The organism is Streptomyces sp. NPDC058665 (assembly GCF_042714995.1).
Taxonomy (GTDB): Bacteria; Actinomycetota; Actinomycetes; order Streptomycetales; family Streptomycetaceae; genus Streptomyces.
On sequence record NZ_JBHXRX010000011.1, the window covers coordinates 111,101 to 160,938 of the forward strand.

The following is a 49,838-nucleotide window of genomic DNA, read 5'->3' on the forward strand; positions in this document are numbered from 1 at the left end:
AGGAAGGCGAACCGCAGATCCCGGTCGCGCGGCTGCGCCACGGTCAGCAGACGGGGCGACTCCCGGTCCGTACCGACGAGCGCGCCGAGCGGGGCACCGGCCTCCCCCGCCGTCGTCAGCGGCACGAAGACCAGCGGGCGGTCCGACAGCCGCCGGTGGCGCACGGTGGTCAGCGGTCGCGCGCGCCCGCTCTCCACCGCCTCCAGCCGGGCGAGGGTGTTGATCAGCGACATCCGGCCACCGCGCCTTCCGGAAGGGAGTTCGCGCCGTCCAGGAGGGAGTCCAGGCCCTCAGGGAGGGACTTCAGCGCCTCGGCGCGCAGCGCGGCTGCCCTGCGCAGCGCCACGACCGTCGGATCGTCGTCGGTGACCCCCGGCGCGCTCTCGCCGCGCGCCGCAGCCAGCACGGCCCCGACCGTCGTCAGGCCGCCCAACTCGCCCCGTACACCCCGTCCCAGTGCCTCCACGGCGCCGGTCGAGCGGGCCTGGCCCCGGCAGTGGAAGGCCAGCTCGCACGCGGCCAGACACTCCGGCGCGTACGCCGCCGGGACCGCGTCGACCGCCGCCGTCAGCTCGGCCGGTGAGCAACGCCCCGGATCGAAGCTGGTGCCCTCGGGCAGAGTCGCGGCGATGTCCTCGATCCTGGTGAGCCGGGTCAGCTGCCGCCGGGTCACCGACAGTTGCTTGCGTACGTCCACGACCGAGGCGGTCGGCAGGTTGGAGAAGTCCCTGGGGCAGACCAGCAGCACCGAGTGGTCCACCCGCGCGCCGGTCACCCGCGCGGCGACCCGCTCCAGCGCCAGCACGTACACGGCGGCCTGCCGCGCGGCGGCGCCCACCTTCGACGGGTCGGCCGAACTGTCGATCATCGGGAAGGACTTGATCTCCACCACGATCCACCGGCCGTCCGGACGCACGACCACAGCGTCCGGCTCCAGATAGGCGGGCGAGCCCGCCACCTCCAGCGCGAGCAGCGGGTGCACCAGCAGCGTCCACGCGCCGGACCCGGGCACCGAGCCGGTCACGCCGGCCTCGTCGGTCGCCTCACGCAGCGCCAGCGCCGTACGCGCGACGCGTCCCTCGGGACCGGCCGCCGTCAGATCGGGGACACGCACCTCACCGGGCACCGGCGGCGGCGCCCCCGCGCCCATCCGCTCGTGCAGCAGCCGCAGCAGCTCCGTACCGCCGTCGGCCTTGACGCGCGCCTCGAAGGCGTTGCCCCGCATGAAAGCGAACTGCGACTGCCCGAACGGCGCCGGAGAGCCGAGCGCCGCCGCCAGCGCGGTCTTGTCGACCCCGGCGCCGTCCAGCAGCGCACGGCGTCCGCACCCGGGGTTGGCGGCGAGAGCGGCCAGCGCGCGGGCGTCCAGCGGATGCGGCGCGACGTCCGGTCCGCGCAGCTCAGCGAGCCGCTGCCGGAGCGTCGCCGGTCGCGGCTCCGGTACTTCCGGGGTTGCCGGTGCTGCTGTTGGTGCGGGTGCGCTGCCCGGGGAATCGCTCACCCGCGGAAGTCTCGCATCCGTCACTGACATTCGTGTGTGTGACCGGGTCTGCCGGGGAGTTCGCCGAACTCTTCGCGACCGTGACGGAACCCCCCTTCGACGACAGCCGTTCCTCGGACGCCGCCACCCGCACCAGCCTGCCCACGAACGCGTACCGGCCGGTCGCGCGCGCCCACCCCCGGTCGGCCGCCCGCAGCACGGGCCTGGTCAGCATCGCGCCCGCCGCCATCACCGCGGCCCCGGCGACCGCGTCGAGGAAGTAGTGGTTCGCCGTTCCCATCACCACGATCACGGTGACCAGCGGATAGAGCGCGCCGACGAAGCGCAGCAGCGGCGCCTTCCCGTGCCGCCACAGCAGCACCCCGCACCACAGCGCCCAGCCGACGTGCAGGCTCGGCATCGCCGCGTACTGGTTGGTCATCCCGCCGAGCCCGCGCGGCGCGCTCGCCTCGGCGCCCCACCAGCCGTACGAGCTGTACTGCGCCATCGTGTCGACGAAGCCGTAACCGGCCTCCAGCAGCCGGGGCGGGCAGGTCGGAAGGAAGACGAAACCGATCAGGCCGAGCAGCGTGGAGGCCATCAGCCAGGTGCGGGCCGCCCGGTAGTGCGCGGGGCGGCGCCGGAAGAGCCAGATCAGGACCGCCGGGGTGACGACGTAGTGCAGCGAGGCGTACATGAAGTCGGCGGGTATCCCGAGGGCCGGGGTGTCCGTGAAGAGCCGGTTGAGGGGATGTTCGGCGTTCAGGAAGAACGCCTTCTCTATTCGGAGGATCGCCAGACCGTGGTCGACGGCCGTCGACACATCGCCACGCGCCAGGACCCGGCCCACCGAGTACGCCCCGTACAGCACCGCCAGCAGCAGCAGTTCGGCCCACCAGCGTGGCCGGTGGGCGGTGCGCGCACGGTCGGTCTGCCGCATCCGAACGTTCTCCCTCATGCTTTACGCGGCCTTTCGCCGACGTTCAACCGTACGGTGTAGGCGATCGCGCGCATGCGAGGGGTCCCCTGCGAACCCTCGTGCGTCAACAGAAGCACCCGGCGACGTGATCGTCGGCTGATCAGGGGGACGCCGGGACCGTCCCGAAGGTTGCCCCGTGTTCAGGTGCGGGATGATGGCAGGGCACCTGTTGTGAACCTGAGGGAGAGCTTCCATGGCATCGCGCGTCCTCCTCGCCCGGCACGGTCAGACGGCGTGGTCGCTGTCCGGCAGGCACACCGGCAGGACGGATGTCCCTCTGCTCGACGAGGGCAGGCGCGGCGCGAAGCTGCTGGGGGAGCGGCTGCAGCGCGGGCCGTGGTCCGGCCTGCCCGACGTGGAGGTCCGCACCAGCCCGCTGCTGCGCGCGAGCGACACCTGCGCACTCGCCGGGTTCGCCGGACGGGCGCGCCCCTGGGACGCGTTGATGGAGTTCGACTACGGCGCGTACGAGGGCATGACCCCGGCGCAGATCCAGGCGGTGCGGCCGGGCTGGTTCATCTGGCGCGACGGCGTCCCCGACGGCGAGACCCTGGCCGAGGTCGCCGCGCGCGCCGACGAGGTCGTGGACTGGGCACGCTCGGCCGACCGTGACGTGCTGGTCTTCGCGCACGGCCACATCCTGCGCGCGATCGGCGCGCGCTGGCTGGGCGAGGACGTGTCCTTCGCGTCCCGGATCCGGCTGGCGCCGACGTCGCTGTCCGTCCTGGACTGGGCGTACGGGGCGCCGGCGATCGACATCTGGAACGACACGGGGCATCTCGCGGGCTGACCCCGCCGTCCGCCCGCGCGCCGGGCCGCGCCGGTTCTCGGTCCGTCAGCTCCGGTGCGCGGTCGACGCCGCCGACGCGTGGCGGTCCAGGAAGGCGCCGACCTCCACCGTACGCCGCCGGGGCAGCAGCACCCGCACCATCCCCGCGAGCATGCCCTGGATACGGGACGACTGGACCTCGTCCATCAGGTCGAGCACCCGGTGCCCGGCGGCCGCTGCCTCGTCGAGGGAGCCCGCGTGCGCCAGGTCCACGGCCAACTCCGCCCGGTAGAGGGCGAGATTACGGGTGAAGTGCGGGTCCTGGAGGACCGTGGCCCGGTACGCGTGCCGGGCCGCCGCCGACCAGTCGCCCAGCGCGGCGCGGCACTGCGCCTCCAGCACTTCCAGTTCGGGCTCGCCGAAGAACGACATCCACTCGGGATCGGTGGCCGACGGTCCGCTCTCGAAGAGCGTGTGCGCCTGGCCGAGGGACTGCTCGCAGCCCGTACGGTCCCCGAGCCCGGCCCAGCCGCCCGCCTCGCGCAGCGAGAGGAGCGACAGCAGCCGCGGCGAGGCGAGGTCCCGGGCCGCGCGCCGGCCCGCCTGCGCCGCGCGGACCGCCTCACGGTGCCGGCCCGCGTCCCTCGCCAGGAACGAGGTGTTGCAGAACGCGTGCGCCTCAACTCCCGCGTCACCGGCCACCCGTGCGGTCGCCAGCGCCTCCGCGTAGTGCGAGCGCGCGTCGTCGAAGCGCCCCGAGTCGTGCGCCAGCCAGCCCACCGAGATGGCCAGTTCGCCCGCGCTCGCGTGCAGCCGGCCGGCCGTCGCGCCGCGCGTGGCGGCGCCCGCGTCGAGGAGCGCGTACGCCGTCCGCAGCGGCTGCGCCGCCCGCCGGTACAGCCCGTCGGCGCCGTGCCGGTCGTCCAGCAGCCTGATCCGGCGTACCGCCTCCTCCAGGGCGCTCACCTCGGCCTCACCCACCCGCCGGGGGCTGGGCACGGCCGCCGCCGGGGCGGCGCCGATACCGAGAGAGGCGACAGCCATCGAGGCGGTGCCACCGGTCATGAATGCGCGACGCCGCACGTCGCTCTCCTCGCTGATGTCGTCTGTGTCGCTGTACATCGGGGTCGGGGCTGACGGTGGGGTCGGGGCCGGCGCCGGAGCGGTGTCGGCCTTGTGTCTGGACGCCCGGCCACGGACGGTCTCGCGTGCCGAGAAGCCCAGGTCGGCCAGGGTGAGGCCGGGGAACATATGGAGGAAGACGCGTTCGTACGCGTAGTTGGGACAGCGGATCTCGCCGGCCTCCACCCGTCCGATATAACGTGCGTCGCACGCGACTTGTTCACCGATCTCCCGTGCCGCCCTGCGTACGGCCGCCGCGAACTCCCCCGGCGAGCGGCGACCGCGCAGCCGGCGGAAGGTGAGATTGGGAACTGCCCTGGTCGACACCATGGCCGAGACCTCTCCTGGAACTCCTGGGTCCTGCTTGCCGGTTCACCTCTTGACCGGCGCTCCCGGCGCTCCGGCGTCCAAGAAGGTACCGGTTGTGACGAGTTGCCTACACAGGGTTTGGCTACAAACCGGATATCTCACCCTCGATCTGCCATGAACTGCCACTCTTTGCGGCGGACTCTCGCCGTAGCTGTTGACGCCTTGGCGCGTTGAACCATGTGGAGACGCGCCATGTGTCTCCACCCGACGAGGAGGGCTCGCCCTTCTTGGAGTTGGAGGTCGGTATGAAGACCAGTGACAGCTCATGGACGACTGCTCAGCACACGCCCACCGCCGAGGCGAGCGAGTCGCCGCCCGGCGACCCAGCCGCCGGCCACGGCGGGCCCTGCGACCTGGTGACCGTGCCGGCCCGGCAGGGGCTTGAGGCCGTCGACATCCTGCGCCGGGGCGCGGGCGAGGCTCCGGCGGTGGGGCCCGTGCTCCTCGACGGCAACTGCGACAACCTCGGCTTTCTGGTGCCTCCCGGCACGGCTGCGCGCTGGGACATGCCCGGCAGCGCGTGTACGGAGACGGCGGGCCGTGGGCTCCGGGTGCCGGCCGAGCCGCCTGTCACCGGCGGTGCGTGGCTGCTGCCCCCGGACTCCGGGACCGGGGAGGTCACGGACCCGGCGGTGCTGCGGGAGGCCCTCGGCGAGGCGGCCCGGCTGATCGAGGCCGCGGACGGCCACCGGTAGCGAAGGCCGGTGACCGCCGCCGGGCGATAATGGACCGGTGGCGAAGAATCCGGCGGCGAAGAACAGACGACGTGGACGAGGCGCCCCCGAGACCGGGGCAGGAGCTGGATCCGAGAGCGTCACCGAGCAGGTCGACGGCGGGCTCGCCGAGCTGGTGCCCGACCGCGAGCGCGCACGTGCCTGGACGCTGCTGATCGACGAAGCCCCGCAGTCGCACGTCGATCTCGCCGACCCGACGCATCTCTCCTTCTCCTACCAGCGCAGGATCGGCCACTTCGCGGATCTCGTCGCGCCCGCTGGCCGCCCTCTGCACGTCGTGCACCTCGGCGGAGGCGCCTTCACGCTCGCCCGTTACGTCGCGGCGACCCGCCCCCGGTCCACCCAGCAGATCGTGGAACTCGACGCGCCCCTGGTCCAACTGGTCCGCCGAGAACTCCCGTTGGACCCGGGCGCCCGGATCCGGGTCCGCTCACTCGACGCGCGGGCCGGGCTCGCCAAGATGCCCGACGGCTGGGCGGACCTGGTGATCACGGACGTCTTCGACGATGCCCGGATCCCCGCGCATCTCACCAGCGCCGAATTCCTCGCCGACGTACGGCGCGTGCTCGGCCCCGGCGGCGGCTACGCGGCCAACCTCGCCGACGGCCCGCCGCTCGCGCATCTGAGGTCCCAGATCGCCACGGCCGCCACCGTCTTCCCGGAGCTGGCACTCGCCGCCGACCCGGCCGTGCTGCGCGGCCGGCGCTTCGGCAACGCCGTACTCCTCGCGTCCGACCGGGAGTTGCCGATCGCCGGGCTGACGCGCCGGGTCGCGGGCGACCCGCATCCGGGCCGGCTCGAACACGGGCGCTCCCTCAGGGACTTCACCGGCGGCGCCGCGCCCGTCTCCGACGCGAACGCCCGGCCCTCACCCGTACCGCCGCCCGGTTCCTTCGACTGAACGCCCCTGCTCCGTACGGGACTCAGGGCCTGATCCGAAAGACAGGCCCTACCGCTCGTCGATCTGCACCCGGGGCGCCGAGTCGTGCCAGGTGCAGAAGACCGAGACCTCCCGGTCGTCCCGCGTGAACGTCACCCGGATCCAGAAGTCCTGCTTCCACACCTGCATCTGCCAGCCGGCCTCCGGCGTCGCCGAGACCAGCTCCGCCGACTCCGGGCCGAGATCGAAGACGACCCGCCCGCCGTCGACGGGATAGCTCTTCACATTGGCGTCCGCCGTGGGGTCCGGGCCCGGGTCCGAGGACCGGCTCGGCTCCGGCGCGTCCGCGGGCGGGGTCGCCGACGGCTTGTCGTCAGGCGACTTCGAGGTGTCCGGGGCCTTCGAGGACGCCGCGGACTTCGTGGGTGAGGGCGGCGGGCGGTGCGTCGACGAGGACTGCGGCCTGGCGCGCTGCGTCGTCGTGTTCTCCCCGGTGATCGGCAGCGCCCGCGGCCGGTCGTACACCGTGCCCACCACGACGGTGTGCACGCCCCACCACGACAGCGTGACCGCCGACCCGGTCGCCAGCGTCCACGCCATGGCATGTACGAGTCCTCTGCGCATCGGGGCCCATACTGCACCACTCGCCCCGCGCCTGTCCTTCCGTCCGCGTTCCCGGGCGACCGGCACCCCCCGGCCGCCCGGATGGCGTACGGTGCCGCCCATGCCAAGTGTGCTCGTGGTCGAGGACGACCAGTTCGTACGCTCCGCCCTCATCAGGCACTTGACCGAGGCCTCCCACACCGTACGGAGCGTCGGCACCGCCCTGGAGGCGCTGCGTGAGGTCGCCCACTTCCGGTTCGACGTGGTGATCCTCGACCTCGGGCTGCCCGATCTCGACGGCTCCGAGGCGCTGAAGATGCTGCGCGGGATCACCGACGTGCCGGTCATCATCGCCACGGCGCGGGACGACGAGGCGGAGATCGTACGGCTGTTGAACGACGGCGCCGACGACTACCTCACCAAACCGTTCTCGGTGGAGCACCTCTCGGCCCGGATGGCCGCCGTGCTGCGCCGCTCGCGCGCGACCGCAGCCGAGGACCCGCCCTCGCGGGTCATCCGCGTCGGCGGTCTGGCCATCGACCCGCTGCGCCGCCAGGCCGAACTCGACGGCGCCCGGTTGGATCTGACGCGGCGTGAGTTCGACCTGCTCACCTTCCTCGCGGGACGTCCCGGGGTGGTGGTCGCACGCAAGGAGCTGCTGGCCGAGGTGTGGCAGCAGTCGTACGGCGACGACCAGACCATCGACGTCCATCTGTCGTGGCTGCGGCGGAAGTTGGGGGAGACGGCCGCCCGGCCCCGCTATCTGCACACCCTGCGCGGCGTCGGTGTGAAGCTGGAGCCGCCGGCCCCGCGGGCGCCGGCGTCCGGCCCCGGCGCGTACGAGCCCCTGTCATGAGGTGGGCGCTGGTCAGGGTCTCGCTGGCGGTGACCGCCATGGTCGTACTCGCCTTCGCCGTTCCGCTCGGGCTCGTCATCAAGGAGATGGCCAAGGACCGGGCCTTCTCCAACGCCGAACGGCAGGCCGCGACCCTTGGCCCCGTACTCTCCATCGCCCAGGGCCGCGAACAGCTCGAATGGGCCGTCCAGTCCAGCCCCATCGGGGACACCGGACAGCTGGCCGTCCATGTGCCCGCCTCCGGCGAGCCGGGCAGCGTGCCCATGGAGATCGGCACCCGACGGGCCGCGCAGAAGGACCTGCGCGCCACCGAGCGGCTCGGCAGGGCCTCCATCACCGAGGTCAGCGGCGGTTCCGCGCTCCTTCAGCCGATCGCGATCTCCACCGGCAAGGTCGCCATCATCGAGGTGTTCGTCCCCGAGAACGAGGTCTCCAACGGGGTCACCACCGCCTGGCTGGTGCTCGCCGGCGTGGGCGTCGCGCTGATCGTGGGCTCGGTCGCCGTCGCCGACCGGCTCGGCGTACGGATGGTCCAGCCCGCGCAGCGGCTCGCGGGCGCCGCCCATGACCTGGGCGAGGGCAGACTCGGCGCACGGGTCCCGGAGAAGGGCCCGACGGAGCTGCGGTCGGCGGCGATCGCCTTCAACTCGATGGCCGACCAGGTGGTCCAACTCCTCGCCAACGAAAGGGAACTGGCCGCCGACCTCTCGCACCGGCTGCGCACCCCGCTCACCGTGCTGCGCCTCAACGCCGCGTCGCTCGGCGAGGGTCCGGCCGCCGACCAGACACGTGCGGCCGTCGCACAGCTGGAACGTGAGGTCGACACCATCATCCGTACCGCCCGCAAGGCCAAGCCGCAGACGCGCGCGACGACGCCCGGCGTGGGCTGCGACGTCTCCGAGGTCATCCGCGAGCGCATGGACTTCTGGTCGGCACTGGCCGAGGACGAGGGCCGCAAGGTACGGCTGGCCGGGGTGGGGCGCCCGGTCCGTATCCCGGTCGCGAGGCCCGAACTGGCGGCGGCCCTTGACGCGTTGCTCGGCAACGTCTTCCGGCACACCCCCGAGGGCACCGCCTTCGCCGTCGACGTCCACCACGCCGAGGACGCCGTGATCGTCCTCGTCTCGGACGCCGGCCCGGGGATCGCGGACCCCGAGGCGGCCCTCGTACGCGGCAACAGCGGGGCCGGCGAGGGCTCGACGGGACTCGGGCTCGACATCGTGCGCCGGGTCGCCGAGTCCACCGGCGGAGACGTACGCATCGGGCGCTCCGTGCTCGGCGGCACGGAGATACGGATCTGGATCGGGCTCGGCGGGCAGCGCGCGACACGCGCCACCGGGGAGAGCCGCGGCCACCGGCTGCGCCGCCGGGCCAACCATTAATCCCCTCGCAATGGTTCCTTAAGGGGACCTCAAGAACGCCAACGCCCGCCCGTTATCGGCGACTTGTCCGGGTCGGGGCAGCTAGCGTACTGCCCGAGACCGCATCAACCGCACGGCTGCCGTCCCCCACCGGTCGCCACCCCCCGCGTCCCGGCCGGACACCGAACCCCCCACCCGGCCGGGGCGCGCCCCGAAGCACTAGGCGGGCGGGTCGGGCAGTACGCCCGTCTCCGTCAGCCGCGCGTACCAGCGGGCGCTGGACTTGGGCGTACGGGCCTGCGTCCCGTAGTCGACGTGCACCGCGCCGAACCGCTTCCCGTAGCCCCGCTCCCACTCGAAGTTGTCCAGCAGCGACCAGAGGAAGTAGCCGCGTACGTCCGCCCCGTCGGCGATCGCGCGGTGCGCCGCCGACAGATGCCCGTGCAGGAAGCGGATACGGTCCGGGTCGTGCACCAGACCCTCCGCGTCCGGTCTGTCGTCGTACGCCGCGCCGTTCTCCGTGATCACCAGCGGTACGCCGGGTGCCTCGCGGGTGTAGCGCATCAGCACGTCGTACAGCCCCGTCGGATCGACCGACCAGCCCATCTCGGTGACCTCGCCCGGCGGCTGATGGAACGTCACGGACTCGGCGCCGGGCCAGGGCGACTTCCCGGCCGTGCCCGGCGCGTGGCCGCGGGTGTCCCGGCGGTCGGCGTCCGCGCCGGTTTCTGTCGCGGCCGACACCAGGTGCGGGGTGTAGTAGTTGATGCCCAGCCAGTCCAGTGGCTGATGGATCGTCACCGCGTCGTCGGCCTTCACGAAGGACCAGTCCGTGATCCGCGCGGTGTCCTTGAACAGGTCTTCGGGGTACGCGCCCGACAGCATCGGCCCGGTGAAGATCCGGTTCGCCAGCGCGTCGACACGGCGCCGCGCGTCCAGGTCGTCCGGCGACTGCGAACGGGCCCGTACCGCCGCGGCGTTGTGGCAGACGGTCACCTGCGCGCGTCTGGGCAGCACGGTACGCAGCGCCTGCGTGGCGAGACCGTGGCCGAGGTTGAGATGGTGCGCGGCCCGCAGCGCGAGCACCGGGTCCGTACGGCCGGGCGCGTGCACCCCGGAGGCGTACCCCAGAAACGCGCTGCACCAGGGCTCGTTGAGGGTCACCCAGCGGTCCACGCGGTCGCCGAGCGCGTCACCGAGGATGCGCGCGTACTCCGCGAACCTGAACGCCGTCTCGCGCACCGGCCAGCCGCCCGCCGTCTCCAGATCGTGCGGCAGGTCCCAGTGGTAGAGCGTGAGGACGGGCCGGATGCCGCGCTCCAGCAGGTCGTCGACGAGCTTGCGGTAGAAGTCCAGACCGCGCTGGACGGCCGGGCCGCGCCCGATGGGCTGGACGCGCGACCAGGAGACCGAGAAGCGGTACGCGTTCACGCCGAGGTCCGCCATGAGGCGCACGTCCTCGGCCCGGCGGTGGATGTGGTCGGCGGCGGTGTCCCCGGTGTCGCCGTTCTCGACCTTGCCCGGGGTGTGGCTGAAGGTGTCCCAGATCGACGGGGTACGGCCGATCTCCCGCGCGCCGCCCTCGATCTGGTAGGCGGCGGTGGCGGTGCCCCATATGAAGTCGGACGGGAAACTGAGGGACATGAGTGCGCTCCGGGTCGGGGAGAAACGCGCGGTCAGCCCTTGACCGCACCGGTCATGATGCCACCGACAATCTGCTTGCCGAAGATCACGAAGGCCAGTAGGAGCGGCAGCGCACCGAGCAGGGCACCGGCCATGATCACCGACTGGTCGGGAATGCAGCCGCGGCCGAGCCCCGTGAGCGCGACCTTCTGGTTCGGCGGCAATCTGCTCCGCGACCTCCGGATCGCCTGGACCGACGCCAACATGGGTACGGCGCCTTGAACCGGAAGCGGAGCTTGGCGAAGGCGAAGCCCGCGAGCGTCGAGAACAGGACCGTCCCGGCGGCCACCGTGCCCGCCACCAGGACCGTGTTGAAGAGAGTCTGTGCCAGCCGGGTCGTGTTGCGGGACGCGGCGATCGCCGTCCAGAGGAGCGGGAACAGCGACCCGGCGGCGAACAGGGCCAGCACGGCGTAGGTGATGCGGCCCGCGTGCCGGTGCCGCCCGGCGCCGCGCCGTGCCCCGCCGCCGGCTCGGCCGGGTCCTCCGCGCACCCGGCCGCCACCCCGGCCCCGAGCACGACGACGGCCACGAGCCCCGCCAGCCGGCGGGACGCACGGGAATGCGTGCGCATGACGTCCTTCCTTGACCGGGCATGGGAAGTGGGAGCGCTCCCATGAGTGGGTCGAGGGTCCCCGCTCGTCCGAGAGGTGTCAAGGACCGGGGGGCGACACGACGAAGGGCCGGTCCGCTCACGCGAACCGGCCCTTCATTCGTCAGGGTGAGTAACGGGACTTGAACCCGCGACATCCTGGACCACAACCAGGTGCTCTACCAGCTGAGCTATACCCACCATGTCCGGTCAATCCTGTACCCGACCGGCCGAGAAAAAGTGTACAGGGTCCGCGAGGGTGCTCGCGCCCGACTTACGACCTCGCCTGCGGCAGGGAGCGGGCTCGCGACGCCCTGCGACTCCGCTTGCCGCGTTCTCGTCAGTCGACGACGCTCCGCGTCGCCTCCCTCCTCGGCCTTGCAATCGAAGCCACATGACGACGCTCCCTGATCCGCTCCCTGCCGCAGGCGAGGTCGTTACGCCTGGGCTGCGCCGCGCACCCCTCGGTCACAGCACGTGCTTCGCCGCGATCGCCTTCGCCGTGTCCGAGTCCGGGCCCGGCTGCGGTACGAAGACCGCCTCGCGGTAGTAGCGCAGCTCCGCGATGGACTCGCGGATGTCCGCGAGCGCCCGGTGGTTGCCGCTCTTCTCCGGGCTGTTGAAGTAGGCGCGCGGGTACCAGCGGCGCGCCAGCTCCTTGACCGAGGAGACGTCCACGATCCGGTAGTGGAGGTAGCCCTCCAGCTCCGGCATGTCCCGCAGCAGGAAGCCGCGGTCGGTGCCGACCGTGTTGCCGCACAGCGGCGCCTTCCCCGGCTCCTTGACGTGCTCGCGTACGTACGCCAGCACCCGCTCCTCGGCGTCGGCCAGGGTGGTGCCGCCCGCCAGCTCGTCGAGCAGGCCCGAGGCGGTGTGCATCTGCCGCACCACCTCGGGCATGGTCTCCAGCGCCGCGTCCGGGGGACGCACGACGATGTCGACCCCTTCGCCGAGCACGTTCAGCTCCGAGTCGGTGACCAGTGCGGCCACCTCGATGAGTGCGTCCTCCGTCAGCGAGAGCCCGGTCATCTCGCAGTCGATCCACACCATTCGATCGTTCATGCGCCTTACCCTACGGTGCGCTCCGCTGACCGGGCAGGCTCGGGCGCCCCTGGCCGGAGACGAAGGCCTCCGAGTAGGACTTGACCGGCTCCGGCACCGGCGGCAGGGCCGCCGGAGGACCGGACGGGGCCGCCGTCGGCGCGGGCCGTCTGGACCCCGGGGACGCCTGGGGCGGTACGACCTGCTCCGCCGGCGCCGGCGCGAGCTGGTCCCCGTGCGGACGGCGGGCCCGGTAGGCGGCCCGGTACGCGGCGGGGGACGAGCCGAGCTGACGCCGGAAGTGCCCGCGCAGCGCCACCGGCGAGCGGAAGCCGCAGCGGCCCGCGACCTCGTCCACCGAGTAGTCGGAGGTCTCCAGCAGCCGCTGCGCCTGGAGCACGCGCTGAGTGATCAGCCACTGAAGCGGCGCGCTGCCGGTGAGCGAACGGAAACGGCGGTCGAACGTCCTGCGGCTCATATAGGCGCGGGCGGCCAGAGTCTCCACGTCGAACTGCTCGTGCAGATGCTCCAGTGCCCAGGCCACGACCTCGGCGAGCGGGTCGGAGCCGATTTCCTCTGGTAAAGACCTGTCCAGATAGCGCTCCTGGCCGCCACTGCGCCGCGGCGGGACGACGAGCCTGCGCGCCAGTGCCCCGGCGGCCTCCGTCCCGTGATCCGTGCGCACGATGTGCAGACACAGATCTATTCCGGCCGCCGTCCCCGCGGAGGTGAGCACATCGCCGTCGTCGACGAACAGTTCACGCGGATCCACATGGACGGACGGGTACCGCTTGGCGAGCGTCGGCGCGTACATCCAGTGCGTGGTCGCCGGCCGGCCGTCCAGGAGGCCGGCCGCCGCGAGGACGAACGCGCCCGTGCACAGTCCGACGATCCGGGCGCCCTCCTCGTGCGCGCGGCGCAGTGCGTCCAGAGCCTCGGGCGGCGGCGGCGAGGTGATGGAGCGCCACGCCGGGACGACCACCGTGCCCGCTCTGCCGATCGCCTCCAGCCCGTAGGGCGTGGTGAGTTCGAGCCCGCCGGTGGTGCGGAGCGGGCCTTCCTCCCCACCGCACACGAGCAGCCGGTATCGCGGAACCCCGGCATCCTGACGGTCGATGCCGAACACGGAGAGCGGGATGGAGCTCTCGAAGATTGGCCCGCCACTGAAGAGCAGCACTGCGACGACCTCCCGGCGGCGGCGGCCGGAAAGCTTCCGTGCTGACTCCGGTGCGGCAATGGAGTCCTGGCTCATGGCGCTAAGCCCCCCTCGGTGTTCGCGTCTCCCCGTTCGTGTCGGGTCTTTCGCTCCTGCACGATTCCCCTCGGTTTTGCACGGGACCCCACTGTTCGCTACTCATGATCGAATCTACTGTGTCCCGTGGTGCCGGCGTGACAAGTTCTCCATCCGGCGCTATGTCGACAAGGCAACTTGGCGCGAAGCATTCGATCACGAAGCGTTCCACTCGCGCGGCCCACAGGGAAGTGCGCCTCGCGCGCATGGCCCGTCCCCGTAGGCGGTTCGCGGCCGGAAAGGACCTCTCTGCCCTGGTGACAAGGGGGTTGACAGGCCATTTCGCCAAGGATCGGTCGCAGGGGTGAAGTTGGCTGAAAACTTACGGGTGTGCGGGCCCGGAAGCGTCAGCAGGCCGGCGCGCTTCAGTCATGCGTACGCGCGCCCCGACGCGCCCCCTGGGGCCTGGTGTTACCCACCGTACGTCGATCACGGAGCGAGCGCTCCGAGCGGCGCAGCAGGAGCCGGCAGGCCGCCGTCACGGCGAGCAGCCCGAGCGCGGGGACGGCGGCTCCGCCGACGGACGTCCCGAACACGACGAGCACCACCGGCACGAGTACGCAGCTGAAGGCGGCCCAGCGAACCACATCGCTCGCGGATTCGGCGGAAGCGGGCGACGCGGCCGGCGCGGGCCGAGGGTCCGACGGGGAGGAGCCGTGGTGCTGCGGTCGTACGGACACGTGAGCTCCCTGATGGCGGGGGTGGCTGTGGTGACTGGATTGACTGCGTCGACTACGGGCCGGACCCATGATCAACGAGGTGTCCGGCCGTCCGGTCACTTACCACCCCCCGGGTGGCCCGCCCCTCGCGTCCTTGTGTACGGGCCATCGGGCGTTGCGATACCTGGCGGGCTCGGGCATGCTCCCCTGATACGTCGCGTGTGCGGCGGCCATGCCTGGGCAGATGAGGAGTGCCGCCGTACCCTTGCGGGTAAGGGGTTGGGAAGATGATTCCCAGACACAGCTCCGTTGCCCCGTCAATTGTTGCTCCTTCACACAAGGACCTTCCTCGCCGAGACATCGATGGCCGGTCACGAAATCCCCGAACCCGCTGACCGCGAGCAGTTGACCGACCACGCGTCGGACCTGCAAGCGGCGGAAGAGACACGCACTTCCTGCGACCCGGCCTTCCGGCACGGAGTGGTCGTCGGATTCGACGGGTCGACGTCCAGCGAGCGCGCGCTCGCGTATGCCATCGGAATGGCCCGCAGACTCGGATCCGCCCTGATCATCGTGCATGTGGCCAACCGGCTGCCCACCACCGTCTGGGCGGGCTGCGAGCCGCCGGTCTTCGTGGACGTGCCGGACCACCGCACGGAGGTGCTCGGCCTCGAACTGGCCTGCGCCGACTACCTCACCGAGGTGCCGTGGATCCTCGTCGAGCGCGGCGGCGACATCTGCCACGAGCTCGAAGAGGTCGGCCAGGAGTACGCGGCCGACGCGATCGTCGTCGGCTCCACGCACGGCATCGTCGGACGCATCTTCGGCACGGTGGCGGGACGGCTGGCACGACGGGCCAGGCGGCCCGTCGTGGTCATTCCGTAACCCCCCGACGGCTGCTTCGGCGCGGCTGACGCGCCGTCATGGCTACTCCACCGTCACGGACTTCGCCAGGTTGCGCGGCTTGTCGATGTCCCGGCCCAGCGCCAGCGCCGTGTGGTAGGCGAGCAGTTGGAGCGGAATCCCCATCAGGATCGGGTCCAGCTCAGGCTCGTTCTTCGGCACCAGGATCGTCTGGTCGGCCTTCGGCTGCTCCTGGTGCGCGACCGCGAGGATCCGGCCGCTGCGCGCCTTGATCTCCTCCAGCGCCGCGCGGTTCTTCTCCAGCAGATCGTCGTCCGGCACGATCGCCACGGTCGGCAGCGCCGGCTCGATGAGCGCGAGCGGTCCGTGCTTCAACTCGGAGGCGGGATAGGCCTCGGCGTGGATGTACGAGATCTCCTTGAGCTTCAGGGAGGCCTCAAGAGCCACCGGATAGCCGCGCACCCGGCCGATGAACATCATCGACTTCGCGTCCGCGTACTCGTCCGCGATCTTCTTGATCTCCGCCTCGGACTCCAGGATCTCCGCGATCTGGGCGGGCAGGGCGCGCAGCCCCGTGATGATCCGCTTGCCGTCGGCGACCGACAGGTCGCGGATACGGCCCAGGTGCAGCGCGAGCAGCGCGAAGGCCACCACCGTGTTGGTGAAGCACTTCGTGGAGACGACACAGACCTCCGGGCCCGCGTGCACGTACACACCGCCGTCGGTCTCACGGGCGATCGCCGAGCCGACGACGTTGACGACGCCGAGCACCCGGGCGCCCTTGCGCTTGAGCTCCTGCACGGCGGCCAGGACGTCGTACGTCTCGCCCGACTGCGACACGGCGATGTAGAGCGTGTCGGGGTCCACGACGGGATTGCGGTAACGGAACTCGGACGCCGGCTCCGCGTCCGCCGGGATCCGCGCCAGCGACTCGATGAGCCCGGCGCCGATGAGCCCCGCGTGGTACGAGGTGCCGCAGCCGAGGATCTTGATGCGCCGCACCCCGCGGGCCTCGCGCGCGTCCAGATTCAGGCCGCCCAGGTGCACGGTCGAGAACCGGTCGTCGATCCGGCCGCGCAGCACCCGGTCAACGGCGTCGGCCTGCTCGGAGATCTCCTTGTGCATGTACGTGTCGTGGCCGCCCATGTCGTACGACTCGGCCTCCCACTCCACGGTGGTCGGCGTGGCCGAGGTGCGCGAGCCCTCGGTCGTGTACGTACGGAAGTCGTCGGCCTTGATGGTGGCCATCTCGCCGTCGTCGAGGGTGACGACCTGGCGGGTGTGGGAGACCAGCGCGGCGACGTCGGACGCGACGAACATCTCCTTCTCGCCGATGCCGAGGACGACGGGCGAGCCGTTGCGGGCGACGACGATGCGGTCGGCGAAGTCGGCGTGCAGGACGGCGATGCCGTATGTGCCCTCGACCAGCTTCAGGGACTGGCGGACCTTCTCCTCCAGCGTCTCGGCCTGCGAGCGCGCGATGAGATGGGTCAGGACCTCGGTGTCGGTCTCGGAGAGGAAGACGACACCGTCGGCCTCCAGCTTCACGCGCAGATCGGTGGCGTTGTCGATGATCCCGTTGTGGACGATGGCGACCTTGTTCTCCGGGTCGAGGTGCGGATGCGCGTTGTGGTCGCTCGGGGCGCCATGGGTGGCCCAGCGGGTGTGCGCGATGCCGGTGGTGCCGGCGAAGCGCTTGGGGACGCGGGACTCCAGCTCACGGACGCGGCCCTTGGCCTTGACCATTTTCAGGGCCGCGGACTTGCCGGCGGCCGGTTTGCCCGTGATGACCAGGCCCGCGGAGTCGTAGCCCCGGTACTCCAGCCGCTGGAGGCCCTCCAGCAGCAGTGGAGCGACGTCACGCCGTCCGATGTAACCGACGATTCCGCACATATCAGTCTCTGCCTCTCCGCCAATGTTCAGTGGTGTGCCCGACCGCCCGCCGTCCGTGGACGGTGTGGCCGTACGCTCCGCGGCCGGCCGCGGTTCGGCGTCGCTCAGCCGTAGACGATCCGCCGGAGCTGCCTGAGGGACAGCTCGGGCGGCGCCACCGCGCGGTGCGGCAGTTCCGCCGCGATCCGCTCGAAGATCTCCGGATTCGCGGCGCCGCCGGCCTGGAGCTCGCGGTGTCTGCGCCGGACGAACTCCTCGGCGGTCTCGTCGAAATACGCCAGGACGTCCAGAACCACCCGGGCAGCCTCGCCGCGCGGGAGCGCGGTACTGCGGACCAGATGGTCGACGAGGTCGTCGTGAGGCGAGGGTGAACGGCGTTCGAGCACCCGTAGATACTGCGGGTGCGGGGCGGTTCTTTGCAAGAATCCTGCCCGAATCCGGGCAGGAGTGACCATGATCTCCGGTGGGGCGGTGCTCAGAGGCGCTTCAGTACGGCCTGCTTGGCGGTCGTGAACTCCTCCTCCGTGAGGATCCCGGCCTGGTGCAGCTCGCCCAGCTCACGGAGCCTGCGCAGCAGCGCGTCATGATCGTCGCCGCCCGCGGCCGGCTGTGCGGGCACATCGGCGCCGTCGGGGGCCTTGGCGAGGCCGGGGGCCGTGGCGGGCGCCGCGTTCGGGTGCGGCAGCCGGGCCACCACGGAGGCGGCGACCAGCGCCATCAGCGGGTCCTTCCGGAAGCCGTACAGCTCCACGGAGTGCGGGTCGTACTTGGGCGCCGGGGAATTGCCCCTGCCGACCACGAAGCGCAGGAAGCCGTTCTCCATCCCGGCGCTCGGCCGCCACTCCACACCGTCCACGTCGCCGATCGCGAGGGTGGTCATCCCCCGCGAGGACTTGGACTCCTCGGTCTTCCAGTTCCACTCCAGCCGGATCAGCTCGCCGTCGAAGCTCGCGGTCCCGTCGCCGGCGCCCATCGTGATCGGCAGGGAGGGGCCGGGCAGCAGATAGCGGTCGGTGGGACCCGAGTCGACCTCGTCCAGCAGCAGGGCGTTGCGCACCTCGTCCACGAAGTACTCGGCGACGCCCGTGCGGTCGCTGTCCACACTCAGCTGGTACGGGTCGGAGCCGTCGTCCAGCTTGCCCCCGGCGACCCTCGTCAGCGGGTCGGCGCCCTCCCGCAGCCGCAGCCTGAGCCGCCCCGACCTACGCCCCTGCTCGAAGGTGATGCCCGCCAACGCCCCGAGCGGCACGGCGACTTCGCCGAGCGACTTGCGCAGCGGATTCACACGCTTGTCGCTGCCGGGCACGATGCGCACGGTGTCGCCGTCGAAGGTCCAAGTGCCGTCCCTCTGGATGATTTCCGCCATGGGGCCGATTGTTCCACCGGGGCGCCGAAGACAAGAGCGGTCCGCACCTTGACCCGGACGGGACCGGGGAGTCCGATGGAAAGGTTCGGTCGCTCCGCACCACAGTTGACCTCCGTCGAAGGGGCACGTCTGTGAGACAGCACGGAACATCCCCCACCTCCCCCACCTCCCCCCGACTCCCGTCCCGCCGACCCGCGTCCGTGCGTCTGGCCGGCCCGCTGCTCGTCGGTGTCGCCCTGTTCTCGTGCGTGGCCGCGTCCGGGGCCGTCGCGTCTCCCGTCGCGCCCTCCGTCGCCGCCTCCGGCGCCACGCCGCTCGGCGACGTCATCCCGGCGCCCGCTTCCGTGCGGCCGGGCGACACGCCGTACTCACTCACCTCCTCGACCCGGATCCGGGTGGACGCGGGCTCCCACGAGGCCCGGCGCGTCGGCACCTATCTCGCCGGGCTGCTGAGGCCCTCCACCGGCTACGACCTGCGGATCACCGACAACGACCGGGGCGGGGGCCGGGGCCGGGGCGACGACGGGATCCGGCTGCGGCTGACGTCCGGCGACCGGGACCGGGCGCTCGGCGACGAGGGCTACCGGCTGGAGTCCGACCGTGCCGGCGTCACCCTCACCGCCCGTGAACCCGCCGGGCTCTTCCACGGCGTCCAGACGCTGCGCCAGCTCCTCCCGGCCTCGGTGGAGAGCCGCACCAGGCAGCCCGGCCCCTGGAAGGTCGCGGGCGGCACCATCACCGACACGCCGCGCTACGCCTACCGGGGCGCGATGCTCGACGTCTCACGGCACTTCTTCACCGTCGGGCAGGTCAAGCGCTACATCGACCAGTTGGCCCTCTACAAGATCAACACCCTGCATCTGCACCTCTCCGACGACCAGGGCTGGCGCATCGCGATCGACTCCTGGCCCCGGCTCGCGACGTACGGCGGCTCGACCCAGGTCGGCGGCGGCCCCGGCGGGTACTACACCAAGGCCCAGTACAGCGAACTGGTGCGTTACGCCGCCTCGCGCCATCTCGAAGTCGTCCCGGAGATCGACATGCCGGGCCACACGAACGCGGCGCTCGCCTCGTACGCCGACCTGAACTGCGACGGTGTCGCGCCGCCGCTCTACACCGGCACGGCCGTCGGCTTCAGCTCGCTGTGCGCGACGAAGGAGATCACGTACGACTTCGTGGACGACGTGGTGCGTGAGCTGGCCGCCCTGACGCCCGGCAGATATCTGCACATCGGCGGCGACGAGGCGCACTCCACCAGCCATGAGGACTACGTGGAGTTCATGCGGCGGACGCAGGCGGTCGTGGCCAAGTACGGGAAGACCGTGGTGGGTTGGCACCAGCTGACCGGCGCGGACCCGGTGAAGGGCGCGGTCGCGCAGTACTGGGGCTACGACGCCACGGGCGCCGCCGAGCGCGCCCAGGTCGCCGAGGCGACGAAGACGGGCACAAAGCTGATCCTCTCCCCGGCCGACCGCGTCTATCTCGACATGAAGTACGACCGGAACACCGACCTGGGCCTGACCTGGGCCGGTCTGGTCGAGGTGGACCGCTCGTACGACTGGGACCCGGCGACCTATCTGGCGGACGCGGGTGTCGCCCCGGAGGCGGTGCTGGGCGTCGAGGCGCCGCTCTGGTCGGAGACGCTGTCGACCAGCGACCACATCGAGAGGATGGCGTTCCCGAGGCTGCCGGGAGTCGCGGAGATCGGCTGGTCTCCGCAGTCGGCGCGGGACTGGGACACGTACAAGGGACGCCTGGCGGCCCAGGGGCCGAGGCTGACGGCGCTGGGTATCGACTACTACCGCTCCCCGGTGGTGCCGTGGTCCGCTCGGTAGGGTGCGGCGCATGTCTGTGAACATTCATCTCGCGCTGCGCGTCGGCGCGCTCGAATCCCTCGACGAGGCGGAGGCGGTGAAGGGGGCGCTGGCGGCGGTGCTGACCGAGCACGGGATCCGGAACGAGGTACAGCTCCGGAAGTTCAGGGAGCCGCTATCGGTGAAGGTGACAACGGGCAAGTGGCCGTTGAGCGTTCGGGGATTCGGCGTGTGGAGCACGGCGTTCGAGAAGGACGTCACGGATGCGGTCCGGAGCGCCGCGCCGTCGGCGGTGGTCGATCTGGACTGGGGCTACCCGGACTACGACTAGGGCGTGTTTTAGAAGTAGCGTCGTCCGCCCATTGGGCGGGGCCCACGGCGTCTGGTGCGTGCGATCGCAAGGCGGAGGATCATCCTCGTACTGGACGTACTTGGATGACTCCGACAACGCGGCGAGCGCGCGTGCCAGACGCCGTGGGCCAGACGGGACTTCTAAAACACGCCCTAGGGCGTCCCGGGCCGGCGGTTGAGTACCGGTACTCACGCCGCCGTACGCGGAGTTGGCGAGCATGGGAGGCATCGTCCGCCGTCCACACCGGAGGCTTCTCATGCTCAGCCGTACAGCCGCCGCACTGGTGCCGTTCTTCGGGCGTCTCACGGTCACGGTGGACGCCGAGGGGGAGTTGGCACCGGGCAGCATCGTCGCCGCCAACCACACCTCGCTCAGTGATCCGGCGATCGTGCTCGCCGCGCTGCGTCAACTGGGCGTCGAGCCCGTCGTGATGGCGGCGGCGGGGCTGTGGCGCGTACCGCTCCTCGGGCGCGCGCTCGTGCGCGGCGGGCACGTCCCCGTCCGGCGCGCCGACCCGCAGGCCGCCGGCTGCCTCGATGACGCGGCGGCGGCGCTCGCGCGTGGCCGGCTCGTCCTCATCTACGGCGAGGGTGGCATCCCGGACGGCGGGGACGCCACCGAACTGCCGCCGCGACCCTTCCGTACGGGCCTGGCCCGGCTCGCCGCCGCCACTGGCGCGCCCGTGGTTCCCCTCGGACAGAGCGGCGCCCGGCGCGTCACCTCGGGCGGTGCCCTCAGACAGTTCGCGGGCCTGGCGACCGCGCCCCTGCGCCGCCCGGACCTGCGGGTGCACATCGGCGCCCCGGTGCGGCTGACCGGTGATCCGGCGACCGCCACCGCGCAGGCGCGTCGCGCGGTGACCGACGCGTGGCGGACCGTCGCGCACCCGCACGGCGTACCGGCCGATCAGGCGGCCTTCCCGGCCTTCTCGATGGCGGCGGCGAGATCTTCGAGGATCGGCGCGCACTTGTCGTACGAGTAGATGGGCTCCGAGACCCGCGGAACGACCTGGCCCGCCTTGACCGCGGGCAGCCGCGCCCAAGTCGGCTTCGACGTCAGGGCGTCGGGCTGGAGGGCGGAGGAACGGTTGTCCATCATGATGATGTCGGCCGGGTACTTGTCGACGTTCTCCCAGCTCAGTTCCTCGAAGAAGCCCTGCGCGTTCACCTTCGGCTCCACGAACCGCACCCCGAGCTCCTGGAAGTAGAGAGTGTCGGCGGACATCTTGGCGAGCGAGACGTAGAACAGGTCCTGGCTCGCCGAGCCGGCCATCACCCTGATCTCCGGCCGGGACTTCGCGGCAGCCCGCAGCCGGCCCGCCGCCTTCTCGAACCTGGCCTTCGCGTCGGTGACCTTCTTGGCCTTCAGATCCGCGCCCAGGGACTCGGCGAGCTCCGCGTGGCGCTGGATCGCCTTGGGGACGGTGGTCTCCGCGGCCAGGAGCGCCACGCTGGGGGCCAGCTTGAGGATCTTGTCCCTGGACTGCTCGGGGACGTACCAGAGTTCACCCTTGACCCACTGGGCGGTGACGAGCAGCTCCGGGGCGAGCGCCGCGTACTTCTCGACGTTGAACTCGCCCCAGACGTTGCCGAGTATCTCGACCTTGGTGACATCGAGGTCACCTGCCTGGATGTCCGGCTTGCCGTCCTTGGTGGTGGTCGGCCCGAAGACGCCCTTGACCTCGATCCCGTAGTCGTGGAGCGCGGCGGCGGTGCCGGTGAAGGCGACGATGCTCTTCGGGACGCTGTCCGCCTCGGCCGTCTCGCCGCGGTCGTCCTTGAAGGACCAGGGGCCCGCCTTCGCGTCGCCGGCCGCGTCCGATTCCCCCTTGTCGTCGTCGCTGTTCCCGCACGCGGCGAGCGCGACTCCGAGGCCGACGGCACCGCCCGCGGCGAGGAGGCCGCGGCGGCTGAGGGGCGAATGGAGTGCGTTGGGCATGTCGATGTCCGCTTTCGTACGCGCCGGAGACCGGCCGGTGGGCAGTTCGGGTAGGTTAGCCTAACCTTCCTTGTCGGTGTATGCGGGGGTTCCGGTTGCGGGTTCGTTGCCGGGGGCGGGGTTCGGGGCCTTCGGAGGGGTATGTCCGGACGGCGTGATTTACGGCGCGTGCCACGCTCGTTGGACCCGATGTGGCCTCCTTGTTCACGCGCCACAAATCAGCCTGAGTGTCCGAACACACCCCTCCTGCGACCCCGCCCCCCTCACGCCGGTGGGGGATCCGCACAACCCGGCACCGGCCCGCGGGATGGAAGGGGGACGCGCAGGGGTCGTGTCCGGACACTCAGGCTGATTTGTGTCGCGTGAACAGCCTGGTTCCCCTGGGTCCAACGAGCGTTGCACGCGGCGTAGATCACGCCGTCCGGACATGACCCCGGAGCGGCACCCGGACACCGACCCGCACCACCAACCCCCGCCGGAGGCGAACCCGTTGGGCGGGGACCTACAGTCCCAACTCCCGGGCGATCAGCATGCGCTGGACCTCGCTCGTGCCCTCGCCGATTTCCAGGATCTTGGAGTCGCGCCACATGCGGGCGACCGGATACTCGTTCATGAAGCCGTAGCCGCCGTGGATCTGGGTGGCCTCGCGGGCGTTGTCCACGGCCACCGTCGAGGAGTAGAGCTTGGCCAGCGCGGCCTCCTTCTTGAAAGGCTCGCCGTGGACCAGGCGGGAGGCCGCGTCGCGCCAGCCGAGGCGGGCCATGTGCGCCCGCATCTCCATGTCGGCGATCTTGAACTGGATCGCCTGGTTCGCCCCGATCGGCCGGCCGAAGGCGTGGCGCTCCTTCGCGTACTTCACCGACTCGTCCACACAGCCCTGCGCCAGCCCGGTCGCCAGCGCGGAGATCGCGATGCGGCCCTCGTCCAGGATGCGGAGGAACTGGGCGTATCCGCGGCCCTCCGTGCCGACCAGATTCGCCAGCGGCACCCGGACGTCGGAGAAGGACAGCTCGCGGGTGTCCGACGCGTTCCAGCCGACCTTCGAGTACGGGGCCGCGACCGTGAAGCCCGGGGTGCCGGAGGGGACGATGATCGAGGAGATCTCCGGGCGGCCCTCCTCGGTGCGGCCGGTGACCGCCGTGACCGTGACCAGACCGGTGACGTCCGTGCCCGAGTTGGTGATGAAGCACTTCGAGCCGTTGATGACCCACTCGTCGCCGTCCCGCACGGCCGTGGTGCGCGTGCCGCCCGCGTCCGAGCCGGCCTCGGGCTCTGTCAGACCGAAGGCGCCGAGGATCTCGCCGGAGCACAGGCGCGGCAGCCACTCCCGCTTCTGCTCCTCCGTACCGAAGAGATGCAGCGGCATCGCGCCGAGCGAGACGCCCGCTTCGAGGGTGATGGCCACGGACGAGTCGACGCGGGCCAGCTCCTCCAAGGCGATGCCGAGCGCCATGTAGTCGCCGCCCATACCGCCGTACTCCTCCGGGAAGGGCAGGCCGAACAGGCCCATCCGGCCCATCTCGCGCACGATCTCGTAGGGGAACTCGTGCCGCTCGTAGAAGTCGCCGATTTTGGGCGCGACGACGTCCTGCGCGAACGCCTCGACGGTACGGCGCAGTTCGTCGTGCTCGTCGGAGAGCCGGTGGTCCAGGGGCATGGCTAGGACTCCTTGTGGGAGAGGGCGCTTACGGTGCGCGAGGGGCTGGGTCGTCCCAGCTGTTCGGCCATCCACACGCTGGTGGCGGTGAGCAGGCCGAGATCCACCCCGGTGGAGATACCGAGGCCTTGCAGCATCCACAGGAGGTCTTCGGTGGCGAGATTCCCCGTGGCGCTCTTGGCGAACGGGCAGCCGCCGAGGCCGCCCGCCGACGCGTCGACGGTGGTTACCCCGTGCTGGAGCGCGGCGAAGGTGTTGGCGAGCGCCTGGCCGTACGTGTCGTGGAAGTGCACCCCGATCCTGGAGACGTGCACACCCTCCTCGATGAGCGTGGCGAGCAGGCTCTGCACATGGCCGGGGGTGGCCACGCCGATCGTGTCGCCGAGACTCACCTCGTCGCAGCCCATGTCGACAAGGGCCCTGACGACCCGGGCGACCTGGTCGACGGGGACGGGCCCCTCCCACGGGTCGCCGAAGCACATCGACAGATAGCCGCGGACATGGAGCCGCTCGTCGCGGGCGCGGGCGACGACCGGCTCGAACATGGCGAGGGACTCGTCCAGGGACCGGTTCAGATTGGCCTTGGCGAAGGACTCGGTCGCGCTGGCGAAGACGGCCACCTGACGGACACCGAGGGCGAGCGCCCGGTCGAGTCCGCGGGCGTTCGGTACGAGGACGGGCAGCCGGACGCTCTCCAGGTCCCGCACCATCGGGAACAGCCGCTCGGCGTCGGCCAGTTGGGGCACCCACTCGGGGTGGACGAAGCTCGTCGCCTCGATGGTGGTGAGCCCGGCGGCGGCGAGGCGGTGGATGAACTCCGCCTTGATCTCGGTCGGGACGATGGTCGACTCGTTCTGGAGGCCGTCGCGCGCGCCGACCTCGTGGATCCGGATCCGGGTCGGCAGACCCTCGTCCATGACCGTCATAGGGAGTGTCATTTCTCCTCCTCGGCAGTCGCGGGAGCCTCGGTGGTCGTGGCGGGCGCGACCGGCGCGACCACGGCCAGCACCTGGTCCATGGCGACGGTGGAGCCCACCGTGACGTCCAGCTCCGTGACCGTGCCCTCGTGCGGGGCCGAGACGACGTGCTCCATCTTCATCGCCTCGACCACCAACAGGCCCTGGCCCGCGACCACTTCGTCACCGACCGCCACCTTGACGACCGTGACCGTGCCGGGCATCGGGGCGGTGAGCGCGTCGAGCCCTCCCGCGCCCGCAGCGCCGAGCAGGGCCGCCTCGACCGGATCGTGGTCCCGCACGTGCCAGCTGTCGCCGTCCCTGCCGAGCCAGTCGTCCGCCCGGTGGAACGTGTGCGTCATCCCGCCCACGGTCACGGTGACGCGGCCGGGCTCCACGTGCGACGCGCCGGAAGCGAGCAGCCGGTGAGCAACGGGTTCATGTCCCGCGATACGCAGATGGTGGGTGACCGGCACGGCCATGCCGCCCATCCGCCAGCCGTTCGGTACGGAGAAGGGGTCGGTCCAGCCGGAGCCTTGGTCGCTCGCGGGCGCGGGGGCCAGCTCCGACTCCCGTACCGCCGCCGCCGCTTCGTACACCTCGACCGGCACCTCCGCCGGCACCAGCGAGTCCGCGTCCCGCTCCACCAGGCCGGTGTCCAGCTCGCCCGCCACCACGGCGGGGTGGGCCAGCAGCCTCCGCAGGAAGCCGGCGTTCGTCGGGACGCCCAGCGTCACCGTCTCCGCCAGCGCCGCCCGCAGCCTGCGCAGCGCCGTCGCGCGGTCGGGCGCGTGCACGATCACCTTCGACAGCATCGGGTCGTACAGGCTCCCGACCTCCGTGCCCTCGCTCAGACCGGAGTCGGTCCGTACGCCGTCGCCCGCCGGCTCGCGCAGCGACAGCACCCGCCCGCCCGAGGGAAGAAAGCCGCGCGCGGGGTCCTCAGCGCAGATCCGGGCCTCGATCGCGTGCCCGGTGAGGGTGATGTCGTCCTGGCTGAAAGGGAGCCGTTCACCGGCGGCGACACGCAGCTGCCACTCGACCAGGTCCAGGCCGGTGACCAGCTCGGTGACAGGGTGCTCCACCTGGAGGCGGGTGTTCATCTCCATGAAGAAGTACGACCCCGGGTCGTCGCCCGGGACGATGAACTCGACCGTCCCCGCGCCCCGGTAGCCGCAGGAGCGCGCCGCCCGCACCGCGGCCTCGCCCATCGCCTCCCGCGTCTTCTCGTCCAGCAGGACAGACGGCGCCTCCTCGATGATCTTCTGGTGGCGGCGCTGCAACGAGCACTCGCGCTCGCCGAGATGGACCACATTGCCGTGCCCGTCGGCCAGCACCTGGATCTCGATATGGCGCGGCCGGTCGATCCACCGCTCGACCAGAAGCGTGTCGTCGCCGAAGGACGCGCGGGCCTCGCGCCGGGCCGCGGCGATCTCGTCGCGCAGGGCCGACTCCACCCGCGTGAGCCGCATGCCCTTGCCGCCGCCGCCCGCCGACGGCTTCAATAGCACCGGCATCCCGATCTCCCTGGCCGCGTCGGCCAGTTGGTCGTCGGTCAGCCCGCTGCCCGACGAACCGGGCACCACCGGCACACCCGCCGCCGCCACGGTCTCCTTGGCGCGGATCTTGTCGCCCATCAGGGAGATGGCGGAGGCCGTCGGCCCGATGAAGACGAGACCGGCGTCCGCGCACGCCTGCGCGAAGGCCGCGTTCTCCGCGAGGAAGCCGTAGCCCGGGTGGACCGCCTGGGCGCCCGAGCGGGCCGCGGCCTCCAGCAGGCGCTCGCTCACGAGATAGCTCTCGGAGGCGGGCGCAGGGCCGATCCGGACCGCGGTGTCCGCCTCACGTACATGCCGGGCGTCCGCGTCGGCGTCGCTGAAGACCGCGACGGAACGGATGCCGAGCGCGCGCAGCGTACGGATGACGCGGACCGCGATCTCGCCGCGGTTCGCGACGAGGACCGTGTCGAACATGCCGGCCGGACGCGGAGCACTCGTGTGCGGGGCGCTGCGCGGGAGGGTCGGGTGCGCGGTGGTGGTGTGCAGGGAGGTCATGTGTCACTCACATCCGGAAGACGCCGAAGCCGGGGGCGTTGCTGTCCTTCTGGGGAAGCGGGGCGTTCGCGCAGGCCGTCAGCGCCAGACCCACCACCTGACGGGTCTCCAGCGGATCGATCACCCCGTCGTCCCAGAGCCGCGCCGTCGCGTAGTAGGCGTTGCCCTGGGTCTCGTACTGCGCGCGCACCGGGTCCTTGAACGCCTCTTCCTCCTCGGCCGGCCACTGGTCGCCGCGTCCCTCGATCTGGTCGCGCTTGACCGTCGCGAGCACGGAGGCGGCCTGCTCGCCGCCCATCACCGAGATCTTGGCGTTGGGCCACATCCACAGGAAGCGGGGCGAGTAGGCCCGGCCGCACATCGAGTAGTTCCCCGCGCCGTACGAGCCGCCGACCACGACGGTGAGCTTCGGCACGCGCGCGCACGCCACCGCCGTCACCATCTTCGCGCCGTGCTTGGCGATGCCGCCCGCCTCGTACGCCTTGCCGACCATGAACCCCGAGATGTTCTGGAGGAAGAGCAGCGGGATGCCGCGCTGGTCGCACAGCTCGATGAAGTGCGCGCCCTTCTGGGCCGATTCGGAGAACAGGATGCCGTTGTTGGCGACGATCCCCACCGGGTGGCCGTGGATCCTGGCGAAGCCGGTGACCAGGGTCGTACCGAACTCGGACTTGAACTCCGCGAACCGCGAGCCGTCCACGAGCCGCGCGATGACCTCGCGCACGTCGTACGGCGTGCGCGAGTCGACCGGCACCGCCCCGTACAGCCCCATGGGGTCGACCTTCGGCTCCTCCACCGGCTCGACCCCCCAGGGCAGCGGGCCGCGCCCGGGAAGCGTCGCGACGATCGTGCGCACGATCCGCAGCGCGTGCGCGTCGTCCTCGGCGAGATGGTCGGTGACCCCCGACGTACGGGAGTGGACCTCGCCGCCGCCCAGCTCCTCCGCGGTGACGACCTCGCCAGTCGCCGCCTTCACCAGGGGCGGGCCGCCCAGGAAGATCGTGCCCTGGTCGCGGACGATCACGGCCTCGTCGCTCATCGCGGGTACATAGGCGCCGCCCGCCGTGCAGGAGCCGAGGACGGCCGCGATCTGCGGGATGCCGGCGCCGGACATCCGCGCCTGGTTGTAGAAGATCCGGCCGAAGTGGTCACGGTCGGGGAAGACCTCGTCCTGCATCGGCAGGAAGGCGCCGCCCGAGTCCACGAGATAGACGCACGGCAGTCTGTTCTCCAGCGCGACCTCCTGGGCGCGCAGATGCTTCTTCACCGTCATCGGGTAATACGTCCCGCCCTTGACCGTGGCGTCATTGGCGACCACGACCACCTCACGGCCGCTGACCCGGCCGATACCGGCGATCACCCCGGCCGCGGGCGCCTGTCCGCCGTACATGCCCTCGGCCGCCAGCGGGGCCAGCTCCAGGAAGGGCGAGCCGGGGTCCAGCAGGGTGTCCACCCGGTCACGGGGCAGCAGCTTCCCGCGCGCCACATGCCGGGCGCGGGACTTCTCGCCGCCGCCCAGGCGGGCCGCGGCGAGCCGGTCGCGCAGGGCGCCGGAGAGCTCCTCATGCGCCGCCTCGTTGGCGCGCCAGGCCTCGGCCGCCGGGTCCGCGGCGCTCGCCAGCACGGGTGCCTGCTGCATCGGTCGAGCTCCCTCGCACGGTTAATAAGCGTTAACGTACCCTCTCAGGTTAACGACCGCTAACCGTCCTGTCTAGAATGGGTTTCCATGAGCACCAGGACCGCGGCCCCGACGCGCCGCGAGCAGATCCTCAGCGAGGCGGCCAGGCTCTTCGCGGAGCGCGGCTTCCACGGCGTGGGCGTCGACGAGATAGGAGCGGCCGTCGGTATCAGCGGGCCGGGCCTGTACCGCCATTTCGCGGGCAAGGACGCCATGCTCGCCGAACTGCTGGTCGGCATCAGCGGCCGGCTGCTGGACGGCGGCAGGAAGCGGGTGGCGGCGACGGCCGGCGACCCGGCGGCCGTGCTCGCCTCGCTGATCGACGGCCATATCGACTTCGCCCTCGACGACCGCCCGCTGATCACCCTGCACGACCGCGAGCTGGACCGCCTCAGGGACAGCGACCGCAAGCTCGTGCGGCAGCTCCAGCGGCAGTATGTGGAGCTGTGGGTCGGCGTCGTCCGCGAGATCCACGAGGACCTCCCCGAGCCGGTCGCGCGCGGCGCCGTGCACGCCGTCTTCGGCCTGCTGAACTCGACGCCGCATCTGAGCCCCACCGGGCGCGGCACCCCCCGCCGCGCGGTGGCCGAGACGCTCCTGCGCCGTCTGGCGCACGGCGCGTTCGCCGCCCTCGGTGAGGAGGACGGCTCGACGCGTACCTGAGGTTGGCTCAGGCCTGGAGGCCGGCCAGCTCCCTGGCCAGCGTCTCCACCGGCTGGAACGTCGCGCCGAACAGCCCCACGTGCTTCCAGTGCAGCGTGCCGTCCGGCGCGATCAGGAAGACCGAGCGGCGCAGCCCGATCCCGGGCGCCGCGATCCCGAACGCCCTCGCCACCGTCCGGTCGGTGTCGGCGAGCAGCGGGATCCGCAGGCGGTGCGTACGGGCGAACCCCTCATGGCTGTCGACGTCCTGCGGGCTGATGCCCCACACCTCAGCCCCCAGCTCCGTGAACGTCTCCAGACCGCTGGAGTACGAGCACATCTGCCTCGTGCAGACGCTGGTGTTGTCACCGGGGTAGAAGGCGAGGACCAGCGGCCGGCCGCGGTGCTCGTCGAGGCGGTACTCCCTCCGTACGAAGGTGTCGTCCCCGTCGAGCACCCCGCCGGGCAGGGCGAAGTTCTCCACCGGACGGCCGGTACCGGGTGTCGCTGCCACAAGAGGCTCCCTTGCTGATCGCTGTTCACTGTTACGGGTGCGGTATGTCCAGTCACCGGGACGAGCGGCCCCGCGCGTACATCTGACGGCACAATGGGCTCATGCCGATACCCAGCCGCGAAGCTCTCGTCGACCACCTCGTCCGTACGCGTATCGCCGGAGACGTGGCCACGCCCAGGGACAACAACCTCTCCCACTACCGCAAGCTCGCCAACGGCGACCGCCACTTCTGGCTGGGCCTGGAGCTCGGCGACCGCTGGACCGACGAGCAGGACGTGCTGGCAGTGATGGCCGAGCGGTGCGGCGTCAACGACGATCCCGAGCACCGGCACGGCCAGGACACCATCGACCCCCAGCTGACCGTCGACGCCCTGGAGCGGATGGCGGCGCGGCTGCGCAAGGCGGCGGCGGGCCGCGAGAGCGTGCTGTTCGCCACCGGCCACCCCGGCGGGCTGCTCGACGTGCACCGGCAGACGGCGGACGCCCTGCGGCTGGCCGGCTGCGAGATCATCCGGATCCCCGGCGGGCTCACGGCCGACGAGGGCATGGTCTTCCAGTTCGCCGGTGTCGCGATGCTGGAGCGCGGCGCCACGCTCTGGCACACCCACTCGCCCGAGCCGATGCGCGCCATCCTGGACGGTCTGGAGCGCGACGGCAGACCGCAGCCGGACCTGGTGCTCGCCGACCACGGCTGGGCGGGCTGTGCGGGGCAGCGGGGGCTCGACTCGATCGGGTACGCGGACTGCAACGACCCGGCGCTGTTCATCGGCGAGGCCGAGGGCACTCTCCAGGTGACGGTCCCGCTGGACGACCATGTGACGGACCCGCGCTTCTACGACCCGATGACGGAGTACCTGCTGAACGAGGCCGGTCTCACCAGCACCGTCTGATCCCGGACTACCTGGGCACGCGCATGACGCCCTCCTGGATCACCGAGATCGCCAGCCGCCCGTCCTGGGTGAAGATCCGTGCCTGGCCGAGCCCCCGGCCGCCGGACGCGGACGGCGACGTCTGGTCGTACAGCAGCCATTCGTCCGCGCGGAAGGGCCGGTGGAACCACATCGCGTGGTCCAGGCTCGCCCCGACGATGTCGCCCGTCGCCCAGCCGCCCCTGCCGTGCGCGAGCAGCACCGAGTCGAGCAGCGTCATGTCGGAGACGTACGTCGCCAGGCACACGTGCAGCAGCGGGTCGTCGGCGAGCTTGCCGACCGTACGGAACCACACCTGCGAACGGGCCTCGCGCGGCTGCCCGGCCGTGGCGTACGGCGGGGCGTCGACGTACCGCAGATCCACCGCGGCGCGCGCCTCCAGCAGACGGTCGGCCACGGACGGGTCGACGAACCGGTCCGCGTAGCGCGGCAGCGTCTCGGCCGCGGTAGGAAGGGACTCCGGATCGGGCGCCTCCGGCATCGGCGCCTGGTGCTCCAGGCCCTCCTCGTACGCCTGGAACGACGCGGAGAGATGGAAGATCGGCTGGCCGTGCTGGACGGCCACGACCCGCCGTGTGGTGAAGGAGCGGCCGTCGCGGATGCGGTCGACCGTGTAGACGATCGGCGCGCCCGGATCGCCCGCCCGCAGGAAGTACGAGTGCAGGGAGTGGGCGGGCCGGTCGGCGGGGACCGTACGGCCCGCGGCCACCAGGGCCTGCGCGGCGACCTGGCCGCCGTAGACGCGCGGGATCGCCGCCGAGCGGCTGACACCGCGGAAGATGTCCTCCTCGATCCGCTCCAGGTCGAGCAGTTCGAGGAGGGACTCCAGTGCGTTCATGTGCTGATCGAGCTCCCGCGCGGTTCCTACAGGCCCATGGACTTGGCGATGATCATCTTCATGACCTCGCTGGTGCCACCGTAGATGCGGTTGACGCGGTTGTCCGCGTAGAGGCGGGCGATGGGGTACTCGTTCATGTAGCCGTAACCGCCGTGCAGTTGCAGGCACTTGTCGATCACGCGATGCGCGACCTCCGTACAGAAGAGCTTCGCCGACGCGGCCTCGGCGGCGGACAGCTCGCCCTTGTCGTGGGCGTCGAGGGCCCGGTCGCAGACCGCCTCGGCGGCGTCGACCTCCGCCTTGCAGGCGGCCAGTTCGAACTTGGTGTTCTGGAAGGAGGCGACGGTCTTGCCGAAGACGGTGCGGTCCTGCACGTAATTCTGGGCGAACCGGATCGCTGCCGCCGCCTGCGCGTACGCGCCGACGGCGATGCCCAGGCGCTCCTGCGGCAGATTCTGGCCGAGGTAGGAGAAGCCCTTGTGCTCCTCGCCGAGCAGGTCCTCGACGGGCACCTTGACGTCGCTGAAGGAGAGTTCGGCGGTGTCCGAGGACTTCAGGCCCAGCTTGTCGAGCTTGCGGCCGACCGCGTACCCCTCGGACCTGGTGTCCACGACGAAGAGCGAGATGCCGTGCCTGCGGTCATCGGAGCTCGGCGGGGCGGTGCGGGCGCAGACGATGACGCGGTCGGCGTGCACACCGCCGGTGATGAAGGTCTTGGCGCCGTTGAGCACATAGTGCGAGCCGTCGGCGGAGAGCTTGGCCGTGGTCTTCATGCCCGCGAGGTCGGAGCCGGTGCCGGGCTCGGTCATGGCGATGGCGTACATGGTCTCGCCGGTCACGAAGCCGGGCAGCCACCGCTTCTTCTGCTCGTCGGTGGCGTACGCCTTCACATACGGCAGACAGAGCGCGACATGCACGCTGGACCCTCCGAAGGAGACGCCCGCGCGGGCGCACTCCTCGGAGACGACGGCCTGGAACTTGAATGACTCCTCGCCCGCGCCGCCGTACTCCTCCGGCACCTCGATACCGAAGATGCCCAGCTCGCCCAGCTTGTAGTAGAACTCGCGGGGGACCAGCCCCGCCTCGTACCACTCGTCGTAGACGGGAACGACCTCGGCCTCGATGAAGGCGCGGAGAGTCTCCCGGAACGCCTCATGGTCCTCGTTGTAGACGCTACGGCGCACGGAAGCCCTCTCCCTCGGTCCGACTCGGGCTGAGTCTCTGTTTCTAAGCGCTTGCTCACTCAAGTTACCGGGGGGTTCGCACGGGTGTCCAGGGCGGCGTCCGAGCCGTCGCGCATGTCACAGTCGGCGCAGCGCGAACCACAACTCCATCCGGACGTCCGCCTCGTCGAGGTCCGCCTCCAGCAGGGCCGCGCAGCGGGCGACGCGTTGGCGCACCGTGTTGCGGTGGACCGACAGGGCAACGGCCGTACGGTCCCAACTGCCGTGCAGGGAGAGCCAGGTGCGCAGGGTCTCCGTCAGCGCGGGGGAGCCGGTGATCGGGGAGAGGAAGGCGCGGGCGTGGGCCGCCGCCTCTTCAGGAGGGATGAGCGCGGTGAAGGCGTCGGGGGAGCGGTGCTGTACGAGGGCGGCGCGCGTTGCCTCCGCGCGGCGGAGCGCGCGCCCGGCCTGGGTGTCGGCATCGGCCAGACCGCCGGGGTCGGCGGGCGCGCTCACCCCGAGCGTCCAGCCCGGCTGGGCGGTGACCGGGCGGTCGGTGAGGACGCGCACCGTGGTGCCGTCCGAGTCGGCCAGACCGCTGCCGAGGGCCGCCCCCAGCGCGGAGGGGGCGAAGGGCGTGTCGCCGCCGTGCGCGTGCACCACGGTCCAGGGGCCCGGACCGAGCAGCGGCGCCGCCTCGGCGGACGTGGCGCCCAGCAGGAGCCGTACGAGCGCCGCCGAGCGTGCCGCCTCCGCCGCGCCCTGGTGCGGCGCCGTGAGCAGCGACAGGAGGACGACGGCGACGCCCGTGACGGTGTGGTCGCCGGGCTCCCGGCCGCCCGCGGCGACGCCGAGTACCAGGCCCTGGCCGCCGCCCAGCGCGTACGCGGCCAGGTGCGCGCCGCCGACGGTGTCGGTGGCCGTGCCGTGCGGCGGGTTCACCACGCGGGCCAGCCGGGCCAGGGCCGTACGGGATCCGGGCGCCGGGTCCCGGCCCGTGGTGTGCAACTCCGCGCCGTCCGGGGCGAACAGGACCGCGCGGCCACCGAGGCGCCCCGCGAGCTGGCGCAGTACCGCGGGGACCGGGTCAGGGCGGGCGGCGGCGGCAGCGAGGCCCTGCTGGGCCTCGGTGACCCGGCGCAGTTCGCGGTGGCGGGCCTCGGCCATCAGCCGCCAGACCCCGCGCGCCACGGTGGTGAACGGCGTGCGCCGGGGGATCTCCAGCAGAGGCAGCCCGTGCCGGCCGCACGCTTCGACGAGGCTGTCGGGGACCGTGTCGTACACCGGCGCGACCCCGAAGCCGAGCGCGGCGGCGCCCGCTTCGACGACCCTCCGTACATAGGTGTCGGCGTGCGCGTCCGTGAGCTGCACGCCCGCCGTCAGCAGCAGCTCACCGCCGAGCAGATACGGGTACGGGTCGGCCATCTCGGAGGTGTGCACCCAGTGGACCGCGACCGGCGCCTCGTCGTCGGGGAGCCCGGCGATCAGGCGCAGGCCGAGGGTGCCGTCCGCGAGCAGTGCGGCCAGCGGCACCGGCGGGGTGGGTGGAGCGGCGGGTTCCGGCATGGACGGTCCATCCATCGACGGCGAGAAGAATGGATGAAACGTACACTTCAGCGTTCCTTTCCGGCCACCTACGGTCGACTCGCACACCACCGGACCCCCGGAACACCGGAATCCCCGGAGTCGATCAGGAGGAAGCCCCATGGCTGTGGACTACGCGGTGATCGTCGTCTATCTCGCCGGCATGCTCGCCATGGGCTGGTGGGGCATGCGCCGTGCCAAGTCCAAGAGCGAGTTCCTGGTGGCCGGCCGCCGGCTCGGCCCCTGGATGTACTCCGGCACGATGGCCGCGATCGTCCTCGGCGGCGCCTCCACCATCGGCGGTGTCGGCCTCGGCTACCAGTACGGGCTCTCCGGCGCCTGGATGGTCTTCACCATCGGCCTGGGACTGCTGGCCCTCTCGGTCTTCTTCTCCGCGCGCATAGCCCGGCTGAAGGTCTACACCGTCTCCGAGATGCTCGACCTTCGGTACGGAGGACGCGCCGGCGTCATCTCCGGGCTGGTCATGTGGGCGTACACCCTGATGCTCGCCGTCACCTCGACCATCGCGTACGCCACGATCTTCGACGTCCTCTTCGACCTGCACCGCACCGTCGCGATCATCCTGGGCGGCGTGATCGTCGTCGCCTACTCGGCGCTCGGGGGCATGTGGTCGATCACGCTGACGGACATGGTGCAGTTCGTCGTCAAGACGATCGGTGTCCTGCTGCTCCTGCTGCCCATCGCGGTCGTCAAGGCGGGCGGGCTCGGCGAGATGAGGGCGAAGCTTCCTACGGAGTACTTCGACCCGCTGGGCATCGGCGGCGAGACGATCTTCACGTATGTGCTGATCTACACCTTCGGCATGCTGATCGGGCAGGACATCTGGCAGCGCGTCTTCACCGCGCGCGGCGACACCACCGCGCGCTGGGGCGGCACCGTCGCCGGTACCTACTGTCTCCTCTACGCCGTCGCCGGAGCCGTCATCGGCACCGCGGCCAAGGTTCTCTACCCGAAGCTGCCGAGCGCCGACGACGCGTTCGCCACGATCGTCAAGGACGAACTCCCGCCGGGCGTACGGGGACTGGTGCTGGCCGCGGCCCTCGCCGCCGTGATGTCGACCTCGTCCGGCGCGCTGATCGCCTGTGCCACCGTCGCCAACAACGACATCTGGGCGCGGCTGCGGAGCCTGGCCGGACGGCGGGACGGCCGACTGGACCGGCCGGATGCCGTGGGGGAGCGGGACGAGGTGAAGGACAACCGCGCCTTCATCGTGGTCATGGGCGTCGCCGTCATCGGTGTCGCCATCGCGCTCAACGATGTCGTCGGTGCGCTGACCGTCGCGTACAACCTGCTCGTCGGCGGCCTGCTGGTGCCCATCCTCGGCGGCCTCCTGTGGAGGCGCGGCACCGTGCGGGGCGCGCTCGCCGCGATGATCGTGGGCGGGCTGACAGTCATCGGCCTGATGGCGTCCTACGGCATCCTGGCCAACGAACCCATCTACTACGGGCTCCTCGCCTCGCTGGCGCTCTACCTGGTCGTCAGCCTCCTGACGAAGCCGACGGACGCGGCGGTGCTCGCCGCGTGGCGCCGCCGTCTCGCCGGCGAAGGCGGGGAAGGCGCGGAGGGCGCCGACGGGGTCGACGGGGCCGGGAACGGGCCCCGGGAGCCGTCCCTCCCCTCCGGGAGTACGGGCTGAGGGCCCGAGCCGGCCCGGCCGCTGCCGCCCGAAGGGCGGCGGGCCGTCCGGCGAACCGAGGACGAGCAACCCGCGCCCTGCCGGGCACCGGTGGACCGATGCGGCCTCGGCGCCGTGCCACCCGGTGGACGCCTGCGAACACCGCACCACCCAAGGCGCCACTCCCCCTGTCGGTGGAGTGGGTCATGCTGGATCCGAACACGCACCACGAAAGGCCTCGACGATGAGCAGCGCAGAAGGACCCGACAACCCTGGCTCCGGCCTCGGGCCCCGCCCCGGCCCCGGAGCGGCCGAAAGCCCCGAGGGCGGCCCCCGGGGGCCTGTCGACTCCTCCCGCGTGCCCCGGTTCGCCGGACCGGCCACCTTCGCCCGGCTGCCCAGGCTGGACGAGGTCGGGGCCGCCGATGTCGCCGTCGTCGGCGTGCCCTTCGACAGCGGGGTGTCCTACCGGCCCGGCGCCCGCTTCGGCGGGAACGCGATCCGCGAGGCGTCCCGGCTGCTGCGCCCGTACAACCCCGCCCAGGACGCCTCGCCGTTCGCGCTCGCGCAGGTCGCCGACGCCGGTGACATCGCCGCCAACCCGTTCAACATCAACGAGGCAGTCGACACCATCGAGGCGGCGGCCGACGACCTGCTCGCGACGGGCGCGCGCCTGATGACCCTCGGCGGCGACCACACCATCGCGCTGCCGCTGTTGCGCTCGGTCGCCAAGAAGCACGGCCCGGTCGCGCTGCTGCACTTCGACGCGCACCTGGACACCTGGGACACCTACTTCGGCGCCGAGTACACCCACGGCACCCCGTTCCGCCGTGCCGTCGAGGAAGGCGTCCTCGACACCGAGGCGCTGTCGCACGTCGGCACACGCGGGCCGCTCTACGGCAGGAAGGACCTGGACGACGACGACCGCATGGGCTTCGGCATCGTCACCTCCGCCGACGTCATGCGCCGCGGGGTCGACGAGGTCGCCGACCAGCTGCGGCAGCGCATCGGGGAGCGTCCGCTCTACATCTCGATCGACATCGACGTGCTCGACCCGGCCCACGCGCCCGGCACCGGCACCCCCGAGGCCGGCGGGCTCACCTCGCGCGAACTCCTCGAAATCCTCCGCGGCCTGGCCTCCTGCCACCTGGTCTCCGCCGACGTGGTCGAGGTCGCCCCGGCGTACGACCACGCGGAGATCACCTCCGTCGCCGCATCCCACACGGCGTACGAACTGACCACGATCATGTCCCGCCAGATCGCGGAGGACCGCGCGAAGTGACTCACGACCACCACCACGAGATCCCCCGCTACACCCCCGAGCAGACCGCACAGGCCCTGAACCCGCCCGCCGGGCGCAACGGCGGCGATCTCGTCGTGGAGACACTGCACGGCCTCGGTGCCACCACCGTCTTCGGACTGCCCGGCCAGCACGCGCTGGGCATGTTCGACGCGCTGCGCCGCTCCGACCTGGAGTACATCGGGCTGCGCGTCGAGAACAACGCCGGCTTCGCCGCCGACGCCTACGGCCGCGTCACCGGCGAGGTCGCACCCCTGCTGCTCTCCACCGGGCCCGGCGCGCTGACCTCGCTCGCCGCGCTCCAGGAGGCCGCCGCGGGATCCTCGCCGGTGCTCGCGATCTCCAGCCAGATCCCGTCGGCGGGCCTCGGCGGCGGCCGGCACGGCTATCTGCACGAACTGGTCGACCAGCAGGCCTCGTTCCGCGACATCGTCAAGTCCGTCCACCTCGTCCGTACGGCCTCGCAGATCCCGTCCGCGATAGCGGCGGCCTGGGAGTCCGCGCTCACCGCACCGCACGGACCCGTCTGGGTGGAGATCCCGCAGGACGTCCTCCTGAAGGAGACGACGCTGCCGCTCGTCACCGCCGTCGACGCCACCCCGCGCGAACTGCTGCCGCGCCCGGAGCTGATCGCCGTGGCGGCGCACGCCCTGTCGCACGCGGAGCGCCCCGTGATCGTCGCGGGCGGCGGAGTCGTACGCGCGGACGCCACGGGCAAGCTGCGGACCCTCGCCGAGAAGCTGGCCGCTCCCGTCGTCACCACCTTCGGCGGTAAGGGCGCGTTCCCCTGGGAGCACCCGCTGTCGCTCCAGTCCTGGCTGGAGGACCGGCACACCACCGACTTCCTGGAGGACGCCGACGTCGTGCTGGTCGTCGGCTCCGGGCTCGGCGAACTGTCCTCCAACTACTACACGTTCCGCCCGCGCGGCCGGGTGATCCAGATCGAGGCAGACCTCGGCAAGCTGGAGTCCAACCTTCCGGCACTCGGCATCCACGCCGACGCGCGGGAGGCGCTGTCCGCGCTGCTGGAGTCCGTGACCGCCAGGGAAGGCACCGAGTCCGCGCGGGACGCCGTCCGTACGGTGCTGGCGAAGGTACGGGAGCGGATCGGCTCCCAGGACCTGGAGCTGGAGCAGCGCGTGCTCGCCGCCGTACGGGACGCGCTGCCCGCCACCTCGCCCAGCTTCTGGGACATGACGATCCTCGCCTACTGGGCCTGGTCCGCCTGGCCCGGTGCGATGCACTCGGGCCAGGGCGCCGGCGGTCTCGGCTACGGTTTCCCGGCGGCCCTGGGCGCGGCGGCGGCCGACCGTACGAAACCGGTCCTCGCGGTCTCCGGCGACGGCGGCGCGATGTACTCGATAGCCGAGCTGGCCACGGCCCGGCAGTACGACCTCCCGGTCACCTGGGTCATCGTGGACGACGGCGGCTACGGCATCCTGCGCGAGTACATGACGGACGCCTACGGCCAGACCACAGGCACCGAGCTGGCCCGCCCGGACTTCGTGGCGCTCGCGGAGTCCTTCGGGGTGCCGGCGGTCCGCACGAGCCCCGATTCGCTGCGTGAGGACCTGTCGAAGGCGCTCGCGGCCCCCGGTCCTTCGGTGGTGGTGCTCCCGGCGCTCCTGAAGCTGTTCGCCCCGACGCACCTGCCTGCCGCGTAGCGGGGTCCGGGGGCGGCCTAGGCCATCGGTCCTGGTTCCTCCGGCGAGCGCCTCGGTCCAGCGACGGGTATTTGTTGCAGCGGGATGAATTCCGCACGTGGGCGCGTTGATGCCTTCCGGCAGGGGGTCCACGGGGGACGCCCGCGTACCGACAGGCGACAGGGCAGACGGAGGGCGGCAGACAGTGGCGGCGGAGCGAACAGACCCCGAGCGCGGGACCGGGGCGGACCAGGCCGGAGAGGGCAAGGCCGGCTGGGCCAGGCGTCTCATCGGCTACGCCTGGCGCTACCGGCGCAACGTGATCCTCGCCCTCGGCTCCTCCCTCGGCGGCATGGCCGTCATGGCCCTCGTCCCGCTGATCACCAAGGTCGTCATCGACGACGTCATAGGCACCGGCACCCGCTCCATCGCCGTCTGGACCGGCCTCCTCGTGGCCGCGGCCGTCGTCATCTACGTCATGGCCTACATCCGCCGCTACTACGGCGGACGTCTCGCCCTGGACGTCCAGCACGACCTCCGTACGGAGATGTACGGCACCATCTCCAAGCTGGACGGCCGCCGCCAGGACGAGCTCTCCACCGGACAGGTCGTCGGCCGCGCCACCAGCGACCTCCAGCTCATCCAGGGCCTGCTCTTCATGCTGCCGATGACCATCGGCAACGTCCTGCTCTTCGTCATCTCCCTCGTGATCATGGCGTGGCTCTCGCTGCCCCTGACCCTCGTCGCACTCGGCGTAGCCCCCGCCCTCTGGTACATCGCCCGCCGCAGCCGCACCCGGCTGCACCCCGCCACCTGGTACGCCCAGTCGCAGGCCGCGACCGTGGCGGGAGTCGTGGACGGCTCCGTCTCCGGCGTACGTGTCGTCAAGGGCTTCGGCCAGGAGGACCAGGAGACCGGCAAGCTGCGCGCCGCCGGCCGCAAGCTGTTCGCGGGCCGGCTGCGGACGATCAAGCTCAACTCGCGCTACACACCCGCCCTCCAGGCCGTACCGGCCTTCGGACAGGTCGCGATGCTCGCGCTCGGCGGCTGGCTCGCCACGCGCGGCCAGATCACCCTCGGCACGTTCGTCGCCTTCTCCACCTACCTCGCACAGCTCGTCGGCCCCGTCCGCATGCTCGCCATGGTCCTGACCGTCGGCCAGCAGGCCCGCGCGGGCGTCGAGCGCGTCCTCGAACTGATCGACACCGAGCCGTCGATGCAGGACGGCACGAAGACGCTGCCCGCCGACGTGGAGGCGTCCGTCGAGTTCGACGACGTGACGTTCTCCTACGAAGACGGCCGCACCGTCCTGGAGGGCTTCTCGCTGGAGATCCGCCCCGGCGAGACCGTCGCCGTCGTCGGCTCGTCCGGCAGCGGCAAGTCCACCGTCTCGCTGCTCCTGCCGCGCTTCTACGACGTGACGCACGGCGCCGTCCTCGTCGGCGGCCACGACGTGCGCGAACTGACCCTCGAATCCCTGCGCGCCGCCATCGGGCTCGTACCGGAAGACAGCTTCCTCTTCTCCGACACCGTCCGGGCCAACATCGCCTACGGCAAGCCCGACGCCACCGACGAGGAGATCGAGCGCGCCGTACGCGCCGCCCAGGCCGACCGCTTCATCGCCGAACTGCCCGCCGGCTACGACACCACCGTCGGCGAACAGGGCCTGACCCTCTCCGGCGGCCAGCGCCAGCGCATCGCCCTGGCCCGCGCGATTCTCACCGACCCCCGTCTGCTGCTCCTGGACGACGCCACGTCCGCCGTCGACGCCCGCGTCGAGCACGAGATCCACGAGGCGCTGCGCTCGGTGATGGCCGGCCGCACGACGCTGCTCATCGCCCACCGCCGCTCCACGCTCGGCCTCGCCGACCGTATCGCCGTACTCGACGGCGGACGGCTCGCCGACATCGGCACCCACGACGAACTCCAGGAACGGTCCGCCCTCTACAGAAGGCTGCTCACCGACCCGGACGAGCTCGGCGGCGTGTCCCCGGGCCATGTCCCCGCCGTCGTCGGCGGTACGGCCGCGGAGGACGACCGCACCGTCCAGGAGGAGATGGACGCCGAGTTCGACGCCGAACGCGGCATCACCCCCGCCCTCTGGGTACGCGACGAGGCGCCCGCCGAGGAGTCGGCCGCGCCCGGCGCCACACCCGAACTGCTCGCACAGGTCGAGGCGCTGCCCCCGGCCACCGACGTCCCGTCGATCGACGAGTCCCGTGCCGTCGCCCCGGAGTCGTCCTACGGGCTGCGCCGCCTCCTGCGCGGCTTCGGGCTGCCCCTGGCCGCCAGCCTGGCCCTGGTCGCCGTGGACGCCGGTATGGGCCTGCTGCTGCCGGTCCTGATCAGGCACGGCATCGACGAGGGCGTGGAGCGGCTCGCGCTCGGCGCGGTGTGGGCGGCCTCCCTGCTCGGCCTGCTGGTCGTGGCGGTCCAGTGGGCCGCCCAGATCGGCGAGACGCGGATGACAGGCCGCACCGGCGAACGTGTCCTGTACTCGCTGCGCCTGAAGATCTTCGCGCAGCTCCAGCGGCTCGGACTCGACTACTACGAGCGCGAGTTGACCGGTCGCATCATGACCCGTATGACGACGGACGTGGACGCGCTGTCCACGTTCCTCCAGACCGGACTCGTCACCGCCTTCGTCTCCGTCGTCACCTTCTTCGGCATCCTCGTCGTGCTCCTGGTCATCGACGTGGAGCTGGCGCTGGTGGTCTTCGCGACCCTGCCCGTGCTGATCGTCGGCACGGTCTTCTTCCGGCGCAAGAGCGTCAAGGCGTACGAGCTGGCGCGCGAGCGGATCAGCGTCGTCAACGCCGACCTCCAGGAGTCCGTGTCCGGGCTCCGTATCGTCCAGGCCTTCGGCCGCGAGAAGGACGGCGCCCGGCGGTTCGCGGACCGCAGCGACCACTACCGGCAGGCGCGGGTGCGCGGCCAGTGGCTGATCTCCGTCTACTTCCCGTTCGTCCAGCTCCTGTCGTCGGTGGCTGCCGCAGCCGTGCTGATCGTGGGCGCGGGCCGGGTGGAGTCGGGGACGCTGACGACCGGCGCGCTCGTCGCGTATCTCCTCTACATCGAGCTGTTCTTCGCGCCTGTGCAGCAGTTGTCGCAGGTCTTCGACGGCTACCAGCAGGCCGCGGTCTCGCTGGGGCGTATCCAGGAGCTGCTGCGCGAGCCGACCTCTACCGAGGAGGCGAGGACACCGGTCGCCGTGGAGTCGCTGCGCGGCGAGATCGCCTTCGAGGACGTGCACTTCGCGTACGGGAACCTGGATGGCGGTCCGGCCGAGGGCGGCGGCGTCGGTGACCCGAACGAGGCGGTCGTACTCACCAAGGCCGTCGTACTCACCAAGGCGGTCGTACCGGCCAAGGCCCCGGTCCAGGAGGAGACCGCCCTCATGGGCATCGACCTCCGTATCCCGGCGGGTCAGACGGTCGCCTTCGTCGGTGAGACGGGCGCGGGCAAGTCCACGCTCGTCAAGCTCGTCGCCCGCTTCTACGACCCGACGTCCGGCCGTGTCACGGCGGACGGCACCGACCTGCGCGACCTGGACATGACCGCCTACCGGCACCGGCTCGGAGTCGTACCGCAGGAGGCGTACCTCTTCGCCGGGACGGTGCGCGACGCGATCGCGTACGGGCGGCCCGGGGCCACCGACGCCGAGGTGGAGTCGGCGGCCCGCGCGGTCGGCGCGCACGAGATGATCGCCACGCTCGACGGCGGCTATCTGCACGAGGTCGCCGAGCGGGGCCGTAATCTCTCCGCCGGTCAGCGGCAGTTGATCGCGCTGGCCCGCGCCGAGCTGGTCGACCCGGACGTCCTGCTCCTGGACGAGGCGACCGCCGCGCTCGACCTCGCCTCCGAGGCGCTGGTCAACCAGGCGACCGACCGGCTGTCGGGGCGGCGGACGACGCTGGTCGTCGCGCACCGGCTGACGACGGCCGCGCGCGCCGACCGGGTGGTCCTCCTGGACCACGGCCGTGTCGTGGAGGACGGCACGCACGCGGAACTGCTCGCGCTCGACGGCGCGTACGCGCGGCTGTGGCGCAGCTTCATCGGCGAGGCGGAGCCGGAGGGAGAGCCGGAGCGCGCGACCGTCGCGGGAGCGTGACGGCGCGGGCTCACCACTGGAGCGTGGGGGCGCCGTCCGCGTCGAGGGTCTCCGCCAGCAGGTCGGCGTAGCGGCGCAGGTCCTCGTGCCAGCCGACGAAGGACGCGAAGTCCCGCATATGGACGGCGAGTCGGAGGGTGGCCGCGCGGGCGGTGCCGGGCGGGAGCGCCGCGGTGATGTCCTCGGCGTTCTCGGTGTCCTCGCCGACCTCCGTACGGAGGTGGGTGCCGGCGTTCTCCTCCTTACGGAGGTAGCCGGCGAGCAGGGCGCGGGCCGCGGCCGGATAGTCCACGGGCGGGCCCTGTCCTGCGGCGCCGAGACCGCGTATGGCGGCGGAACGCAGCTCGTGCAGTTCACCGAGGGTCCAGCCGAGGTCGAGGGCCGGGTCGCCGCCGGTGACCTCTTCGCCGGTGAGTAGCACGCTGTGGTCACCGGCAGGGGAGGGGACCAGCCAGCCGGTGCTGGGGGCGCCGTGGAGCAGGACCGCACCTCCCCTGCCGGGTGGTCGGCGGGCGGCCTCGGCCCAGTCGGTAAGCCGGGACCACAGCTGTGGGCCGAGCCGGTCGTGGGCCAGGGCACGCAGCCGGGCGCTGTCCTCCTCTTCAGGAGGCGCCCCCGAGATCCAGTCCAGGAGCCGCCGTACGCCGTGGTGCGGGGGCGGGGGCTCAGTGAACTCCCAGGGCACGTCGTGCAGTTGCCGCAGGGTCCGGCCCGCGTCCGCCAACGCCCGTACGGAGAGCCGGTGGCCCGTCTCGTCGCCGGACGGCAGCAGCCGGGCCACCGACACGGCGCCCGGCACCCGGTACACGAGCCCGCCGCCATCCCCCGACGCCGCGGCCCGTTCACCGAGCGCGAGCCGGGCACCGGAGCCCGTGCGCGTACCAGCGCCCGCACCGGTACCCGAGGCGAGGGCGGCGTCCACCCGGCGAAGCGCGGCGCCGACCGCGGGCGGGGGAGGAACCTGCGGCCGGTCGTGGGCCGCCCCGGGCACGCGCAGCCAGCTGAACCGGCCGTCGCCGTGGTACCGCACGCTGATCCGCAGATACCGGGTGCCGTACTCGCGTACGGTGACCGACCCGGCGGCCCCCGCGGGCCGTACCTCCGCGGGGACCGCCGGAGCATCCGCCGGGTCAGCCACGGCCGTCCCGCCGCCGGACCGCGTCCACGATCTCCCGCGCGTCCTGGAGCGCGGCTTCCTGGCCCTCGGTGAAGAGCACACCGCCGCAGTTGAGGATCACCTCGTCGACCCCGGCGTCGCGGTACTCGCCGAGCACGCCCGCGATGTGGTCGGCGGAGCCGTACACGTACGTCCCGCTGTCCACCAGGGCGGTGGCACCGGCCTGGGGGTCGGCCGGGTCGGCCGCGACACCGGCCCGGCGCAGCATGTCCGTGTAGTGGTCGGCGGAGAGATGCCCGGCGGCGGCGGTGTGGGCGAGGACGTACGGGTCCCGCTTCGGGCGGTCGACCGCGACATGGACGACGGTCGCGACCCGGCACCGGGTGTCCCGGTCCTTGGCGCCCTCGTCCAGCGCCGGAACCAGGGTCTCGGCGACATAGCCGGGCGGGGTCATCCAGGTGATGGCGACGTCGGCGACACCGCCCGCGGTGCGTGCCATGTTGGGGCGCAGCACGCCCACCCCGACCTCCACGCGCGCGTGTTCCATCGGCATCAGCCGTCCGCGCAGCGCGTGGTAGTCACCGGCGTGGTCGACGATCTCGCCGTCCAGCAGGGAGCGGACGGTACGCAGGTACTCCGCCGCCATCGTGCGGGGGCTGTCGTACGGCCGCCCGTTCAGGCTCCGTACGAAGGCGGGCGCGCCGACGCCGTAGCCGGCCACCACGGGGTGACCCGTCGTCAGGGCCAGCGAACGGGCCTGGAGGGCGGCCTCGTACGGATGGCGCAGCGGCATCAGCGTCACGCTGGTGCCGACCGGGACGCGCACCCCGGCGCCGGCGAGATGCGCGAACACCTGGTGCGTCTCCACCTTGAGCGACTGGCCCATCCACACGCGGCGCGCTTCGCCGTCGCGTACCAGCTCGGCGTAGGGACGCACGGTCTCGGTGGTGTCCGGCATGCTCGGTACGAGGATGCTCGGCAGCGTGGACCGGTCGGACGCGTCGGTGGTCACGAGGCAGCACACCTTCCCTGGTAGCTGTGGCGATTGCTCTGGCCGGCGCGTGTGGCGCCGGTGCTGTGCGGTGCGTTCTGGCAGTGCCTGTTGCTGACTGTATCTGTTGTCATTCCTTGACGGAATGTTGTGTTTCCCTTACCTTCTCCGTATGAGCCCAGTGAGCCATCGCGAGGGATCGCCGATCTACAACCAGCTGAGAGTCCTGCGCGCCGAGCGCGGCCTCAGCAGGGTCGCGCTCGCCGAAGCGGTGGAGGTGCACCCGCAGACCATCGGCGCCATCGAGCGGGGTGACTACTTCCCGAGTCTCGATCTGGCGTTCCGGCTCAGTGACGTGTTCGGCCTTCCGGTCGAGGCGATCTTCAGTCGTAAGCCCTTCGTCCCGCTCTCCGCCCAGGTGTACAACAAGGAGGAACGCCCGTGACCCCGCAACCGAGTTCCGACGAGACGACGACGGCGGCCGGCGGTCCGCTGCGGCCGATGGCGATCGGGCTCTCCGTGCTCAGCGCGGTGATGGTGGTGCTGTCGCAGATCTCCGACGGCAACGCCTTCTCCGACTCCTGGTGGCTCGTGGCCTTCGTCGTCTGGCTGATGCTGTGGGGTCTGCTGCGCTCGATGACCCGCGGTCTGGGTGAACGGCCGGTGGCCGGGCTCGACGAACGCGAGCAGGGGGTGCGCAATCGCGTCGCCTTCATCGGATACCAGTGCGCGGTCGGCGCCGGCATGCTGGTCGTACTGGTCATGGTCGCCTTCCAGAACGAACCCGACGTGATCGAGCGGATCCCCGCGCTGCTCACGACGTTGATGCTGACCTCCGCGGCGCTGCCGTCGATCCTGCTGGGACTGTCCGGCATCGACGGTGAGGACGCCGAGAGCTTCCGCGACGAGCAGGGCGGGTAAAACGGTGAGGCGGGTGCCCACCGATTGCGGCGGTGGGCACCCGCCCCGTTCCTCGTACGTCCTGCTCAGGGGGTTCCGCGGATCAGCAGGAGTGGTCGAAGGTGTTGTCGATCGACACGGCCGAGATGGCGGACGCGGCGGAGATGCACGCGGCCGACGAGGTGACCGTGACGGTGATGGTGGCGCCGGGCGCCTCCACCGCGGCGACGAGCTCGTCGGCCTCGGCGTAGGTGGTGTAGCCGCTGATCAGGGACTGGGTGTTCATAGCAACTCCCTTGGGCGATTCGAATGAACGGTGCCTTTTCGGCGATTGCCGAGGGTGGTGCGGTGAAGCGGTCGTGCGGTGAAGCGTTCGTGCTGTGACTCGGTAGTGCGGTGCCGCGGCTACGCGGTTCAGCAGGAGTGGTCGAAGGTGTTGTCGATCGACACGGCCGAGATGGCGGAAGCCGCGGAGATGCACGCCTGCGACGAGGTCACCGTGATGGTGATGGTGCCGCCCGGGGCGTCGACCGCGGGGACGAGCTCGTCGGCGTCGGCGTAGCTGGTGTAACCGTTGATCAGAGACTGGGTGTTCATGGCAACTCCCTTGGACGATTCGAATGAACCTTGCACCTGAACCTTGCGCCGGATCGGCAATTGGGGAATCACGTTCTCCGGCCGTGCCAGCACCATTCCGTCCCGGGCAGCGCGCTGGCAATGGAGTTGACCGCTTTCGGACACTGGCCGCTTTCGGTCAACGGGGCCCGTTGAGGCGGTAGTTGACCGCGTCTATGCTCGCCTGGATGACTCGGAATCAGCTGCGCCGCCTGGTATTGGACAACGGTCTGCGGGTGCTGCTGGCACCCAATCCGACCGGCGCTTCAATCGGTGTCGCCGTGCACTACGGAGTGGGTTTCCGCACCGAGCCCAAGGGGCACACGGGACTGGCTCATCTCTTCGAACATCTCATGATCCAGGGTGGCCATGGAAGCGCACCCCACGGGTACTTGCCCCAGGTACAGCGGGCCGGCGGTCTCGGAGACGCGAAAACAAGACAGGACCTGACGGTCTATTACGCCGCCGCTCCCGCCTCCGCGCTGGAAATGCTGCTCGCCCTCGAAGCGGACCGAATGCATTCGCCACGTATTTCCGCGCGAAATCTGCGCACACAAACCGCGGTTATCGACGAAGAGATACGTCTCATGGTGCGCAATCGTCCCTACGGCGCATTTCCCTGGGTACTGCCGCGTGCTCTGCACACCCGCGCCGAAAACGCGCGGGACGGATACGGCGAGAGCGTCGATCTGGCGGCCCTCGACATCCCGCTGTGCGAGCGGTTTTTCGTCGACCACTACGGTCCCGGAAATGCCCTGGTGACCCTGACCGGCGCTTTTGAGCCGGACGCGGCGGAGCGCGTCGTACGCCGGCATTTCGAGCCCCTGCCCGGCCGTCCCGTGGTGGCCGCGCCCGACGGTCCGGAGCCGGAACCCCGGGAGGACAGACATCTGTCGGTCACCGACCCGCACGCCGGACTGCCCGCGGTGGCGGTCGGCTACCGGATGCCGGATCCCGTGACGGAGCGCGCCGGCTATCTCGCCCATCTGGTCCTGGCCGCCCTGCTGGGGCAGGGCAGACACGCGCTGCTGCGCCGGGGGCCGGCCGCGCCGGCCGGGGTGGCGAGCCTGTCGGTGGGCTGCGGGCTGTTCGGGCTGCCGCTGGACACGACGGGGCCCGATCTGCTGACGCTGTTCGCGGTGTACGGGGGAGGCGGAAGTGGCGGAGACAGAGGTGGGGGAGACGGGGATGCGGGGCGTGTCACCGACGCGCTGGACTCCGTGCTCACGACGCTGGCCGAGAACGAGGTGGACGCCGGGCTGTTGCGGGCCACCACCGCCCGCTGGGCGTCCGGGGCACTGCGTGAGCTGGGCGACCCGAGCACCCGCGCCCAGCTGCTCGGCCAGCGCGAAATGCTGTTCGGCGAGGCGGAGTTGACCGAGCGGCTGCCCGAGCTGATACGGACCGGGGTGACCGCTGAGCAGGTGAGCAGGGCCGCGGCCCGGCTGCGCGCGTCGCACCGGGCGGTCGTACGTTTCGAACCCCGCGCGAGCACGAACGCGACCACTCCGGGAACGACGGTGGCGGCATGAGCGGCGACGCGCGCCTGCCCCTGCCCGACCTCGACACCGCACTCCCCAACGGGCTGCGCGTGGTGCTCTGTTCGGCCCCCGTCGTTCCCCTCGTCGAGATCCGGCTCACCGTCCCGTACGCCTCGAAGGGACCGGGCGAGGTCGCGCTGCGCCAACTGCTGGCCGGGATCCTGCTGCAGGGCACCGCACACCGTGACGCCGACGCCTTCGACACGGCCCTCGCCACGCACGGCGCCGCGCTCAGCGCGGGCGCCGACGCGCGCAGGTTCACCGTCACCGGCCATATGCTCGCCGAATCCCTGCCCGCCGTGCTGGAGTTGCTGGCCGAGACCGTCCGCCGGCCCCGGCTGACGGAGGATGTCATCGCCCCCGAACGGACCAGGCTGGCGCGCCGTATCGAGCTCTCATCGCACCAGCCCGCGGCCGTCGCCCAACAGGCGCTGCTGCGCCGGCGGTACGGCGACGAGGTCGCCGCCCGATGGCAGCCGTCGCCCCAACTGGCCGCCGCTTGCACCCCGGAGGACCTGGCCGAGCTGCACGCCCGGCAGCTGGGCGCCGACGGCGCGGTGCTCGTACTGGTCGGGGATCTGCGGCCCGATGACGCACTCGCGGCGGTCACCGACGCGTTCGGGGCATGGCATACCGGTCCGTCGCAGGACATCCCCGACCCGCCGCCCGCTTTTATCGGCGGACCGCCCCTGTGGGTGGACCGGCCGGGCGCCGTACAGAGCATGATCCGGCTGGCCACACCGGCCCTGCCGCGTACCGATCCGGGCTATCCGGCCCTGCATCTGTCCCAGTTGGTCTTCGGCGGGTCCTTCGCGTCCCGGCTGGTCGCGCATCTGCGCGAGGAGAAGGGGTACGCCTACCAGCTCGGCTCCGGCATGGAGTCCGTACCGGGCGCGTCCACGCTGATGATCGAGGCCGACACCGCCGCCGAGCACACGGCTGCGGCGCTCGGGGTGATCCGCGACGAACTCGTACGGATGGCGGCCGAACCGCCGTCGGAGCGCGAGGTCGACGCGGCCAGGAGCTACGCGATCGGCTCCATCGCCACGGCGATGTCCTCGCCGGCCTCCCTCGCCTCGGGCCTGTCGAATCTGCTGCACATCGGGGTCGGGGCCAACTGGCTGCACGGATGGGGCCCGTTGCTGAACGGAGTGACGTACGAGGCGGTCGGAGAGGCGGCCCGGCGGTTCTTCCGGCCCGCGGCCTTCACGGGCGTGGTCCTCGCCGACGAGCCGGCGGTCGCGCCCCTGCGGAGCGATGGAGCCGGCCACCAACTCGACTTCTGACACGCCCATATGACGGAGGGGCCGGTGTTCCCGGGAGC

General features: G+C 71.5%; 44 protein-coding genes, 1 tRNA gene and 1 pseudogene (1 of these 46 cut by a window edge). 19 read left to right on the plus strand and 27 right to left on the minus strand.

Features of this window, described 5'->3' with window-relative positions:
• The 3 genes in view from ACFWV8_RS09740 to ACFWV8_RS09750 are tightly spaced (each overlapping or abutting the next) and all read right to left on the minus strand, a layout consistent with a single transcriptional unit that may run on beyond the window.
• Positions 1-233 carry the start of a hypothetical protein gene (locus ACFWV8_RS09740; RefSeq protein ID WP_384199290.1) on the minus strand. The gene continues 1,471 nt to the left of window position 1, outside the view, so the window shows 233 of its 1,704 coding nt (coding positions 1-233); the start codon lies at positions 231-233; the stop codon falls past the left edge of the window.
• Complete coding sequence (locus ACFWV8_RS09745; RefSeq protein WP_384199292.1) at positions 224-1,501, minus strand: hypothetical protein; 1,278 nt, start codon at positions 1,499-1,501, stop codon at positions 224-226. Before ACFWV8_RS09745 ends, ACFWV8_RS09740 begins: the two co-directional genes overlap by 10 nt.
• Positions 1,401-2,420 (minus strand): phosphatase PAP2 family protein, encoded by a 1,020-nt coding sequence (locus tag ACFWV8_RS09750; protein WP_384199293.1) that lies wholly within the window; start codon positions 2,418-2,420, stop codon positions 1,401-1,403. The genes ACFWV8_RS09745 and ACFWV8_RS09750 overlap by 101 nt, the downstream gene beginning before the upstream one ends.
• Positions 2,421-2,652: 232 nt before the next feature.
• Here ACFWV8_RS09750 and ACFWV8_RS09755 point away from each other — a divergent pair, with 232 nt between their 5' ends.
• The gene (locus tag ACFWV8_RS09755) at positions 2,653-3,249 is read left to right on the plus strand and encodes a histidine phosphatase family protein (protein ID WP_384199295.1); all 597 of its coding nucleotides are present in this window, start codon (positions 2,653-2,655) and stop codon (positions 3,247-3,249) included.
• Positions 3,250-3,294: 45 nt separating this feature from the next.
• Here ACFWV8_RS09755 and ACFWV8_RS09760 read toward each other — a convergent pair whose 3' ends face one another.
• Positions 3,295-4,680: a tetratricopeptide repeat protein gene (locus tag ACFWV8_RS09760; protein ID WP_384199297.1), complete on the minus strand. Its 1,386-nt coding sequence runs from the start codon at positions 4,678-4,680 to the stop codon at positions 3,295-3,297.
• 284 nt (positions 4,681-4,964) lie between these two features.
• Between ACFWV8_RS09760 and ACFWV8_RS09765 the strand changes: the two genes are divergently transcribed.
• Positions 4,965-5,414 (plus strand): hypothetical protein, encoded by a 450-nt coding sequence (locus ACFWV8_RS09765; RefSeq protein WP_329392433.1) that lies wholly within the window; start codon positions 4,965-4,967, stop codon positions 5,412-5,414.
• 37 nt (positions 5,415-5,451) lie between these two features.
• Positions 5,452-6,354: a spermidine synthase gene (locus ACFWV8_RS09770; protein WP_384199299.1), complete on the plus strand. Its 903-nt coding sequence runs from the start codon at positions 5,452-5,454 to the stop codon at positions 6,352-6,354.
• A gap of 48 nt (positions 6,355-6,402) precedes the next feature.
• Here ACFWV8_RS09770 and ACFWV8_RS09775 read toward each other — a convergent pair whose 3' ends face one another.
• On the minus strand, positions 6,403-6,957 hold the full coding sequence (locus tag ACFWV8_RS09775; protein ID WP_384199301.1) for a hypothetical protein: 555 nt from the start codon (positions 6,955-6,957) through the stop codon (positions 6,403-6,405).
• 100 nt (positions 6,958-7,057) lie between these two features.
• Between ACFWV8_RS09775 and ACFWV8_RS09780 the strand changes: the two genes are divergently transcribed.
• Together ACFWV8_RS09780 and ACFWV8_RS09785 are read left to right on the plus strand one after the other, a co-directional pair.
• On the plus strand, positions 7,058-7,792 hold the full coding sequence (locus tag ACFWV8_RS09780) for a response regulator transcription factor (RefSeq protein ID WP_329387378.1): 735 nt from the start codon (positions 7,058-7,060) through the stop codon (positions 7,790-7,792).
• Positions 7,789-9,174 (plus strand): ATP-binding protein, encoded by a 1,386-nt coding sequence (locus ACFWV8_RS09785; RefSeq protein ID WP_384199303.1) that lies wholly within the window; start codon positions 7,789-7,791, stop codon positions 9,172-9,174. Before ACFWV8_RS09780 ends, ACFWV8_RS09785 begins: the two co-directional genes overlap by 4 nt.
• 198 nt (positions 9,175-9,372) lie before the next feature.
• Here ACFWV8_RS09785 and ACFWV8_RS09790 read toward each other — a convergent pair whose 3' ends face one another.
• From ACFWV8_RS09790 to ACFWV8_RS09815, 6 genes and pseudogenes are all read right to left on the minus strand, one after another.
• A complete protein-coding gene (locus ACFWV8_RS09790; RefSeq protein WP_384199305.1) occupies positions 9,373-10,797 on the minus strand; it encodes a glycoside hydrolase family 1 protein in 1,425 nt (474 codons plus the stop codon).
• Between the two features lie 32 nt (positions 10,798-10,829).
• Positions 10,830-11,329: pseudogene (locus ACFWV8_RS09795) on the minus strand (hypothetical protein).
• 226 nt (positions 11,330-11,555) lie between these two features.
• Positions 11,556-11,628, minus strand: a tRNA-His gene (locus ACFWV8_RS09800).
• A 267-nt stretch (positions 11,629-11,895) separates the two neighbouring features.
• Positions 11,896-12,489 (minus strand): oligoribonuclease, encoded by a 594-nt coding sequence (gene orn, locus ACFWV8_RS09805; protein ID WP_329387384.1) that lies wholly within the window; start codon positions 12,487-12,489, stop codon positions 11,896-11,898.
• A gap of 10 nt (positions 12,490-12,499) precedes the next feature.
• A complete protein-coding gene (locus ACFWV8_RS09810; RefSeq protein WP_384199307.1) occupies positions 12,500-13,720 on the minus strand; it encodes a GlxA family transcriptional regulator in 1,221 nt (406 codons plus the stop codon).
• Between the two features lie 404 nt (positions 13,721-14,124).
• A complete protein-coding gene (locus ACFWV8_RS09815; protein WP_384199309.1) occupies positions 14,125-14,439 on the minus strand; it encodes a hypothetical protein in 315 nt (104 codons plus the stop codon).
• 342 nt (positions 14,440-14,781) lie between these two features.
• On the opposite strand from ACFWV8_RS09815, the gene ACFWV8_RS09820 reads away from it, so the two are divergent.
• Positions 14,782-15,303, plus strand: a complete 522-nt coding sequence (locus tag ACFWV8_RS09820; RefSeq protein ID WP_384199311.1) for a universal stress protein — start codon at positions 14,782-14,784, stop codon at positions 15,301-15,303.
• A gap of 42 nt (positions 15,304-15,345) precedes the next feature.
• Here the strand turns inward: ACFWV8_RS09820 and glmS are convergent, their stop codons facing one another.
• The 3 genes from glmS to ACFWV8_RS09835 form a co-directional block, all read right to left on the minus strand.
• Positions 15,346-17,175 (minus strand): glutamine--fructose-6-phosphate transaminase (isomerizing), encoded by a 1,830-nt coding sequence (glmS, locus tag ACFWV8_RS09825; protein ID WP_384199313.1) that lies wholly within the window; start codon positions 17,173-17,175, stop codon positions 15,346-15,348.
• Positions 17,176-17,279: 104 nt separating this feature from the next.
• Positions 17,280-17,561 (minus strand): hypothetical protein, encoded by a 282-nt coding sequence (locus ACFWV8_RS09830; protein ID WP_384199315.1) that lies wholly within the window; start codon positions 17,559-17,561, stop codon positions 17,280-17,282.
• Positions 17,562-17,650: 89 nt separating this feature from the next.
• Complete coding sequence (locus ACFWV8_RS09835; RefSeq protein ID WP_384199317.1) at positions 17,651-18,541, minus strand: DUF4429 domain-containing protein; 891 nt, start codon at positions 18,539-18,541, stop codon at positions 17,651-17,653.
• Between the two features lie 131 nt (positions 18,542-18,672).
• On the opposite strand from ACFWV8_RS09835, the gene ACFWV8_RS09840 reads away from it, so the two are divergent.
• The 3 genes from ACFWV8_RS09840 (at position 18,673) to ACFWV8_RS09850 (ending at position 21,689) form a co-directional block, all read left to right on the plus strand.
• The gene (locus ACFWV8_RS09840) at positions 18,673-20,376 is read left to right on the plus strand and encodes a beta-N-acetylhexosaminidase (protein WP_384199319.1); all 1,704 of its coding nucleotides are present in this window, start codon (positions 18,673-18,675) and stop codon (positions 20,374-20,376) included.
• Positions 20,377-20,386: 10 nt separating this feature from the next.
• Positions 20,387-20,686, plus strand: a complete 300-nt coding sequence (locus tag ACFWV8_RS09845; RefSeq protein WP_384199321.1) for a hypothetical protein — start codon at positions 20,387-20,389, stop codon at positions 20,684-20,686.
• A gap of 277 nt (positions 20,687-20,963) precedes the next feature.
• Complete coding sequence (locus ACFWV8_RS09850) at positions 20,964-21,689, plus strand: lysophospholipid acyltransferase family protein (RefSeq protein WP_384199323.1); 726 nt, start codon at positions 20,964-20,966, stop codon at positions 21,687-21,689.
• On the opposite strand, the gene ACFWV8_RS09855 is transcribed toward ACFWV8_RS09850, so the two are convergent.
• The 5 genes from ACFWV8_RS09855 to ACFWV8_RS09875 all read right to left on the minus strand — a co-directional run bounded on the left by ACFWV8_RS09855 (position 21,614) and on the right by ACFWV8_RS09875 (position 28,951).
• A complete protein-coding gene (locus ACFWV8_RS09855; RefSeq protein ID WP_384199325.1) occupies positions 21,614-22,645 on the minus strand; it encodes an ABC transporter substrate-binding protein in 1,032 nt (343 codons plus the stop codon). The genes ACFWV8_RS09850 and ACFWV8_RS09855 overlap by 76 nt on opposite strands.
• A gap of 502 nt (positions 22,646-23,147) precedes the next feature.
• Positions 23,148-24,302 (minus strand): acyl-CoA dehydrogenase family protein, encoded by a 1,155-nt coding sequence (locus tag ACFWV8_RS09860; RefSeq protein ID WP_384199327.1) that lies wholly within the window; start codon positions 24,300-24,302, stop codon positions 23,148-23,150.
• Between the two features lie 2 nt (positions 24,303-24,304).
• A complete protein-coding gene (locus tag ACFWV8_RS09865; RefSeq protein ID WP_384199329.1) occupies positions 24,305-25,240 on the minus strand; it encodes a hydroxymethylglutaryl-CoA lyase in 936 nt (311 codons plus the stop codon).
• Positions 25,237-27,231, minus strand: a complete 1,995-nt coding sequence (locus tag ACFWV8_RS09870; RefSeq protein WP_384199377.1) for an acetyl/propionyl/methylcrotonyl-CoA carboxylase subunit alpha — start codon at positions 27,229-27,231, stop codon at positions 25,237-25,239. The genes ACFWV8_RS09865 and ACFWV8_RS09870 overlap by 4 nt, the downstream gene beginning before the upstream one ends.
• 88 nt (positions 27,232-27,319) lie before the next feature.
• Positions 27,320-28,951 (minus strand): carboxyl transferase domain-containing protein, encoded by a 1,632-nt coding sequence (locus ACFWV8_RS09875; RefSeq protein WP_384199331.1) that lies wholly within the window; start codon positions 28,949-28,951, stop codon positions 27,320-27,322.
• An 87-nt stretch (positions 28,952-29,038) separates the two neighbouring features.
• Between ACFWV8_RS09875 and ACFWV8_RS09880 the strand changes: the two genes are divergently transcribed.
• Positions 29,039-29,653 (plus strand): TetR/AcrR family transcriptional regulator, encoded by a 615-nt coding sequence (locus ACFWV8_RS09880; protein ID WP_384199333.1) that lies wholly within the window; start codon positions 29,039-29,041, stop codon positions 29,651-29,653.
• 7 nt (positions 29,654-29,660) lie between these two features.
• Here the strand turns inward: ACFWV8_RS09880 and ACFWV8_RS09885 are convergent, their stop codons facing one another.
• On the minus strand, positions 29,661-30,146 hold the full coding sequence (locus tag ACFWV8_RS09885) for a peroxiredoxin (RefSeq protein WP_384199335.1): 486 nt from the start codon (positions 30,144-30,146) through the stop codon (positions 29,661-29,663).
• A 101-nt stretch (positions 30,147-30,247) separates the two neighbouring features.
• Here ACFWV8_RS09885 and ACFWV8_RS09890 point away from each other — a divergent pair, with 101 nt between their 5' ends.
• Positions 30,248-31,036 (plus strand): phosphatase, encoded by a 789-nt coding sequence (locus tag ACFWV8_RS09890; protein WP_384199337.1) that lies wholly within the window; start codon positions 30,248-30,250, stop codon positions 31,034-31,036.
• A gap of 7 nt (positions 31,037-31,043) precedes the next feature.
• Here ACFWV8_RS09890 and tesB read toward each other — a convergent pair whose 3' ends face one another.
• From tesB to ACFWV8_RS09905, 3 genes are all read right to left on the minus strand, one after another.
• A complete protein-coding gene (tesB, locus tag ACFWV8_RS09895) occupies positions 31,044-31,913 on the minus strand; it encodes an acyl-CoA thioesterase II (RefSeq protein ID WP_384199339.1) in 870 nt (289 codons plus the stop codon).
• Between the two features lie 26 nt (positions 31,914-31,939).
• Positions 31,940-33,097: an acyl-CoA dehydrogenase family protein gene (locus tag ACFWV8_RS09900; RefSeq protein ID WP_384199341.1), complete on the minus strand. Its 1,158-nt coding sequence runs from the start codon at positions 33,095-33,097 to the stop codon at positions 31,940-31,942.
• 117 nt (positions 33,098-33,214) lie between these two features.
• Positions 33,215-34,642 carry a PucR family transcriptional regulator gene (locus ACFWV8_RS09905; protein ID WP_384199343.1) on the minus strand — a complete coding sequence of 476 codons (1,428 nt, stop codon included), beginning with the start codon at positions 34,640-34,642 and terminating at the stop codon, positions 33,215-33,217.
• 139 nt (positions 34,643-34,781) lie between these two features.
• On the opposite strand from ACFWV8_RS09905, the gene ACFWV8_RS09910 reads away from it, so the two are divergent.
• From ACFWV8_RS09910 to ACFWV8_RS09925, 4 genes are all read left to right on the plus strand, one after another.
• Complete coding sequence (locus ACFWV8_RS09910; protein WP_384199345.1) at positions 34,782-36,317, plus strand: sodium:solute symporter; 1,536 nt, start codon at positions 34,782-34,784, stop codon at positions 36,315-36,317.
• Between the two features lie 223 nt (positions 36,318-36,540).
• Entirely contained in the window at positions 36,541-37,578 is a 1,038-nt protein-coding gene (gene speB / locus ACFWV8_RS09915; RefSeq protein ID WP_384199347.1) for an agmatinase, read from the plus strand.
• Entirely contained in the window at positions 37,575-39,260 is a 1,686-nt protein-coding gene (locus ACFWV8_RS09920; protein ID WP_384199349.1) for a thiamine pyrophosphate-binding protein, read from the plus strand. The genes speB and ACFWV8_RS09920 overlap by 4 nt, the downstream gene beginning before the upstream one ends.
• Before the next feature lie 268 nt (positions 39,261-39,528).
• Positions 39,529-43,350: an ABC transporter ATP-binding protein gene (locus ACFWV8_RS09925; protein WP_384199379.1), complete on the plus strand. Its 3,822-nt coding sequence runs from the start codon at positions 39,529-39,531 to the stop codon at positions 43,348-43,350.
• 10 nt (positions 43,351-43,360) lie between these two features.
• Here ACFWV8_RS09925 and ACFWV8_RS09930 read toward each other — a convergent pair whose 3' ends face one another.
• Together ACFWV8_RS09930 and ACFWV8_RS09935 are read right to left on the minus strand one after the other, a co-directional pair.
• Positions 43,361-44,488 (minus strand): hypothetical protein, encoded by a 1,128-nt coding sequence (locus ACFWV8_RS09930; RefSeq protein WP_384199351.1) that lies wholly within the window; start codon positions 44,486-44,488, stop codon positions 43,361-43,363.
• A complete protein-coding gene (locus ACFWV8_RS09935; protein ID WP_384199353.1) occupies positions 44,481-45,479 on the minus strand; it encodes an LLM class flavin-dependent oxidoreductase in 999 nt (332 codons plus the stop codon). The genes ACFWV8_RS09930 and ACFWV8_RS09935 overlap by 8 nt, the downstream gene beginning before the upstream one ends.
• A 151-nt stretch (positions 45,480-45,630) precedes the next feature.
• Between ACFWV8_RS09935 and ACFWV8_RS09940 the strand changes: the two genes are divergently transcribed.
• Entirely contained in the window at positions 45,631-45,903 is a 273-nt protein-coding gene (locus tag ACFWV8_RS09940; protein ID WP_384199355.1) for a helix-turn-helix transcriptional regulator, read from the plus strand.
• Positions 45,900-46,379 (plus strand): hypothetical protein, encoded by a 480-nt coding sequence (locus ACFWV8_RS09945; RefSeq protein ID WP_384199357.1) that lies wholly within the window; start codon positions 45,900-45,902, stop codon positions 46,377-46,379. Before ACFWV8_RS09940 ends, ACFWV8_RS09945 begins: the two co-directional genes overlap by 4 nt.
• Before the next feature lie 82 nt (positions 46,380-46,461).
• Here the strand turns inward: ACFWV8_RS09945 and ACFWV8_RS09950 are convergent, their stop codons facing one another.
• Both ACFWV8_RS09950 and ACFWV8_RS09955 read right to left on the minus strand, forming a co-directional pair.
• Positions 46,462-46,644, minus strand: a complete 183-nt coding sequence (locus ACFWV8_RS09950) for an LxmA leader domain family RiPP (protein WP_329387440.1) — start codon at positions 46,642-46,644, stop codon at positions 46,462-46,464.
• A gap of 128 nt (positions 46,645-46,772) precedes the next feature.
• Complete coding sequence (locus ACFWV8_RS09955) at positions 46,773-46,955, minus strand: LxmA leader domain family RiPP (protein WP_384199359.1); 183 nt, start codon at positions 46,953-46,955, stop codon at positions 46,773-46,775.
• A gap of 206 nt (positions 46,956-47,161) precedes the next feature.
• Here ACFWV8_RS09955 and ACFWV8_RS09960 point away from each other — a divergent pair, with 206 nt between their 5' ends.
• Together ACFWV8_RS09960 and ACFWV8_RS09965 are read left to right on the plus strand one after the other, a co-directional pair.
• Positions 47,162-48,505 carry a M16 family metallopeptidase gene (locus ACFWV8_RS09960; RefSeq protein WP_384199361.1) on the plus strand — a complete coding sequence of 448 codons (1,344 nt, stop codon included), beginning with the start codon at positions 47,162-47,164 and terminating at the stop codon, positions 48,503-48,505.
• The gene (locus ACFWV8_RS09965; RefSeq protein WP_384199363.1) at positions 48,502-49,800 is read left to right on the plus strand and encodes a M16 family metallopeptidase; all 1,299 of its coding nucleotides are present in this window, start codon (positions 48,502-48,504) and stop codon (positions 49,798-49,800) included. The genes ACFWV8_RS09960 and ACFWV8_RS09965 overlap by 4 nt, the downstream gene beginning before the upstream one ends.
• Positions 49,801-49,838 lie beyond the last annotated feature (38 nt).

Coding starts and splice junctions, on each gene's coding strand:
- ACFWV8_RS09750 (WP_384199293.1), bottom strand. CDS start 2,420: ATGCGGCAGACCGACCGTGCGCGCACCGCCCACCGGCCACGCTGGTGG.
- ACFWV8_RS09755 (WP_384199295.1), top strand. CDS start 2,653: ATGGCATCGCGCGTCCTCCTCGCCCGGCACGGTCAGACGGCGTGGTCG.
- ACFWV8_RS09760 (WP_384199297.1), bottom strand. CDS start 4,680: ATGGTGTCGACCAGGGCAGTTCCCAATCTCACCTTCCGCCGGCTGCGC.
- ACFWV8_RS09765 (WP_329392433.1), top strand. CDS start 4,965: ATGAAGACCAGTGACAGCTCATGGACGACTGCTCAGCACACGCCCACC.
- ACFWV8_RS09775 (WP_384199301.1), bottom strand. CDS start 6,957: ATGCGCAGAGGACTCGTACATGCCATGGCGTGGACGCTGGCGACCGGG.
- ACFWV8_RS09780 (WP_329387378.1), top strand. CDS start 7,058: ATGCCAAGTGTGCTCGTGGTCGAGGACGACCAGTTCGTACGCTCCGCC.
- ACFWV8_RS09785 (WP_384199303.1), top strand. CDS start 7,789: ATGAGGTGGGCGCTGGTCAGGGTCTCGCTGGCGGTGACCGCCATGGTC.
- ACFWV8_RS09790 (WP_384199305.1), bottom strand. CDS start 10,797: ATGTCCCTCAGTTTCCCGTCCGACTTCATATGGGGCACCGCCACCGCC.
- orn (WP_329387384.1), bottom strand. CDS start 12,489: ATGAACGATCGAATGGTGTGGATCGACTGCGAGATGACCGGGCTCTCG.
- ACFWV8_RS09810 (WP_384199307.1), bottom strand. CDS start 13,720: ATGAGCCAGGACTCCATTGCCGCACCGGAGTCAGCACGGAAGCTTTCC.
- ACFWV8_RS09820 (WP_384199311.1), top strand. CDS start 14,782: ATGGCCGGTCACGAAATCCCCGAACCCGCTGACCGCGAGCAGTTGACC.
- glmS (WP_384199313.1), bottom strand. CDS start 17,175: ATGTGCGGAATCGTCGGTTACATCGGACGGCGTGACGTCGCTCCACTG.
- ACFWV8_RS09835 (WP_384199317.1), bottom strand. CDS start 18,541: ATGGCGGAAATCATCCAGAGGGACGGCACTTGGACCTTCGACGGCGAC.
- ACFWV8_RS09845 (WP_384199321.1), top strand. CDS start 20,387: ATGTCTGTGAACATTCATCTCGCGCTGCGCGTCGGCGCGCTCGAATCC.
- ACFWV8_RS09850 (WP_384199323.1), top strand. CDS start 20,964: ATGCTCAGCCGTACAGCCGCCGCACTGGTGCCGTTCTTCGGGCGTCTC.
- ACFWV8_RS09855 (WP_384199325.1), bottom strand. CDS start 22,645: ATGCCCAACGCACTCCATTCGCCCCTCAGCCGCCGCGGCCTCCTCGCC.
- ACFWV8_RS09860 (WP_384199327.1), bottom strand. CDS start 24,302: ATGCCCCTGGACCACCGGCTCTCCGACGAGCACGACGAACTGCGCCGT.
- ACFWV8_RS09865 (WP_384199329.1), bottom strand. CDS start 25,240: ATGACACTCCCTATGACGGTCATGGACGAGGGTCTGCCGACCCGGATC.
- ACFWV8_RS09870 (WP_384199377.1), bottom strand. CDS start 27,231: ATGTTCGACACGGTCCTCGTCGCGAACCGCGGCGAGATCGCGGTCCGC.
- ACFWV8_RS09875 (WP_384199331.1), bottom strand. CDS start 28,951: ATGCAGCAGGCACCCGTGCTGGCGAGCGCCGCGGACCCGGCGGCCGAG.
- ACFWV8_RS09880 (WP_384199333.1), top strand. CDS start 29,039: ATGAGCACCAGGACCGCGGCCCCGACGCGCCGCGAGCAGATCCTCAGC.
- ACFWV8_RS09890 (WP_384199337.1), top strand. CDS start 30,248: ATGCCGATACCCAGCCGCGAAGCTCTCGTCGACCACCTCGTCCGTACG.
- tesB (WP_384199339.1), bottom strand. CDS start 31,913: ATGAACGCACTGGAGTCCCTCCTCGAACTGCTCGACCTGGAGCGGATC.
- ACFWV8_RS09905 (WP_384199343.1), bottom strand. CDS start 34,642: ATGCCGGAACCCGCCGCTCCACCCACCCCGCCGGTGCCGCTGGCCGCA.
- ACFWV8_RS09910 (WP_384199345.1), top strand. CDS start 34,782: ATGGCTGTGGACTACGCGGTGATCGTCGTCTATCTCGCCGGCATGCTC.
- speB (WP_384199347.1), top strand. CDS start 36,541: ATGAGCAGCGCAGAAGGACCCGACAACCCTGGCTCCGGCCTCGGGCCC.
- ACFWV8_RS09940 (WP_384199355.1), top strand. CDS start 45,631: ATGAGCCCAGTGAGCCATCGCGAGGGATCGCCGATCTACAACCAGCTG.
- ACFWV8_RS09950 (WP_329387440.1), bottom strand. CDS start 46,644: ATGAACACCCAGTCCCTGATCAGCGGCTACACCACCTACGCCGAGGCC.
- ACFWV8_RS09955 (WP_384199359.1), bottom strand. CDS start 46,955: ATGAACACCCAGTCTCTGATCAACGGTTACACCAGCTACGCCGACGCC.
- ACFWV8_RS09960 (WP_384199361.1), top strand. CDS start 47,162: ATGACTCGGAATCAGCTGCGCCGCCTGGTATTGGACAACGGTCTGCGG.
- ACFWV8_RS09965 (WP_384199363.1), top strand. CDS start 48,502: ATGAGCGGCGACGCGCGCCTGCCCCTGCCCGACCTCGACACCGCACTC.